This window comes from Streptomyces sp. NBC_00154, assembly GCF_026342835.1.
In the GTDB taxonomy this organism is placed as follows: domain Bacteria; phylum Actinomycetota; class Actinomycetes; order Streptomycetales; family Streptomycetaceae; genus Streptomyces.
The window spans coordinates 228,231-284,819 of sequence record NZ_JAPEMI010000002.1; the positions used below are offsets into that span (position 1 = coordinate 228,231).

Genomic DNA, 56,589 nt, shown 5'->3' on the forward strand with positions numbered 1-56,589 from the left:
CGGTAGTAGTCGGCGACGGCCCGGCCCAGCGGCAGCCGTACGCTCAGCCCTTTCGCCACCAGGCACCAACGCCACGCGCTGCACACGGTGGTGAGCATGCCGAGACCCAGAGCGGCCAAGAGGGTGAGGCCGTCGATCCCACGCATGCCGTCCACGATGACGTCGGTGCCCTGCCACCACAGCAGCCCCGCGACGATGGCCGTTCCGGCGAGCATGCCGAGACGGGCCCGTACGACCCGCCGTGTCACGAGGACCCACCCGTCGGCCCGGGCAGGGCCAGGACATCCTGGTGATGCACCACAACCTGCAACTCGCCTGCCCAGCACTCCGCCAGACGGCGCCGCAGATACGCATCGGCACGCTGTGCGAGGTCCGGCCGCTGGTCACGAGCGGCGCCGACCCAGCCCCGTAGCCACTCCGTCAACAGCGTGGACTCGCCGGGGTCCGGATCCCGAATTCCTGATCCGCACGGATCGGCCCGTTGCGTCCGGCCCGTCCCGTCGCAGGGCAGAGAGCGAGGATCAGAATCGAGCTGCCATGGGCTCGCGTGCTCTCGTACGGTCAGGCCATGGCACGCAAAGGCCTCGGAGGCCGCCGTGACGGCGTCGGGCCCGAGGAGCCGGCGGCCCTGGTCCACGCGGCGCTGGTGGGCGTTGAACGCGTGCGCGATCTCGGCGTCCAGCGGGTCTGCCGGGGTGAGGTCGACCCTTCCCACCACGGAGAGCGCCAGCAGCGCCGGGCAACCGGCCCCGGCGCAGGCCGCGGCCAGCCCGTTCAGCTCGTCGCGGGTGAGCAGGTCCAGCAGAGCGGAGGCTGTCACCAGCGAGGTGCCTGCGAGGACATTCGCGGTCAGTCGCGCGACATCGCCACGTTCTGTTGTGACGGTCACGGGACTGCCGTCGGCGGCCGTACGAGGCGTCCGAGCAGCGGCCAGGTCGAGCAGATCCGGGTCGTGGTCGTGCAAAATCCAGTGCTGGGGGCCGTTCAGCCGGGGAGCGAGCCAGCGGCCCATGGAACCACTGCCGCACCCGAGATCGCGGATCACCAACGTCGAGCGCGCTGACGCCGGTTCTGCACCACCGGGCCGACTGGCTGCGGCCTCCAGGTGCCGCTGCAGCGGGCCGAGGAGTCCGGATGCGCGGGCGGCCGCATCGGCACCCTCCCGCAGCGCCAGCCACTCCGGGGCATAGCGAGTTGCACCGGTCCCGCTCACGCGGCCTCCCGAGATTCCTGGCGGAGTTGTTCCAGCACCGCGGCCAGACTGCGCGAAGTCGTGTCCCAGCCGGCCAGCGCAGTGCGCCGAGCCATGGCGGCCTCCTTCGCACGTCGGCGTTCGACCGGCTCACCGAGCCAGAGGCGCAACGCCGAGGCGAATGCTGCCGGGTCCTGCGGTGGTACCAGGAAGCCCGGCACGCCCCTGTCGGGTGCGTGTCCGACCGCTTCCGGGAGTCCACCGACCGCCGTCGCCAGTACGGGGACGCCGCGGGCAAGAGCCTCTGTCGCCACCATGCCGTACGTCTCGGCGTGCGAGGCGAGCACCAGCAGGTCGGCGGCGGCGTAGCTCGCGTTCAACTCAGTGCCTGTCCGTGGGCCGACGAGGTGTACCCGGTCGCCGAGGCTGTGCCGCCCGATCTGTTCCCGGATCCGGGCGACGTAGCCGGGATCCTGGCCCAGTCCGCCGACGCAGACGCAGTTCCACGGAAGATCTGCGACGGCCGCGAGGGACTCCACCAGCTGGAGCTGCCCCTTGCGCGGAGTCACAGAGGCCACGCACAGCAGGCTCGGTGCGCGGTCGGTACCGGTTGCGGTGCCGACCGCCAGGGGTTCCGTGTCGGCTCCGGGGGCGGCGACGTGGACCCGGCCGGGGTCGAGTCCGTGGTGGGTCACGAGCCGGACGGCCGCCCAGTCACTGGTTGCCACGACTGCCGCCGCGGCCTGCAGCGTCCTGCGCTCTCCAGCGTTCAGGGCTGCTGCCGTGCCAGAGGTGAGGCCAGTCTCGTCGCCCAGCGGCAGGTGGACCAGCACCACCAGGCGCAGCCGTTCGGCCTCGGGAACGATGATCTCGGGGACGGCGCAGGCAACGAGTCCGTCGAGGACGACGACGGCGCCGTCCGCCGACTCCCCGAGTATCCGGGTCAGTTCCGCACGTGCGGTGGCTCGGGGCTGTGGCCAGGTGCCCGCGACGGCGTACTCGTGGACCTGCCAGCCGATCCGGGGCAGGTCCCGGCACACTCTGCGGTCGTAGGTGTTGCCCCCACTCGGCGCGGACGGATCGTCGACGCCACCGGGCATCACCACAATGACCGAGCGCCCGGTCATTGTGGTGGCAGCCGCGGGGTTCACAGGAGCCGCTCGTAGCTCGCCCATGCGATGTGTGATTCGTGCAGGGTCACTGTGATGCCGGTCAGGCCATGTGCGCCCTCGCCCAGTGCTCCGGCGCGCACCTGGTCGGCCAGGCGGTCGGCGATGACCTTGGCCAGGAATTCCGTCGAGGTGTTGATGTCCGCGAACTGGGATTCGTCATCGAGGTTGCGGTAGTTGAACTCGCCCACCACGCGTTTGAGTTCAGTGGTGGCCAGCCCGATGTCGACGACGATGTTGTCGGCGTCCAGCTCGGGACGGCGGAAGGAGGCGTCCACCACGTACGTCGCTCCGTGCAGACGCTGCGCGGGACCGAACACCTTCCCGCGGAAACTGTGGGCGATCATGAAGTGCTCGCGGACGGTGACACTGAACAACGGCTGTGACCTCCTGGTCCGACCCATGTGGCCGCTCGCGGCCCTTGTCGTTCAGTACGGCTGGAACATGCTGTGCGTTCACGGCCCGGCAGGTTCAATGGCGAGTTTCGTTCAACGCTCAGCCGGCACCCGTGGCGCCGGAGTCGTGTCGTACCGCACGCGGTGGCACAACCCGGGAAGGTCACCCTTGCCGATCCTGGTCAGCACCGACGGCAGCTCCTCGAAGGCGCATTCGCCCGTGATCAGTGCGTCGAAGGCGGGGTCGGCGAGCAGATCGAGCGAGAGCGCAAGCCGATCGGCGAAGGTACGGCGGGAGCTCCGGGCCGGAGAGACGGTTCCCACTTGGCTGCCGCGCAGGACCAGACGACCGGAGTGGAAGGCCTCCCCGAGCGGCAGGCTGACTCGCCGGTCGCCGTACCAGCTCAGCTCCAGGACCGTGCCCTCCGGGGCGAGGAGCTCCAGCGAGCGGGTGAGCCCGCCTTCGGTGGCGCTGGCGTGGATGACGAGGTCGCAGTCGCCGAGGGCATGTTCGGGGAGCGCGAAGTCGACGCCCAGCGCCCGGGCAACGGCGGCACGGGTGGGATCGGAATCGACCAGCTGGACGCGGACGGCGGGGTACCGGGCGAGAAGAGCGGCGACGGAGCAGCCGATCATGCCGGCTCCGACGACGGCGATCCGGTCGCCGATCAGCGGTGCGGCGTCCCACAAGGCGTTCACCGCCGTCTCCACCGTTCCGGCCAGCACGGCCCGCCCGGCGGGGACGGTGTCCGGCACCGGGGTCACAGCACTCGCGGGGACGACGTACCGGCTCTGGTGCGGGTAGAGGCAGAAGACCGTACGGCCCACGAGGTGACCCGGCCCTTCCTCGACAAGGCCGACGTTGAGATAGCCGTACTTGACCGGACCGGGGAAATCACCGTCCTGGAACGGCGCCCGCATCACGGTGTACTGACTCCCCGGTACGCCGCCGCGGAAGACGAGGCTCTCGGTGCCACGGCTCACACCGGAGAACAGCGTGCGCACCACGACGTCGTCGCCGGCCGGTTCCGGCAGCGGAACATCCCGTATCTCGCCATGGCCGGGGGAGCGGAGCCAGAAGGCGCGTGCGGTGCGCTCCATCGATGACCTCCTGCTGAACGCTCGGGTGATGGTTTACGTTCTGATGATCGTGAGACCGCGTAAACGTACGCGGCTCTCGGCGAATGTGTCACACGGCAGGAGGACGGCGCGCGGTGACCCGGAGTAGCACATACAGAACTCGTCTGCTGCGGCCGGAGACGGCGTCGGGGGCAGCGGGGCAGACACTCCTGCTGGTTCTTCTCGGCACGACGACCGGACTGGGAACCGCGGGATGGCTGACAGGCCTGGTCTTCACAGCCGGCGTGTGGGCCGTCCTCACACGTGCACTGGACCAGGCGGGCAACAGGCCCTTCGGTCCCGCCAATGGCGTCACCCTGGTCCGAACGACGCTCGTCGGGGGTGTGACCGCGCTGGTCGCAGATTCCTTCGTGAGCCGACCGCCGGTCGGCGTCCTGGTCGCCCTCACCACGGTGGCGCTGATTCTCGATGCAGTCGACGGCCACGTCGCCCGGCGCACTGGGACGGCGTCCTCCCTGGGGGCCCGCTTCGACATGGAAGTCGACGCCTTCCTCATTTTGATGCTCAGCGTCTACGTCGCCATGTCACTGGGCACATGGGTGCTGTCGATCGGCGCCATGCGCTACGTATTCGTCGTGGCGGCCCGGGTCCTGCCGTGGCTGTCGGGACCGCTACGTCCGAGCGTGGCCCGTAAGACGGTGGCCGCCCTGCAGGGGATCATCCTGCTCGCCGTCGGCGCCGGGATCATGCCGCGTCTGCCCGCGTATGCAGCAGTCCTCGTGGCGCTGGCACTGCTCGTCTGGTCCTTCGCGCGTGACATCGGGTGGCTGTGGTGCGTCAGGTCCCGTGAAAACGCAGGGGAGGTCCGGGACAGGATGTTCGAAAACGCATGATCGCTCGCTTGACCGGTCACGTCGTGGAACGGTTGTGAGGGACCTCTTCGCACTGGGGCCACTTCACTGGAGTGCCCCGTGCTCGCTCGCTGCCCGGCGGTAGATCGTGATCGAGTGTCCCACTTCGTCGATGCGCTTGCTGGTGTTGATCAGCGTCGCCAGACGGCGATCGGCTTTGGCGACCGAGGAGTCCGACACGACGAGGAGCCCGTGAACCTCGCTCGGGGGGACCTTGCGCGGGTCGGACGCGTCGATGCCGTAGTAGGAGGGCACGCCGCTGCCTTTGTAGACGAGCCAGATCCTCTCGTCCGGGTACCGCTGCCGCAGACGGGCGGCCAACCGGCCCAGGTCCTGACCCCAATCGACGTTCGAGTCGTGCAGTCGCAGGTGAGTCCTGGTCGGACCGCCGAACGCCTCGTTGGAGTACGGCAGGTAGTACGGGTACGTCCGCAGCGAGCTCGCCGCAACGAAAAGGATCAGCGCCGCGGTCGCGATGTGCGCCGACCGCCGTCGGAAGGCGGTCACGCCGGCCGCGGCAACGGCCAGGAACACCGGCATGAAGAGGGCGTACCGGACGCCGAGATCACGGGACCCGGTCAGGGCCGCGGCCAGCAGCACCACCGGGGGAACCAGTACGTACGGTGCCGCAGGCCGCAACCGGGGCACCCTCACGGTGGCGACGGCACCGGTCGACCACAGCGCGAGCATGCCCAGCGGCGTCTTTATCAGCAGCGCGGCAGGCAGGTAATACCACAGCGAACCGTGGTAATGGCGGCCGAACAGGAAGCCGCTCCACGTCATGTTCTCGAAGCCGAACTGGATGCGCATACCGTCCCGGTACGGCTCCGGGAACGGGAGCCGGTCGACGACGCGTGCGCGCCACCCGTGGGTGACCGGCAGGTTCTCGGGTCCGGCCCATCGCAACTGCGGGTCGACGGCGAGGTAGGTGGCCCACACCACGGCGATCGCGACCAGCGCCACGACCAAGGCGGCTGCCACGCCGAGCACGAGAAGCCGCATCCGCTCGCGGGGGCCGGGGCTGCGCGTCCGGTGGGCGTAGCAGACCGACAGGACGACCAGGAACAACAGCACCGGAACCGCGGGCAACGCGCTCATCTTCGTGGCCACGGCCGCGCCGAGCGCCCCTCCGGCCAGCGGGAGGCAGTGGCGAGGCCTCCGCCGCGCCCGCCACAGCAACCAGACCGACGTCAGCAGGAAGCCGGCCATCGGCACGTCAAGTGTGGCCAGCGACCCGTGCGCGATGATGTCGGGCGAGAACGCGTACAGACCGAGCGCCACCAATCCGCCCACGGGGCCGGCGAGGTCACGGGCGAACGCGAGGACAACCAGCCCGAACAGCAGCGTCAGCACGATCATCGGCAACCGCGCCAACAGCATCAGACGCCACGGATCATTGCCCGATTCGTACAGGAGGTGCCGTCCGAGCTCCGTCTGATCGCCGACGAAGGCGCGGTCGAGGTGCGCGTCGGCGAATGCCGTCCCGGACGCGATGAGCAGCTTGCCCAGCGGCGGATGTTCGGGGTTGTAGCGCAGGCTGCGCTGCTGCAGGTAGATCTCCGCCGTGCCCACGTACACGGGCTCGTCGATCGTCGGGGTCTGCTTCACGGCCGTCGTGACCATCGCGACCGCCATCTCGGCGAGGAGCGCGACCACGACGAGTGCGAACAGCCACCGTCGGTGTCTCCGCAGCCCTTCGCCTGCTCGTCGAGCGGCCTGCCGCATCAGTGCGCGAACCTTCCATTCCTTCTGTCGCGCATCCGACGTGACGTCGACTGTGCTGTGGCGGTTCGACGCGACACCATGGCTCCACCTGGTCACCTGCTGATGCCTCTGGTCACCGGGTCGGCGGGGACGAATCGGGGCCTGACTGCGGACCGAAGGCGGTCAGGAAGCGGTCGCGGAAGGTGTCCATTTTCCACACCGGAGCGGACGGGCCGGGCTTCAGGCCGTCCTGCCAGCCCCAGCCGGAAACACGGTCCATCACGGCCGGATCGCGGGCGACGATCGCGACCGGTACGTCCCGGCCGAACTCGCCGCCGGTGACGGTCGTCACCGGCTGGTGGTCACCGAGGAAGACGAGCACCGTGTTGTCGTCGCCGTACTTCTCCACGTAGGAGATGAGGCTGTGCAACGAGTACTCGATGGCACGCCGGTACTCGGTTCGCACCTGGGCGGGGTCCCGCCACACTTCTTTGGGGTCCTTGCCGGCCTTCTTCATGGCGTAGTACACCGAGCCGTCACCGACCTCGTCCCAGCCGGTCATCCTTGGTATCGGCGCCCAGGGATTGTGACTGGAGGCGAGAATGATCTCTGCCATCAATGGGTCGCGCCCCGGCTTGCCGTGCTCCAGGCGTTCGAACGCGGACAGACTGTACTGGTCGGGTACGGGCGTCCAGCTGAACTTCGGGCCCTTGTACGCGAGCTGCCGGGAGTCGTGGATGTGGTCGAGGCCGAAGAATTTCCCCTCCGGCCAGGCCCGGGTGACGCCCGGCATGATGCCGACCGTCCGCCAGGCGTTGGCGCGCCGGAAGGCGCCGGTGAGCGTCAGGCGGTTGCTCGAGGTGACGCTGCGATAGCGCTGCTGATTGTCGATCCACAGGCCTGACATGAAGGTGGTGTGGGCCAGCCAGCTACCGGCGCCCGTCGTCGGGGAGGTGAGCCAGCCGCTTCGCGAGGAGAACCCCGCCGCGCTCAGCCGACTGGTCCCGTCCGCGAGCACCGCGTCGACCTGTGACGCCATCGCCGGGTCCTCGACTGCGGAGCGGCCGTAGCTTTCGATGAAGGTGAAGATGACATCCTTGCCGCGCAGCCCGGTCAGCAGCTGGTCGGCCGGGGTGTCGCCGAAGGCATCGACGGCAGACTCCTTCCGGAACTCCCGCTCGTCCCTGAGGCCGGCACGCACCGAGTCGGCACGGTCCTCGACGAGGGTGGCCGTGTTCCTGGAAGCGACCGGCACACCGGCGATCTGCGTGCCGAGTGCCGTGAAGGTGATCCAGGCGGTCCCGAGCACCAAGGTGGTACGGGTCGCCACGGCGCTGTGCCGGACCGAGAGGCGGCTCAGCCGGACCACGGCCAGCGTCATGAAGGCGAGCAAGGCGAGAGCGAGGGCCGCGATCCCGATCAGCGCACCGATCGCGTCGGCCCGGCCGACCGAGTCCCTGAGGAACGCCTCTGCATCGTCGAGCAGGATCCAGTCGAGTACCGGATCGAACGGCCGGTCGAGACTCGCGTAGAAACCCATGTCGAGGAACTTCACGATGGTCAGCAGGCCGAGGCCCACCCCGGCGAGCACCGCCATCACCCGCCTCACCTTCGGCGGCAGGACGAGCAGTATGGCGACGCCGAGGATCCCCTCCACCGGAATGCGGGCGAATGCGCCGGGCGTGAGTCGGCTGACCTGGTTCGGCAGAAGAAGGGCGAAGAGCACGAGCGCGGTGGCCAGCGCAGTGGTCACCCACGCCACGCTCCGCACCGCGACCGGATGCCTTTCCCGCCGGCCACGGGCGACGGCCTCGCCGGGGTCGTCACCTGCGGCGCCGTCCGGGCCCGCGGCGTCACAGCCTGGGACGTGCTCCGGGGAACCGTCCCGTGTCGGGCTCTCCTCAGTGCGTGCGCTATCTGTATGGGGCGGGACCGGAGCGTGGTCAGGGTGCGACACCCGAAGATCCTTCCGTGCGAAGCCAAATGGTGGCACGGCGGACCAGGTTGGGGGGCCGGATTCCGCCACCCATCATGTACGGCTTGGAGGCGGCTCCAGTTCAAGCAAGCACTGCGGTTTCGTGGGAAAGCTGAACGCGTCGTCGGTTCGGGGGTGTCTGGGCTTTTCGTGCCGTTCCTAGCCAGTGTGCATGAGTGAGTCTTGGACCCACTGCTGCGTGCTGGGCGCATCCCGAACGGTGTTGGATGCGCTGGGTTCCCGCTTTCGCTTCCCGCTCGGCGACGGCCCTCCGGGGGGCCGGTCCGTGGTGGGTGGGCGGGTTCCCTCACGCTCCCGGTCACCTGGTCCGGCCTGGGCGGTCCGATGCCCCGCACGATCACTCCGGTCGTGTGGGGGCGGTGCCGTCCGACGCCGGACCGGGTGTCCGAGGGCGCGTCGTCCGATCGCGATACCTGCGGCATCGTGACGGGACATGGTGCGGTGGGGGGTGGCCCGGTTGGCTTCCATGCGGTCGGCTCACTCCGCACCCCGGTGCGCGAACTCCCGCTCACCACCGCTCACTTCGGCTCAGTAAATTGACAACAGCTCACAACCCCTGGGCGAGAATGAGCCTGGCCGACCAGTCGGCTCGCCACCGTCGTCAGCGCAACGGTGCGGTTGCGGACCCACGACGCCCAGTCGAACCGGTCGCCTCAGAGGGTCACCCACAGCAGCAGTGCGCTGACCCCGCTCATGATGAGGACGGCACCCAGATAGTCGATCTTCACCTCCCTGCGGACCGTGGGCAGCTTCAGGGACAGCTGGAGCAGCACGATCGCGAGCAGGGCGAACGGCACACCGATGAAGAAGCACCGGCGCCACCCCAGCCAGGAGATGTCCACGAGCACGCCGCCGATGAGCGGTCCCGCGACGGTGCCGACGGCGAAGACGGCGCCGAAGACCCGGACGCCGTCATGAACCACGAAGCCGCTGTGCGATCGAGCCGGTGTCAGTGCTTCGATGGAATGCTGTTCGCATGGACGAGCTCATGCGGCAGCGTCGCGTCTACGGCGCCGACCACGACGACCCCGACCCCGGACCGAAAGCGGGCCACGAGTACCGGGAGCTGGTCGGCGGCCCCCTCGACGGCCTGCTCGTGGACGTCACCGGGTGGACCGATGCAGCGCTGCGCGAAGGCGCGAGGCTGATCACGGAGATCGGGGCCTACGGTCCTGGCGGGCGGGCCGAGTACAAGCCCAGGCTGGTCGAACCTTTGAAGTGGGACTGGCGTGGTGACACCCCCTGACCGGTGATCCAGCTGCACGCCCACGACTGAGGCGACGGGTGCCCGCCGAGATCGGGCTCGACCCGGAGACAGTCGACGCACTCGCTCCCAAGGCCTGACCGCGCGCGTCGGCTGTATCCCGAGCGGATGGCGACGGTGTACGCCGAGCGGGTTGGTCGGTTCTGGTGAGACCGGTGGAGAATCCGGCACCACTTACCCAACAGGGGGTACCCGCCGGGCCTCAGGGAGCGCAGAGCCCGGCCGCCGGGTGGGAAATGGCACCGGCGGCCGGGTGGCAGGGGTGATGCGGGTGCGAGCCAGGGGTGAACAACAGTTCCCACTTTTTTCAGTGGATATCCGTCATCCTCAGTGAATAACCTGATGTCGTGAAGCTTTCCGAGTGGGCGGCGCGCAACGGCGTGCATTACCAGACCGCGTGGACCTGGGCGAAGGAGGGCCGTATGCCGGTCCCGGTTGTCCAGACGCCGTCGGGTACGTGGCTCGTGACCGAGCCCGCCGCGCAGGCTGCGGGACGGGTCGTGGTGTACTGCCGTGTCTCGTCCGGTGACCGGAAAGCGGACCTGGAGCGTCAGGTCGCCCGGACCGTGCAGGGCGCAACGGCTCAGGGCCTCATGGTCGCTGACGTGGTGACGGAGGTCGGCTCCGGCTTGAACGGGCGTCGCCGCAAGCTGTACCGGCTGCTCGCCGACCCGGGTGTCGGCACGATCGTGGTCGAGCACCGCGACCGCCTCGCCCGGTTCGGCGTCGAGCACCTCGAAGGAGCCCTCTCGGCCTCGGGGCGACGCCTGGTCGTCCTTGACCCGGCGGAGACGGCCGACGACCTCGTACGGGACATCACCGAGGTCCTGACCTCGATGTGCGCACGCCTGTACGGCCGCCGCTCCGCGAAGAATCGCGCCGACCGGGCCATCGCCGTCGCCACCGGCCCGGATGTGGCCGGATGAAGAAGTTCAAGCCGCAGCCCGGCTTCAACGTCCTCGCGCACAAGCTCGCGCTGGATCCGAACGCCACGGCCAACCGCCACCTGCACTCGCACGCAGGTGCCGCGCGGTCCGCGTACAACTGGGCGGTCGCGTACGTCACTGCCGTGTGGTGGCAGCGTAAGGCCGAGCAGTCGTACGGCATCTGCGAGGACGAGCTGACTCAGTGGCGGTCGTGGTCGCTGCCCTCGCTGCGGAAGGCGTTCAACGAGGACAAGCGCACCAACCCGCGCTTCGCCGGCTGGTGGGAGGAGAACTCCAAGGAGGCATACAACACCGGTCTGGCAGGCGCGTCGGCTGCGTTCGAAAACTATGCGAAGTCGAAGAGCGGTAAGCGCAAGGGTCCAAGGATGGGCATCCCGCGCTTCAAGTCGAAGCGAACAGCGCGCCTGACCTGCCGGTTCACTACCGGAACGATCCGTATCGAGCCTGACGGCAGGCATATCACCCTGCCCAGGATCGGCACGGTCCGCCTCCACGAGGACGCCTCCCACCTGCGGGCCCTCGCCGACGCCGGGAACATGCGGATCCTGTCCGCGACCGCACGTCTTAACCGGGGGCGCTGGTTCGTGTCGTTGCAGGTCGAGGAGAAGCACGAGCTGGTCAAGGTTGCCCGTCCGGACACGGCGGTCGGTATTGACCTCGGCATCAAGACCCTGGCCGTCCTCGCGGACAGCGACGGTGTCCTTGGCGCAGAACCCAACCCACGCCACCTCGACCGCGCGCAGAAACAGCTGCGTCGCGCCAGCCGTGTCGTCTCGCGTCGGCATGGCCCCGACCGGCGCACCGGGCAGCAGGCCTCCCGCCGCTGGGAGAAGGCCAGTCAGGCGCGGAATAAGATCCATCACCGGGTCGCGAACCTCCGCGAGGACACCCTCCACCAGATGACGACCCGCCTCGCCTGCGAGTACGGCACGATCGTCATCGAAGACCTGTGCGTCGCCGGAATGGGCCGCAACCGGCGCCTGTCCCGCCGCGTCGCGGACGCCGCGTTCGGCGAGATCCGACGCCAGCTCACCTACAAGACCCGCCGGCGTGGCACGCGACTCATCGTCGCCGACCGCTGGTACCCCTCCTCGAAGACCTGCTCCCGCTGCGGTGCGGTGAAAACCAAACTGCCCCTCAGCATGCGCGTCTTCGAGTGCGACAACTGCGGCCTCGTCCTTAACCGGGACGCCAACGCCGGACACAACCTGGTCGCCCTCGCGGCCCGCACCACAGGTACCGGAGTGGCCGGAGACCTGGACAACGCCGTCGAGGCGGAGTCGAAGCCCCGTGGAGCCGACCGGAAGACCCGCGTCACCCGCCCGCGCCGCAAGGCCGGGACGGGGCGGGCAGGTGGCGCGATCCCCAGCCCCCGGGCCGGGAAGGAAACGGGAGACCGTCAACAGGACACCGGCGCGCAACTCGCGCTCTGATGACCCGTTACGGACCATTCCGGTGGAAACCTCGGGATTGCTGAGATCGCTTGATGATCAAAGCAACGGCTAACGGTCCTGGTCCGCGCCCAGGTTCGGCGGGGTCGGGATACGGTTGCCGAAGTAATCGCGGGTGATTCCGTCGGCGACCGGGATTCCCGTGCCGAGTGCCGGGGAGCCCGCGCGCAGGCGGACGTCGCGCGGGGCGGTCGGGGAGGCCGAGGCGAAGAGCGGGTCGGCGGTGAGGGCAGAGGTTTCGAGGGGCTGGGCCGTGCGCCAGTAGAGGTTGTTTTTGTAGACGCTCCGGGTGTCGTTGATCGGGGAACCGCCGGACGCCCCGACGAAGATGTTGTTGCGGAAGGTGACCCCGGTCGGGCCGTTGTCGGAGACGAGGGCCGTGTTCGCCTCGTCGGTGACGACGGTGTTGCCGTAGATCCGGGTGTCGGTGGTGGCGGCGCAGACGACCGAGATCACGCCGTACGGGGACATCGTGTTGCGATCGTTGATGCTGATGTTGTGGCGGACCCGGTTGCCGTCGGTGGTCATCCCCGCGCCGTTGCAGATCAGCAGGAAGCCGCCCTCGTTGTCGTGACTGTAGTTGTACTGGTAGACGTTGCGGTTGTTGCCGCCGTCGATGTCGTACGCCATCGAGTCGAGGGTGCCGTGACCGCCGGTCACCTCGTTGTACTGGTAGAGGACATCGTCCGAATTCCAGGCCCAGATACCGGCGTTGTAGCCGGCCGAGCGCATGTTGAAGCCGTTCACGTAGTTGTGCTCGACCAGTGCGCCCTTCGCGGTCTGTACGACGATGCCGTCGCCGCCCACGTCGTGCACCTTGTTGCGCTGGATCCGCAGGCCGGTGATCGCCTCCCAACTGGTGCCGGGGCCGTTCGGGTGCTCGGCCCTGCGGCCCCAGCTGGAGCTGGTGCCGATGCCGGTGCGGTCGGTGCGGCGGACGGTCGAGTCCTCGATCCGTACGCCGTCGAAACGGGTCGGGACCGCCGAGCCGGTGACGGAGAAGAGGATGCCGCCGCTGGGGTCGGGGTCCTTGAAGTCGGCGCCGTTGACGTCGTGCACGTCCACCCCGTCGACGACGTAGTGGCTGCCCACGCCGTGGTCGGTGAGCCGCACGAGCAGTCCCGCGCGGCGGTCCGTCGTGGTGTGCGCGCCGGTGTTGGAGATGTCGAGGTTGCGCAGCTCCCAGCCCTCGACGTTGAACAGGTACACGGCGGCCCTGGCACCCCCGCCCTCGATGTGCGGCTTCGCCCCCTTCCCGTACGCGTCGATGGAGATCGGCTCCGCGGCCGTTCCGGAACCGGTCGGGGCGAGCACCCCGGTGCAGGTGCGGCCACGCCGCAGCAGCAGCCGGTCGCCCGGCTCGTACGCGCGCGAGGCCTTGGTGAGGGTGCGCCATGCCGTGCCGCTGTTCGTGCCCGATGCCTGGTCAGTGCCGCGCAGACAGTCCACGTAGTACGTGGTGCCTGACGTTCTGCCGGGTCCTTCGTGTGCGGAAGCGGCGGCCGGGAGCAGACCGGTCACGCTCACCGCGGCCGCGAGCGCGGTCACGGCTGCCTTGCTGCGTATCAGGGAGATCGACATGGCCGGAAACTAGCCAGGCGGCCGACATCCGGGCCATGGACGTACATAGCCGGTACTTGGATCTCTGGCTGGTTCGTCCGCAACGGCTGCCGCACCGTCCCAATGCGTCCTCCCGCCCGATCCGCGCCCCGCGCCGCAGCTGCGGGGCAGCTCCGACGACGTCAGGTCGCAGGACAGCACGGGCGCCCCCGCCGAGAAAAATCTTCCGCCACCCGCTGCGGGAGTTTTCCTGCCCGTCGCCGAGTGGAACGACACTCTAGGCTTCCACCCGGCACCGGCCACGACCCCAGGAGCGCACACCGTGTTCGACCCCGCAGCGGAGCCCCCGTACCCCGATGGCCACCGACCGGACGAGGAGCCCGCTCCGCACGCACTGTTGTCGCCCGTGATCGGCTTCCTGGGCACCTGGCGCGGCCGCGGACGCGGCGGGTACCCGACGCTTGCCGGGGACTTCGAATACGCGCAGGAGGTCACCTTCAGTCACGACGGCCGCCCCTTCCTTCGCTATGAGGCCCGGGCCTGGCTGCTCGATGCCGACGACGCACCGCTGCGTCCGGCGGCCCGGGAGAGCGGCTGGTGGCGGCTCCAGCCCGACGGCCGCGTGGAGGCACTGATCACCCAGCCCACCGGCATCGCGGAGATCGCGGTCGGCCGTGCGACCGACAACACGGTCGACCTCTCCACCCACGAGGTGGCCCTCACCCCCACCGCCAAGGAGGTCACTGCCACCCGCCGCCGTTATGCCCTGGCCGACGACGCCACGCTCACGTTCGTCCACGACCTCGCGGCAGTCGGTCAGCCGTTGCAACACCATCTCTCGGCACGGCTGCGACGCGGTAAGTAGACCGCGCCTGCGTCACGTGTACGGGGGTGGAGCCGTTCGTAGAAACCCGTTTCGGTCGTCGCTGAGGTGCCTCTACTGTGGCGCGGTGATGACACAGATGATCGTTCTCAACGGTGGCTCCAGCTCGGGGAAGTCCGGGATCGCCCGGTGTCTGCAGGCGTTGCTGCCGGATCCTTGGCTGTCCTTCGGGGTCGACACACTGATCGAGGCGATGCCCGCGTCCGTGCGGACGTCGGATGCGGGCATCGTGTTCGCTCCGGACGGTGAGGTGATCGTCGGTCCTGAGTTCCGGACGTTGGAAACGGCGTGGATCGAAGGGCTTGCCACCATGACCCGTGCGGGTGCACGCATCATCGTTGATGAGGTCTTCCTCGGCGGAGCGGCGTCCCAGCAGCGGTGGCAGCAGGCTCTTGGCGGACTGCAGGTGCTGTGGGTAGGCGTCAGGTGCGACGCCACGATTGCCGCGGGCCGCGAGATCGCACGTGGTGACCGGGTTGCCGGGATGGCGGTGTCACAGGCGGATGCGGTCCACCGGGGCGTGTTCTACGACCTGGAGGTGGATGCGACGCATACCGAGTCGATGGAGTGTGCGCGGACCATCGTCACCCAGGTCAAGTGATCGACAGCCCGGGTGCCCGCTGTCCTGACCGCGGTGCCGGGACGGTCAGGCAGCTGCGGTGAGGGAGCGTCCGCCCCAGCGGATGCCGCCCCGGTGATCCGGCTCCAGTCCCCGAACCCTTCGCTGACGCGGTCCTCGACCGCGTAGGACTGTCAGTGCCAGGGGCGTGTGTCCTGCGCGGGCAGCGGGCGCAAGGTGGGCCAGCGTTCCAGCAGGCGTACGGCCATTGCCGCGCTGAGTTGACCGAGTGCGTGCAGATCGTCGTGGTCGCGGGTCTGGTCGGCGACTGCGCCGAGCCGGTGGACGAGGCGCTCCCGAGCGGAAATGTAGCCCCACTCGAAGTCCTCTGCCGGTACCCGTGCGAGGTGGTCGACCGACTCGCGGTGGGCGCGTTCGACGAGCGCGTCACCTCGGATCAGCCAGCCGGCGCAGGCGTCGGCGAGGTCCCCGGGGACATCCGTGCCGGTGAGGCTCCGCCAGGTGGCACGGTAGATGTCCTCGACTTCCGCCAGCGGCGTGCCGGTGACCGACATGGCGCACCAGCAGGTCGGGAAACCGATGCGGAAGTAGGCGAGTTCGACCAGACCGTTGCCCAGCGACGCCTGTTCGAAGTCGACGAAACGGACTCCGTTGGCGGTGCGCAGATCGTTGCCGGGGCAGGGGTCTCCGTGGAGCAGCGCATGATGAGGCGTGGGGTCCAGCCGGTCGATGAGGGCGGCGAGTTCGTTCGGCACTGCGGGTGGGACGGGGACGCCGAGCACCTCGGCGAGGGCGATGAAGGACTCGGCGTCGGCGGCCGTCGGCCCGGTCCAAGCGGGGAGCGTGCCTGTATCAGCCGGCCCGGTGAGTGAGTGCAGCCGGGCGAGGGCCTCGGCATAGCCGGGCATCCAGTCGTCAGCCGGTCCAAGATTGTCCAGGTGCTCCAGGACCATCACCCGGGACGCCGGGTCCGTTCCGAGCAGCGCCGGCGCGACGGTCGGTCGGGCGGCCCTTGCGGCGAGCCGCAGCGCGGCGACCTCCCGCGCATAGCGCGCATCCGCGTCGGGCCCGGTGCCCCCTCCGTCAGCGATCTGTTTGACGATCACGCGACCACCACCGCGCAACTCGACCCGCCACACCCGGGAGCGCGGACTGCTGTCCAGCAGTGTGGCGTGCGTGGGGGAGCCCACTACGGAGCGCAGCTCGTCGCTGATCGGCACCTGGGTCGACATGAGGGTCAGCGTAGGGCGTTCTGCCGCACAGGGTACGACCATGTTCAAGTCCAGGATTCAGTGCCTGGACATACGCTCGGGTCACAGCGTTGCTGTGGGGGCCAGGTCAGCAATCAGTCAGCGTCCAACGACCATGGGAGGTTCCGGGGGCCGTCCAGCGGGAACCTCCCACGCCGTGCCGAGGAGTAACCCCGGCTAACGCTGTTCTAGGCGTGCCGGAGTGCTCCGAGGAGTCATGGTGCTCGCAGCCAAGGTGCCCGGGTGAAGACCGAGTTGCTCGGAACCTTCCGATTACGCCCCGGCTCTCGAGCTCGGCTCCTCGGAGTCACTCGTCGGACAGCTGTGTCCGGCTCGTGCCCACAACTGCCCGGCCGCTACGCATGGCCACGTGCCGCCACCAGGCCGGGCCGGTGTGGGCCGTTGGAGTGGCGGCTGCCCGCCCACATGGCTTTCGGCCCGCACGCCCCGGTCGGCCGGGCTGCGATCTTCGACGAGGTCGTCAGGGCCGCCGACGCCGACGTCCTGTCTCTGGAGAGCGGTGTACGGACCCTGAGAACGGGGCCGGTGCTGCTCGTCGCGGCTGCCCTGTGACAGTGGGTCTTGACCGCTGTCATCGACGTGTTGATCAGCGTGAGCGCGGTGTGGGTCGGGAGGGCAGGGGGTCCTCCATTCGGCCCGTTGTGGTTGCTGGAGGGCGGAGTTGGGGGTGGGCTGGCAGTGCGCCCAGTGCTGGTCGCGGGCGCCAGGAGGGGTGTCCCCCGCGGAACGAGCGGGGACCGATCCCCTCGTCGACCTACACGAGACTTGGAGATTCCCCATGCCCTACCGCAAGGGACAGCACGTGGAGTACCGGGACCATCAGGACGAGATCCAGCGGGGCGAGATCCGGCAGGCCGAGGGCAGCGGTGCACAGACTCGCTATGCCGTCCAGAACGAGATGACCATGCGCGAAGAGAAGATCACGGAGAACCAGATCGAGCGGGAGCTGTAGTAACGGCCCTGCCCACGCAGCCGCCGTCGCACCGAACCGAGGTGCGACGGCGGCTGCTCGTCAGGTTGTGCCGTCCTGGCTCTTGGAGCGGCCCGTCGCCCGCCGACAGGCCCGCGCTCATCCCGCCCTGGGGGAGGCCGGTGAGCGCGCGAGCTGCGTGCCGCCACTTCGGGGGCGGGGGGTGGCGGCACGCAGCGGTTCCGAGAGGGTGTCCGCGGTCAGTGGCGGGTGGGGGTCAGGTCAGCGGCGGTGTCCGCGGTCGTTGTTGTGGTGGTCGCGGTCGTGGTTGCGGTGGTCGCGGTCACGGCCCCAGGACTCGGTGTCGACGGTCCGGCCGTAATTGTCGCGCAGGGTGGCCGTGTCGGAGTAGTTGCTCCAGACGTAGTCGGTGCGGCGGTCCTGGTAGACGTCGGTGCGGGTGTCGTAGCCGCGTCCGGTGTGGACGCGGACGGTGGCCCGGCCGGCCAGACGGAGGTCGTCGAAGCGGTAACGGTTGCCGTCCCGGTCCGAGAGTGTCCATCCGTTCAGATTCACCGGCCGGTAACCGGTGTTGGTGACCTCGACCCATTCCCCGTTCAGCGAACGGTTGGAGTAGTCGTCACGGCCCGGGCTGTCGTACTGGATGCTGCCGAGCACCACACGCGAGTACGACTGGTGGTGACGGCCACGGTTGTGGCCGTCGTCGGCGGATGCCGGCATCGCCACGACGGCGACAACGGAACCGGCCGCCAGACCGGTAGCGACGAGACGACGGACAGTACGAGAAGCAGACACGTGATGTCCCCTCAAGTAGAGGCGCCCAGGCCCAGGTCAGAGCCATGCTGCGCGGTGCGGGTCCCGGCTCAACAAGCCGAGGACCCACACTCTGAACCACCCGCCCGCCTGTCGAAGGCGGCTTCGGCCTGCGTTACAAAATGCGGATATTTCCGTAACCGATGACTGTAACGGTCACAGACCCCGTATGAGCGTGGCCCTGACATTCGCTGAGTACGGCAACCACCCCGGCCACCCGCGCCAGCAAGCCCTTTCCGGCCCCTCCGTACACCGCGCCGCACCACCCCACGCCCCACCACCGGTCGCATAAATCGGGTAACAGGCACAATGCTTCACAGTTCGGACATCGATGCGGTGATCACACGTCTGCGCGAGCGCGGGAGGAGTACCTCGCGCTCGCCGAGCGGCGTCCACCGAAAGAGTGTTTCGGTGGACGCCGGGATTGGGGGACCCGAGCTACAGGCCGATGTCCCTGCGGCTCATGTCGTCCAGTGATTCGCGGCGTACGAGTACGCGTGCGGTGCCGTCGGACACCGCGATGACGGGCGGTCGGCCGATCATGTTGTAACCGGAGGCCATGGAGAGGTGATAGGCCCCGGCCGCCGGAACGGCGAGGAGGTCGCCGGGGCGTATGTCGCCCGGGAGTGCCACGTCGTCGGCGAGGACGTCGCCGGCTTCGCAGTGCCGGCCCACGACGGTGACGAGGCGGGGCGGCACCGACGAGCGGCGGCCGATGAGGCGGGGTGCGTACTGCACGCCGTAGAGCGCGGGCCGGGGGTTGTCGCTCATGCCACCGTCGACGGCGACGAACGTGTGCTCGCCGGTGCGCTTGACGGCGAGCACATGGTAAACGACGACTCCGGCCGGTCCGACGATTGCGCGGCCGGGCTCGAGGGTGAGCCGGGGCACGGGGAGCCCGGCGCGGGCGCAGCCGTCCTCCAGCTCGGCGCGGACCCGCCCGGCCAGCACGGCCACGTTCATGCTCTCCTCACCGGGCCGGTACGCGATGGCGTGGCCACCGCCGATGTTCAGCTGAGGAAGGGCGATGCCGTGCTGGTCCCTGATCCGGGCCATCAGGCCGACCATGCGCCGCACGGCGACGACGTACGGCTTGACCGCGGCGATCTGCGAGCCGATGTGGCAGTGCAGGCCGACGAGTTCCAGGTGCCGCTGGTCGAGTATCCGGGTGACCGCGTGCTGCGCGGATCCGTCCGTGATCGACAGGCCGAACTTCTGGTCGTCGGTGCCGGTGCGGACCTTGGCGTGCCCGCCGGCGGCGATGCCGGGGACCACCCGAACCATGACCTTCTGGCGGGTGTCGGCGGGGGTGATCGCGGCGAGGCGGGCGATCTCGGACGTGCTGTCCACGACGATGCGTCCGACACCGAGCCGAATGGCGGTGCGCAGGTCCTCGGGGCTCTTGGCGTTGCCGTGCATCACGATGTTTTCGGGCGGGAAGCCGGTGGTGACGGCGAGCGCAAGTTCCCCTGCGGAGCAGACGTCCAGGCCCAGACCCTCTTCTTGCACCCAGTGCGCGAGCGCACGGCACAGGAACGCCTTGGCGGCGTAGACGATGTCGGCTTCGGGGAACGCCGTGCGGTACGCACGGCAGCGCTCGCGGACCTCCTGTTCGTCCAGTACGTAGACAGGGGTGCCGAAGCGGTCGGCCGCCTCGGCGAGGGAAACCCCGCCGACGGAGACGTCCCCGCCGGCCTCGGGGCGGGTGGAGCGCGGCCAGACGGACAGGCCGTCGGCGGTGCCGAGGATTCGGGACAAGGCCTGGGGATCCGAGGGCAGGGAAGCCGGGCGCGACGCCGGAAGCGTGGACGCAAGGGGCGACGGAACGGAAACTGACATGGCGTCTCCTCAGCCGATCAGCAGGTTCAGACACGCGACGACAGCAGCCGCGCCAGTCACTCGCAGGACACCGACGTGCTGGGGATGCCATTCACTCGAGGAGCGCGCTCGTTCGCTGTCCCTGGAGACCGAATCGGTTGTCGCGGGGGCGGAGAACTGCGGGTCGACAGTGAGGGCGGTCACACCCAGGGGGGCTGCGAGAGCGCGCAGCGCGGGTTCGGAGAGCCTGATGCAGGCCTGGTCCGTGCCGAGAGTGGCGGTGAGCTTCGCCGCCGAGGTGAATCCGACGGCCGTGCGGCCGCCCAGAGGGGTGCGGAAGAATCGGGTCGTACAACCAGAGGGCCCCGACCGGACAGGGACGTAGAGGAGTCCGGCCGGGAACCGTTCAGAAGGCTCGGGGTCCTCGGGAAACTCGAGTGGAGACATGGTGCTGCTCCTCGCAGATGGCGACTGGCGCCGCCCGGTCGGACCGGCCGGGCGCTCCACCGAAGCTATGCCGGCCCACCGGAGATGAGCCCCCACACTGACGGATGCTTGACGCCGAGCCCCCACCCCGTAACGCGACGCTGACGGGCACGGTGTTCCTGGTCACCATGGCGTCAGGGCCTTCGGGGCGAACCCGCAGGGGCGGCTTCGGTCGGCTCGGTGTGCACGAGCAGGGCCGCCGCAAGCCCTGACCTCCCCTTTACCTTCTCCTGGCACACTGGCCCGCACCTGGCGAAGGAGTACTTCATGTCGATGGTCGGCAGTCTGCGCAAAGTCGCCCGTCTGGCGCGGCGGGGGCGGCCTGTGGACCTCAGCCACCCGGCCCGTTCGCCGCTGGGCTCCACCGTGGTCAACTGCGTCATCTACCGCGACGGCGTCCGCCAGGAGGCCGCCCCCAGCGTCGAGGAATCCGTCGCCCGTGTACGCAAGCGTGGCGACGGCTTCGTATGGCTCGGCCTGCACGAGCCCACCGAGGCGGAGTTCGTGCGGGTTGCCGCACTGTTCGGTCTGCACCCGCTCGCCGTCGAGGACGCCGTCCACGCCCACCAGCGGCCCAAGGTCCAGCAGTACGGCGATATCCTGTTCGCCGTCTTCAAGTCGGTTGCCTACATCGAGCACGAGGAACTGACGGCCACCAGCGAGGTGGTGGACACCGGCGAGATCATGGTCTTCGCCGGACCCGACTTCGTGGTGACCGTACGGCACGGACACCACGGCTCCCTGGGCGCCCTGCGCGAAGGCCTCGAAGCGGTCCCGCGTCAACTGGCCAAGGGGCCGGCCGTTGTGCTCCACGCCATCGCCGACCACGTCGTCGACGACTACCTGACCGTCACCGATGCTGTCCAGGACGACATCGACCAGGTCGAGACGGACGTCTTCTCACCGCAGGGCTCCCCGAGCGCCGACGCCGGGCGCATCTACCAGCTCAAGCGCGAGCTTCTGGAACTCAAGCGGGCTGTGGTCCCGCTCGGCCGCCCCCTCCAGGTGCTGGCCACTCAGTCGATGCGCTCCGTCGACCGCGAGATACAGGCGTACTTCCGTGACGTCGCCGACCACCTGGCCCGCGTCATCGAGCAGATCACCGACTTCGACGCGTTGCTCGACTCCATCCTCCAGGCCCACCTCGCCCAGGTCACCGTCGGCCAGAACGAGGACATGCGGAAGATCACCGCCTGGGCCGCGATCATCGCTGTGCCGACGATGGTGTGCGGCGTCTACGGCATGAACTTCGACCACATGCCCGAACTGCACTGGCGTTTCGGCTACCTGTTCGCTCTCGCCGTCATCGCGACCGCTTGCCTCGTCATCCACCGGGGCTTCAAGCGCAACGGCTGGCTGTGACCCTCGATGCTGCACCCGCGCCACGCGTATCCCGTATGTCACCGCCACACCCTCAGGCCGCTGCCCCGGTCATTTCCGGGGTCGCGGTGAAAGCGGGGCGCGGGGCCTGCGATGTGCCGGCTCCGCTGCCGTTGTGCGCCAACAGGGCTTTATTCCAGGGAACTTGAGTCAGCGCCCGAGAGCGGGAGCCGCATGCTCGTTACTTCGGGCGCCACTTGGCCGGAGTCCCGGGCACAGTCGTTCGTGAGATCCGACGCCACTGGACCGTCACGCTTCCTTCGCTGTGCAACGCGTCGACCAAGTCCTTCGACATTGCTGTCAGGGTTGGTCCGCCAGGGCGGCAGCGAAACGTGCCGCGAGCGTCGCGACCGCGGCACGGAGTTCTTGCCCGCCGTCGACGCGGAAGGCGAACGGCACACTCGCCAACCACTCCTGCGCGTACATCGCCGGATTGCTCGTGCTGCCGACGAGCACGCACCCGTCTCCCGATGGTTCGAGCCGTCCCATGGGAGGCCGGATCCATGGCGCCACCTCATCCAGAGGAGCGTCGAACACGACGTGGGTGGGGAACTCCCACCCGGTGCCCAGGTTCTCTTCCACTGCTGCCACAGGGTCGAGGCCGTCGGGCGGATCGAACCCGTGGGCGGTCTGCTGGACCGCGCGGACCCGGTCGACCCGGTAGGTGCGGATCGCGTCAGCGCGATGGGAGTGACACAGGAGGTACCAGCGCCCGTAGCGGACGACGACCGCCCAGGGGTCCACCTCGGCCTCCCACTCGTTGCCGGACTCGCTCCGATACGTGACCAGCACGCGACGTCTGGCCGCGATGGCAGCGACGAGTGCGCTGGTGGTGGGGGGATCCGGACGGGTCGAGTACCGGTCGGGCGCAGCTGACGCGTGCTCTCGCAGCGCCGCTGCTTGTCGGCCGACGCTCTCGGGCAGCGCCCGGATGACCTTGCCCAGGGCGGAACCGACGAGGTCGTCGACATCGGCTGCTGCCGGCTGGCCGTCGAGCACCGCCATGACCAGGCCAAGTGCCTCGTGCTCCGTGAAGACGACCGGAGGCAGCCTCGTCCCGCGCCCGAGCCGGTACCCGCCATGGCGACCCCGGGTCGACTCCACGGGGACGCCCGCCTCTCGGAGGATGCCGACGTACCGACGTGCGGCCCGCTCCGTGACTCCCAAAGACACGGCGAGTTCGTCGGCCGTCACGCCGGGGCGGTTCCGGAGGATCTCGATGGCGCGCAGAGCTCGTGCGGTGGGGCTGGAATCGTTCGGCACGCGAGCAGATTAGATGGTCACGAGATAAGCAGGAAGTGGATCGTCCGGAATTGGTCCTAGGGTGATGCTCATGACCGAGTTCCGCGAGCAGGACCTCACCGGAGCATGCTTCGAGCGCGTGACCCTCCAGGCCGCCACCTTCACCAAGGTGTCCCTGAATGACGTCCGTATGCACGCAGTTGACTTCACCGGGGCGCAGGTCCGCGGCGCGCTGTTCCATGAGAGCCGCATGCGCGGCGTCGAGTTGGTCGACGTCGAGATCAGCGGCGAGCTGAAGAACGTCGTCGTGAACGGCGTCGACATCGCACCGCTCGTCGACGCCGAACTGAACCGACGCATGCCCGAGCGGGCGAGGATGCGCCCTGACGACGCCGACGGGTTCCGTGAGGCGTGGGCAATCCTGGAGCGGCTCTGGGAGGGCACCGTCACGCGTGCGGGGACATTCCCCGAAGCTGTGCTCCACCGCAGCATCGACGACGAGTGGTCCTTCATCCAGACGCTGCGGCACCTCAACTTCGCCGGCGCCGCGTGGGTGGGCCGGATGATTCTCGGCGACCCCTCGCCGTGGCACCAGTTGGACCTCCCGTGGGACGAGGCACCCGGGTGGGACGGTATCCCGTGGGACCGCGAGGCACGACCCACGCTCGACGAGGTGCTCACGGTCCGACGCGAACGCCAGGCGATGGTCCGCCACGTCATGGAGTCACTCACCGACGAGCAACTCGCCTCTGCGGTGACTCGCACCGAGCCCGGCTGGCCCCGGATGGAGAACTTCCCCTTCAAGGAATGTCTCAGCATCGTCCTCAACGAGGAATGGGAACACCGGCTTTATGCCGAACGTGATCTGACCTCACTGGAGAAAGAGAACTGATCGTGGACATCCTGCTCATTGCCGGCCTGTGGCTCGACGGATCCGCATGGGACGATGTCGTGCCCACGCTCGAGGCACTCGGCCACCGCCCCGTGCCGCTCACCCTCCCCGGCCAGGGTGACGGATCTGCGTCAGCCACGCTCGACGACCAGCTGACGGCGGTGCTCGCTGCCGTGGACGCAGCGCCCGAAAAGCCCATGGTGGTGGGGCATTCCGCTGCCTGCACCCTGGCTTGGCTGGCCGCAGACGCGCGGCCGGAGAAGGTGGCCGAAGTCGTCCTCATCGGCGGCTTCCCGGCCGCCGACGGGGAACCCTACGCCGACCTCTTCGAGCCGAAGGACGGTGTCATGCCCTTCCCCGGCTGGGGACCGTTCAAGGGGCCGGACTCTGCTGACCTCGATGAGGAGGCCAGGCGCAGCATCGCGTCTGCCGCGATTCCCGTTCCCGTAGGGGTGACCAAGGGCCTGGTGCGCCTGACGGACGAGCGACGGTTCGATGTCCCGGTCGTACTCGTGTGCCCCGAATTCACCCCCGCCCAGGCTCAGGAGTGGATCGGCGCCGGTGACGTACCCGAGCTCGCCAAGGCCAAGCACCTCGACTTCGTCGACATCGACTCGGGTCACTGGCCGATGTTCAGCAAGCCGACCGAGCTCGCCCGGCTCCTGGTGTCCTGAGCCGGGAGCTCCGTTCAGGTGCATGGGCTGAGGAGCGAGTGCGGCGTCGCTCCACGCCGCAGGCGTCGGCTCTGTGACACCGCATCATCCGGGCGCTACGCGGTGCCGGGCGCGGCGGACACGGACGAGATGATCGTGCTGACGCGCCTCGGAAGATCGGGTACCAGGATTCGGCTCCCCTGAACGGTATGCGGCCGTCAGAATTGGCACGTCCTCCTGGCGCGACGGCCAGGCTCTTCCTGGTGCTGACCGTCGGGCCGACCGGTCTTGTGGCGGTCAGCTACGGCTTCTACCGGGCTGACCTGCCAGTGGCGTGCGGATCTCAGGCACTGCTGGCCGCCGCCTTCATCCTGCTGCTGGCCCTGGGGGGAGGAACGGAGTGCGCCCGCCTGCTTGCCCAGCACTCCTCAAGGAGTTCTCCGGTCCGTGAGCGCGTTCGCCGGAGAGGGCGAACGACGTGGAGGAACGGCAAGTGACAGCCACGCTCGGTCGGCGATGAAGGCTGCAGCGACTCCCGAACGTATCGACATCGCTGTGTGCCGCCCGCTCGGTGCAGGCGAGGCGCACGGCGTCACGGCTCGCCCCGGATGATCGGGGCACCCCCCTGGCCTACGATCCTGCCGGCGCGGCCTGCTGCACGACCTCGAAGGACCACAGCGTCGACCCACTCGCGGCAGGCTTCGGCCGGTCGCCACCCCCCTGATGCGCCTCCTTCATCGGGCCCTCCACCCAGGCCTTGAAGGACTCTTCGTCGCGCCACCGCGTGTAGACCAGGTAGTTGTCAGTCCCTTCAACAGGGCGGAGGAGTTCGAACCATTCGAAGCCGTCCGAGTTCTCGACCGCGTGGGCGCGGGAGGCAAAGCGCTTCTCCAGCGTCTCGCGCTGTTCGGCGGGGACAGTGAGTACGTTGATCTTGACGACGCTCATGGCTACATCCTGCCCCACGCCCGGTCTGTGCCGAAGAACGTCGGTCGGAACGGTCAGGTGTTGCACCGTGCCACCATCGACAGGGCCGGCGGGGGGAAAGGGGGAGCAGGGCAGCCCCCGGCCTTGTCGGCCGGCGAACTCTCACTCCGGCCGCGGCTCCCAGCGGAACCGTCGGACGGCGACGACCGCCCCGGCCGCCTCCCGGATGAGCAGCACGCGCAGGCTCTTCGTACGCGCACTCGGTCTCTGCTCCCGAGCCCGGCATGTCTGCGCAGCGGGTGCCACGTCGGCCTCCGGAGGGGTTCGTCCGGGCGCCGTCCCGAAGAACCTCTCGAACGCATGAGCCACTGCCGCTCACGACCGTGTGGCGGTCCTGCACTTGTTGCCGGACTCCTGCATGAGCGCGTCCACCGACGTGCTCCGGTCGTACGGGTCGATCTCGGGGCCGCGTCCCGAGTCCTTGGCCGCGCGCTCGGCGATGAATTCGGGGGTGAGGTAGCCGGTGAAGGTGTCGCAGCCGCCGTTGGTGGTGTCCACCTTGTACGAGACGAGGGAAAATGTCCCCGGCTCGATGACCACCTTCGCCGGGTTGTCCCAGCTCATCACGACCTCGCGGCGCACGAGGGTACGCGCGACTTCGTCGCTTCCCGCTGCAGCGCGTACGACCGGGTAGACGTACGTGACATCGGTGGTCACCTCGACAGCACCGCGCTTACCTTCCCGATAGGTGATCCGTCCTCGTGTCTTGACCACATTGCCGACAAGCCGCACCTTCGTTGTCGCGAGACGGCTGAACAGCAGCAGAGGATCGTTCTCCCGACTGGGCGCGCTGAACGCGGTTGCCAGGTAGTCCTGGACATCCTGCTGATGCGGGTTGATCAAAGCGATCGCCTTCGTCGGCCGCTCCCCGCGCAGCACACCACGATCCAGACTGGACGCGGCAAGGAAGTCCCGGGTCCGATCGAGCGCCTGCGCGACCTGCTTCTTGCTCATCCAGCCGGTCGCCCGTGCCGCAGGGAGGCTGATGCCTGACGTCCCGTTGTCCCACCGCACCGCGGGAGAGCCCCTGAACGGTTCCTCCAGCGTGGGCAGTTGGATTGCCGCCTGCGTCGCCGGCGGCTGATCCGGACGTTCGGACTCCGCGGCGAGCGGCAGACTCTCGCCACTTCTGCCTCCGAACCATCCAGTCACCCGCCCCGGATCAAGTGCCACGATCAGCAAGCCGACCGTAACCAGCACACCGACCGCGTACCACCCCTTGCCCCGGCGCCGCGGGGCCAGTTGGTGAGTCCGCCACCCCTCCGGCGGACCGGTCTCCTCCTGCAGCCGCCGCGTCACCATCCGGGCCCGCGCCGACGGTTCCTCGGGTGCGCCCTGGGTCCCGGCTTCCGCCTCTCGCAGGAAGCGCTCCCACTCCTCGTCCGGTATGGACGCCCCGCCCTTGCCCACGATGTGTTCCCGTCCCTTCCCACGCGCCCGGTCCCTCCCCAGGGCCGGTCGTTGTCCGTGCATCATCACACAGCTCAACCGCACCCTCACGAACCCCGGCCCCCTGTATGACCAGCCCTGGAACCCCGCCGGCTCAGCCGGAACCGTTCATGATTCCTTGACTGCGGCAGGCTTGGGGAGCGGTGTGATGTGTTGTGTGGCGCGACGCCGTCGCTGACCTCGGGCAGGCGTAGCACGCGCAGGACGAAGCGCAAGCGGTAGGTCAACAGAGCGGCAGGCCACCCGGGTTCGACCGCGAGGCCCATGGACAGCGCAACGGCCTAGAGGCGCGGCGCCCCGGTCACCGACATCACCAGCGAGTACAGGGAGGTGGTGGCCGTGATGAACAGGCGGTTCTTCTTCGGGCCGCCGAAGGCGATGTTGGAGACGGGCTCGGGCACGCGCAGCCGGCCGATGAGGGTGCCGTCGGGGTGGTAGCACTGGACGCTGTCGTCCAGGGCGGCGGCCCATAGGCGGCCCTCGTCGTCGAAGCGGATGTTGTCGAAGCGGACGTTGCCCCGGCCCTCGGCGAAGACCTTCCCGTCGGAGAGCGTGCCGTCCTCGCGGATGTCGAACATCTGGATCCGGGCGGTCCGCGAGTCGGAGACGTACAGTCGCTTCTCGTCAGGGGACAGGATCACGCCGTTGGGTCCCGCGAACCCGTCGGCAGCGAGGTGTACGTCCCCCGTCGCGGGGTCGATCCGGTACACGTTGCACGCGCCGATCTCGGACTCCGCGCGATGGCCCTCGTAGTCGCTGGTGATGCCGAAGTCAGGGTCGGAGAACCAGATCGTTCCGTCGGAGCGTACGACGGAGTCGTTCGGGCTGTTCAGCCGCTTGCCGGCGTACCGGTCGGCGAGGACGGTCACGGTCCCGTCGGGCTCGGTGCGGGTGACGCGGCGGTTGCCCTGCTCGCAGGTGACCAGGCGGCCCTGCCGGTCGAGGGTGTTGCCGTTGCTGTGGCCGGCCGGGGTGCGGAAGACGCCGACCGTGCCGGTGGCCTCGTCCCAGCGCAGGATGCGGTCGTTCGGGATGTCGCTCCAGATCAGCTGGCGCCAGGCGGGGAGGTACAGCGGGCCCTCGGCCCAGCGGCAGTCGTCGTGCAGGACCTCCAGCCGGCTGTCACCGTTCGCACAGCGTTCGGTACGGAAGCGATCGTCCAGGATCTCGTACAGGCCGTCGGCGGGCATGGCGTCCTCTCGGAAGGATTGACCAGAACATGATTCAACGTAACATGCACGTGACAGAACCAAGTATGGTCTTCATATGAAACCAGTGGATGACATTGACCGTCAGCTGATTGCGCTGCTCCAGCGGGACGCCACCCAGTCGTATGCCGCACTGGGCAAGGCGGTCGGCCTGTCGGCGGGTGCCGCGCACGAGCGCGTGCGCAAGCTGCGGGAACAGGGGGTCATCCGGGCCACAACGATCGACGTCGACCCCGCGGCGCTCGACCGCGAAGTCCTCGCCTTCGTGCTGGTCGACTCGACGGCGTGGATGGGCGACCGGGCCGAGGACTTCGCCGCAGTGCCGGAGATCCAGGAGGCGCACGTCATCGCAGGCAGCGCGGCCGTCCTCGTGAAGGTCCGCACCGCGTCCACCGAGCGGCTTCAGGACGTGTTGCGCCGCCTGTACGCGATCGAGGGGGTCAGCGGGACGCAGGCAACGGTGGTTCTGGAGACCTTCTTCGAACGGCCGTTGGACGCCGGTTAGTACAGCGTTTCTCCGTTGTCCTGGTCGGAATGCCTGTACGGAGCCGCCCGCGGCATCCGGACGACTGCGGTCCCTCTCGCCAGGTCTACCGTTGTCCGGTTCGGCGGTGCCCCGTCCTCCTCGTCATCCCGCATCAGCAGTGCCGAATGCCGCTCCTTCAGTTCGTTCTGCTTCCCCGGCGAAAGACTCGCGTGCAGTTGCTCGAACCCGGTTGCCGATATCTGGCCCTGACGTGCCCCGTTCCGCCACGGCAGAACGCCGGCCCGCCCGGCGCGCAACAACAACTGATCGGCGAAAGCCAGCACGGTCAGCAGGATGACCAGTCCGGGCAAGGTCATGAGAACGACGAATTCCATGCCCTCAGTATCCGAGGCCAAGGGTGACTCTTGCACTGCCGTCGAAGCCGGCGGGGCCACCCTGGGGGCGGTTCGGCGCTCCCGGCACCACCCGGCGGCTACGCCTTGCACGTCACCTTCCTGATCAGCCTGGCAAGACGGGAGGATCCACCGTTGAGCTTGGCCTCGTTGAGCGCCTTCTCCAGCTGGGCAAAGTGGTCCTTGCGGGTACGGCTCAGGTATTCGTTCGAGGTCAGCGGCTTGGCTATCTTCCAGGCGCGGCGGTGGTCACCCTCGTAGTGGGCGACATAGGCCTTGGCGAGTTCGATCACGGCCTTGAACGGGATCCCGTGGGTGTAGTCCCGGTCGACGACCTCCTGGACGGCTGACATCAGCTTCAGCTTCTCGTCGGTGGTGAAGGCGTCCTCGGCTATGGCCCGCAGCACGTCCTGCGGGATCGGCTTGATCACCTCGAAGGCGAGTGTGGAGCGGATGGGCGGCCCGGCGATCTCGATGTACGGCAGCAGCAGACCGGTGCTGTAGTGCAGCCAGGGCAGCCGGGGGCTGGCGAAGTCCTGGTGCAGCAGCACGGAGCCTGGCTCCAGGCGGGGCAGGAAGCGCTCGGCCACACAGCGGAAGACCCGCGCCGTCTTGGCGATGTCGACGTGCAGGAACTCGATGGGGCTGTGGTCCTCGGGGTCGGAGGTCTGCCAGATGTCGCCGGGGTGCAGCTCGATGAAGTCGATGAATGGCTTCACCTTGTCCTTGAAGTCGTCGAGGAAGGAGTTGGTGTCCTCGGGCGCGACCCCGGCCGAGAAGAATTTCTCGGAGGCGAAGGTGCCCTTCCCGACCCGGAAGAAGTCGTACGCGTGCAGCTTGTTGGTGGTCCTGTCGAAGTCGGGGTTCTCCTTCAGACCGAGTGCGAACGCGTACGTCGATCCGCCGCCGCCCGACCCGAGCTCGATCACCTTGCCCTCTCCAGTCAGCCGATGACGTCCCAACAGGTAGAGAAAGCGCAATTCCCATGCGCTCACCTGGGAGTAAGGGATCTCGTCCGGAAGTTCGACGTCGTCGAGCTGGAGGTAGAGCTTGCTGAGGGGCGCCACGGGTGCCTCGCGGTTTCAGTCGGATGGGCGGGTCGCGATATTAACTTCGTACGCCGGAGATCTGTCCGCGAAAACCGGCGACGGATTAGAGGATTTTCCCGGCCGCCACACTCCGGATGAACAGTGTTGGGCCGACGTTCCATTTCTGGATCCGAGCGCGGATGATCTCGGCTTCGAGTGACCCCGTGGCGAAGGCCGTACTCGCTCACCACGGCAGGCCGTGCAGAAGCAGCCCACTGCTCCTGACCAGGCACTACCTGTCGTGAACCCGTTCGCCGACCACGAGCAGGGGCGGGCCCTGGTGAACCGGGAGTTGTATCTGCCCAGGTCCTGGGCGGCGCTGTCGCCGTGGAAGCGCCGCCCTTAGAGCTCGTAACAGGATCTTGCTGAAGTGGCCTGGTCGGCCGTGACCGGTGTGACGATTCGACCGTTCGGGAGTGTGTGAGTACTCGCCGGTGGATCGTGGACGACGACTTGTGGTTGCTGATCGAGCCGTTGCTGCCGCCTTGGCCGGAGCGGTCACCGGGGCCGCGGCCGGTGCCGGACCGGCTGTGCCTGCAGGGGATCCTGTACGTGCTCTGCAACGACCTCGCCTGGCAACTGCTCCCGCTGGAGCTGGGGTTCGGCTCCGGACAGACGTGCTGGAGGCGACTGGAGCGGTGGCAGAAGGCCGGCGTCTTCGACCAGCTCCACCGCATCCTGCTCGCCGAGCTCAATGCAGCCGGCCAGCTCGACTGGTCCCGGGCCTGCGTGGATGGCTCCCACATCCGCGCGAAAAAGGGGGCGCCGACACCGGTCCGTCGCCGGTCGACCGGCGGAAGACGGGCAGCAAACACCACCTGATCTGCGACGGACGCGGCACTCCACTCAAGGTCATCACCACTGCAGCGAACGTCAACGACGTCACCCAGACCCTCGCCCTGGTCGACGGCATCCCGCCCGTCGCGGGCAGGCCCGGCCGGCCCCGCCGACGCCCAGAAGCCCTGCTCGGCGACAAGGGCTACGACTCGAACCCGAACCGCGATGAGCTGCGCAAACGCCGGATCCTGCCCGTCATCTCCCGCAAGGGCTGCCCGAACATCAAAGACATGGGCAAGCTCCGCTACGTCGTCGAGCAGACCTTCGCCCTGCTCCACCAGTTCAAACGACTCGCCGTCCGCTGGGAACGCCGCACCGAACTCCACGACGCCTTCGTCTCCCTCGCCTGCAGCCTCATCTGCTGGCGCCGGCTCAAGAAGGCCCACTCATGATCCTGTTACGAGCTCTTAGCCTCGGGCTTTCACGAGGCGGGTTGTCCGAGGCGTGATCGAAGACGAGAGAAGTGCTCCTGACCTGCAATGCCGGTGAGTTAGCGCGTCGGTGCAGGTCAGGTGGGGTGCTTGGTGACTTTGAGTGTGTAGCGGACGTTACTGGGAGTGCGGGTCTGGTCCCGTTTTCTGACCTCGAAGGTGTTCTTGGACGGCTTCTTGATGCGCTGGCACTGCCGGTTGCGCCGGGGCGGCAGGAGGGCGGCCAAGAGCTCTGTGGTGGCTTCGCGGCGGGCGGCGGCCAGTGTGGTGACGTCGGCTGCGGCCTGGGCGGCGACGGCCAGCCGGGCGAGCTGCACCGTGACGGTGAAGGAGATCCGGTCAGGATCGGTCCCGCCGTGTTCTGCCGCGCGCGTCTGCAGTGCGCATAGTGCCTGGTAGACGGTGAGAAGGGCGTAGATCTCCTGGTAGATCAGCTCGGGCGCCTTGGAGCGCAGGATGAATCCGGCGCCGCGCAGGCGGTTCTTCAGTTCCGCGAATCCGTTTTCGATCTCCCACCGCTGGTGATATGCCCTCGCCAGCTGGTGGGCCGGGGCGAGGCGGTGGTCCAGCAGGCTGGTGACCAGCCGGAACGTCTCGGTGCGGGGTGGGCCGGCCTGTGGGTGGATGGTCACGGTGTACTCGATGATCCGTACCAGGTGTCCCCGGGGCGGCTCGGTCAGGGTGCGTCCGGCCGCGCGGGCCTGACCGTGGCGGATGTTCTCCGCGGGCGTGCGCATGATGGACAGGTAGGACCCGTCGGACAGCACCCGCAGCGGCACGAAGACCAGGTTCTTCTTGATCCGCCAGGCCAGGTGGGCGCCGGTGGCGCGGGCCAGGCCCCACAGCTGGTATCCGGCGAAGTTGCGGTCGGCCAGCAGCAGCATGTCCCCTCGCAGGGAGGCCAGCAGCCGGCGGGCGAGCTTGTGCTCGCTGAACCTGGCCACGGCGTCGAAGGCCGCGTCGACCAGGGCGTGGGTGCCGCATTCGGTCAGGGCCATCAGGCGGACCTGTGGGTGTCCGCTCTGGTTGACACCACCCTTGCCGGTGAAACCGAACTCAGCAGCGTTTGCCGGGGTGTCGGGGACATCCAGCGCGGTGCCGTCCCAGGCGACCAGCCGCAGCCCGAAGGCGAACGCGCCCGGAGTGACGGTCGTGGCCAGCGTGCCGCACCGCCGCTCGAACAGCGCCTGCAGCGGCTTGTCGCCCAGCCGCTGCCGGGCCCGTGTCAGGGCCGAGCTGGTGGGCAAGCGCTGCACACACAGGCCTGGCAGATGCCGCAGCTTCTCCGTCAACGTGCGCAGGACCGACCGGTATCCCGGCGGCCCGGCACTGTCGGAGCTGCTGAACAGGCACAACGCCAGGATGAAGTAGACCACCGCCCGGGCGGGCAACAGCCGGCGGCGACGCTCGCCGCAGCCGGTCAACTCCACGACCTCGTCAACCAGTTCAGGGCTGATCTCCTCGGTCAACACGCCGAGACGGACGTGCTCGCCAAAGCGCCGGTCCGTGGGGGTCACCAGCCTGTTCAACGGGGCCTGGCTGCCCTCGGTGATGGCAGACGACATGCGGACGATGGCACACTGAGTACCCAACGGAGTTCCCTCGCGGACAGTCGGATCTTGGTCGATCTTCTGTCCTACCGGGAACTCCGTTGCCGTGTCCCGGCCTCCGCCGACACGTCACCAGAAGTGACGGATCACGCAACGTCACCAGGGGATATTCCCAACCAAACCCCGCACTATCAAGTGCCTGACCTGCACCGACGCGCTAACTCACCGGCATTGTCCTGACCTGCAACGATAGGACTTGTCGAGGGTCCAGATCGTGCGATGGAAAGAAGCACTTCTCAGGTGAAGAAGAGTAGCGGGGCATACCCGCGTGTCCGCGTCGGGGTCGGTGGCCGCGGGGCGGTCTCGCAGGCCGGGGCGGTGCTGCTGGTCGAGACGGTCCGCAAGTCCGGCCTGGACACCGCGATATCGGCAGCTTTGGCACCGTGGCGCAAGCCGCGGGCGGTGCACGACCCGGGGAAGATCCTGCTGGATGTCGCGCTCGCGACGGCCCTGGGCGGGGACTGCCTCGCCGATGTCGCCATGCTGCGGGCCGAGCCCGAGGTGTTCGGTCCGGTGGCGTCCGACCCGACGGTCTCCCGTCTGATCGGCGCCCTTGCCGCCGCCGGGCCCAAGGCACTGGCCGCGGTCCGGACGGCACGGGCCGAAGTACGCACGCAAGTCTGGGAGTTGGCCGGTGCCGACAGTCCGGCCGCCGACGGATCGGTGATCGTGGACATCGACGGCGTGCTGGTTCTAGGGCGCGTATCGAGTCGTGATCAATGGGTGGTCCGGGTGAGGTCTTTGATCCAGATCATCGAGGCGCGCAGGTGGAGGCCGGCGAGGTAGCTGTCCGGTGTCTTGTCGTAGCGGGTGGCGATGCCTCGCCAGGCCTTGAGCTTGTTGATCAGGCGTTCGACGGTGTTCCGCTCTTTGTAGAGGTCCGCGTCGTGACTGACGGGCCGGCCGCCCCTGCTGCCCTTCTTCGTCCGATTGGCGGCCTGGTCCTTCTTCTCCGGGATGACTGCCTTGATGTGGCGTTTCCGCAGGTGGGCCCGGTTACCGCGGGACGAGTAGGCCTTGTCCCCGGCGACCGCGTCCGGCCGGGTGCGGGGGCGGCCGACGGGCCCGCGGACCCGTATCTTCCCCAGCACGGGGATGAACTGCGGGCTGTCGGCGGCCTGTCCCGCGGTCAGGACGAACGCCAGCGGGCGGCACTTGCGGTCGGCGGCAAGGTGGACCTTGCTGGTCTGCCCACCTCTGGAGCGTCCGAGGAGGGCGGCCTTCAGTCGGAGTTTTCGGCGACGCCGGATGCGTCGTCGCTCTTCCCGCTCGGGATCGGATTCTGTGTCCGGCCCGGTTTGTTCTTCGAGGCCGCCCCCTTTGATCTGGCCTTCTCCTCCTCGGCGGCGGCCTTCTCCAGCGCGGCGACGACGTCCTGTTCCAGATGCATCCCGGCGGCGTCGTGGTGAGCCCGCGCGGTGGTGGAGTCGACGCTGACCAGGGACAGGTCTACCTCGCCCCGCTTCGCGGCTTCCGCGATCAGGCCCTCCAGCAGGGCCTCGAAGACCCCCGCGTCACGCCACTGCCGGAAGCGGTTGTGGACGGTCGACCAGGCACCGAACTCCTTCGGCATCTCCCGCCACTGCCCGCCCGTCTTGAACCGCCAGATCACGCCCTCGAACTGCTGCCGAAGCCGCTCGGGATACGGGCCGTACTCGCCGATGGGCAGGTACGGCTCGATGAACTCCCAATCCGTGTCCGCCAGTTGCACTCGCGTCATGCAAGAACATCTACCGGTCCAGGCGCCGCCGCGAGGGCGAATCCCGCAGATTGATCACGACTCGATACGCACCCTAGCGCACTCCGAGAAGCAGGACGCCACCGCGACCTGGAAGAAGACCTTCGGCCATCATCCGCTCGTGGCGTTCGTCGATCACGGCCAGGCCGGCGCCGGGGAGCCGGTGGCCGCTGTGCTGCGGCCCGGCAACGCGGGCTCCAACACCGCGAGTGATCACATCACCGCCACCCGGCTCGCCCTGGCCCAACTGCCCAAACACCTGCGGCGGGGACGTCGGACACTGATCCGCACCGACTCCGCCGGCGGCACCCACGCCTTCCTCGACTGGCTCACCAGACCGGGCCGGTGGCTGTCGTATTCCGTCGGCATGACCATCACCGACGCCATCCACCAGGCCGTCCTGAAGATCCCGAAGAAAGCGTGGACACCGGCCTACGACTCCGGCGGCACCGAGCGGCCCGGCGCCTGGGTCGCGGAGATCACCGATATGCCCGACCTCTCCTCCTGGCCGAAGGGCATGCGGCTGATCGTCCGCAAGGAACGTCCCCACCCCGGGGCCCAGTTGCGCTTCACCGACCTCGACGGACTGCGGCTGACCTGCTTCGCGACCAACACCAAGGGCGGCCAGCTCGCCGACCTGGAACTGCGTCATCGACGTCGGGCCCGCTGCGAGGACCGGATCCGCGCCGCCCGTGACACCGGCCTGCGCAATCTGCCCCTGCACGACACCGCGCAGAACCGGATCTGGCTGGAGATCGTCCAGATCGCACTCGACCTCCTCGCCTGGATGCCGATGCTCGCCCTGACCGCAGAAACACGCCGCTGGGAACCCAAACGGCTTCGCCTGCGGCTGTTCTCCGCCGCTGCACAGATCATCACCACCGGCCGCCGCCGCTGGCTCCGCTTCACCACCCGATGGCCCTGGACGGATGTGATCACCCGCGCGATCCAGCGACTCGCAGCCCTGCCGAACCCCGGCTGACCAGCAACTCCGACCGTCCCGACGAGCCACAGCAGCATATCCCGGAGCCGTGGAACCCCGGCGCCCACCCGACGCGACTGTGAGGATGAGCGGGTGCTGCCTCGGGCGGTGGTCTGACCCGCGACGCGACTGGCCGCAGTGCCTTGCGTCTGATCTGTCGACCACCGTCCGAGGCGGTGCTTGCTGCCGCCGGACCGGTGAGCGTGTCCCGATAGGGGCCTTCGCGACAGGCACCGTCACAGTCCTGACCGCCCTCCGGCCCGGCGACGGCCGCCCACGTTCCCGAGCTCCAGGAGACAGGCAACCGTGCCCAGCATCACCCAACCGCTTCACCCGCGCCACGTCACCACCGACGGCTCCGAGGACGTGCTCCTCGGGGTGGACACTCACAAGGACTTCCACGCGGCTGCCGTGATCACCACGGTTGGGGCCACTCTGGACGGCCGGTCCTTCCCCGCTACCGCGGACGGCTACCGTCAACTGCTGGCCTGGGCTCGTTCCTTCGGAACACTGCGGCGGGCAGGAGTCGAATGCACCGGTTCCTACGGGGCCGCGCTGACCCGCTATCTGCGAGGCGCCGGTATAGAGGTGACTGAGGTCAACCAGCCGGACAAGGCCGCCCGGCGCCGACACGGCAAAACCGACGCGGTCGACGCCGAGGCCGCCGCCCGAGCAGTCCTGTCCGGACGCGCCACCGCGACAGCCAAGGCGGCAGACGGACCGGTGGAGGCACTACGGCTGTTCAGGATGGCCAAAGGGTCGGCCACCAAGTCCCGCACTCAAGCGATCAACCAACTCAAGTCCGTCCTGATCTCGACGGCCCCAGCACTCCGGGAATCGCTGGCCGGCCTGAGCAATGTGAAGCTGATCCGCAGCTGCGCGGAGCTGGACGTCGCAGCAGGCAACGACTCAGCAGCGGCAGCCCGCCACACCCTGCGCCTACTGGCCCGCCGCATCCAGAGCCTGACGGAGGAGATCAACGACCTCAACCAGCGGATGACCGACGCGGTCTTGATCGCTGCCCCAGGTCTCCTGGACCACCGTGGTGTCGGTCCGGACACCGCCGCAGCCCTGCTCATAGCCGCCGGCGACAACCCGGACCGGCTGGGCAGCGAGGCATCCTTCGCCGCACTGTGCGGCACCAGTCCCGTTGAGGCTTCCTCGGGCAAGACCCAGCGCCGCAGGCTGAACCGCGGAGGCGACCGCCAGGCCAACTCCGCGCTCTACACGATCGTTCTCAGCCGATTGCGCTGGGATCCGCGCACACGCGACTACATGAACCGCCGCATCGCCCAGGGCAAGAGTCGCCGCGAAGCCATCCGATGCCTCAAACGCTACGTCGCCCGTGACCTCTACAAGCACATCATCGGCTCCATGCCACAACCGACCAGCGACGTTCTTCCCACAGCCGCTTGACATCCATAGGGGCATCAGCCGGGCCGCCAACCTGCCCCAGCCCCCGAAATTCCGCACCTCGCAAGCACAGAGTCCCCGACAGCGAATCGACGAGGACTCATGAACGATCGAGGTTAGTGGCGTACGTATCTCGGTGTAAACGTGATTTTGCAGCATGCTCGCGCGGGAGCGCCCCGCGGCGCGTGGCTGCGGGGCGCCCAGTGGGCGTTAGTCGACCATCTGCCCGTCGCCCGTACCGCCGACGCATTTCATCCCGACCACCTTTCCGCCGCCGTCCACGCACTCACCCGGGGTGAGGCTTTCGGTGTGGGCGGTGGCGGTGGCGTTGTGGGTGGCGGCCGTGGCGGTGGCGGCACCTGTGAGGCCGAGTCCGGCGAGGGCTGCCGTGGCGATGACGGCGGCGAGAGTTCGTCGAATGCGCATGTGGTTTCCCTTTCACGGATTGCCTCGGTTGGGGCACTACTCAGCTTGATCTTCACCCATGTGGGTGGCGCGTTGGGTTACTCCATTCGAGTGACACCTGCCGGGAGTGGGCCACCGGCGACGCAGGGACGGATGGCCGGTGCCGCAACCCGCCGGAGAGGCCTTGAGGGCCGTGCTCGCATTCACGTACGCAGGTATCACCAGTACGACAATCCTTAGAGCCGGCGCCAGCAGATGAGGCTGCAGGCGAGGGAGACGAAGGCGTCGTGGAGTTCGGTGCGGCGTTCCCAGCGGACGGCGAGTCGTTTGAACTGGTGGAGCAGGGCGAAGGTCTGCTCGACGACGTAGCGGAGCTTGCCCATGTCTTTGATGTTCGGGCAGCCCTTGCGGGAGATGACGGGCAGGATCCGGCGTTTGCGCAGCTCATCGCGGTTCGGGTTCGAGTCGTAGCCCTTGTCGCCGAGCAGGGCTTCTGGGCGTCGGCGGGGCCGGCCGGGCCTGCCCGCGACGGGCGGGATGCCGTCGACCAGGGCGAGGGTCTGGGTGACGTCGTTGACGTTCGCTGCAGTGGTGATGACCTTGAGTGGAGTGCCGCGTCCGTCGCAGATCAGGTGGTGTTTGCTGCCCGTCTTCCGCCGGTCGACCGGCGACGGACCGGTGTCGGCGCCCCCTTTTTCGCGCGGATGTGGGAGCCATCCACGCAGGCCCGGGACCAGTCGAGCTGGCCGGCTGCATTGAGCTCGGCGAGCAGGATGCGGTGGAGCTGGTCGAAGACGCCGGCCTTCTGCCACCGCTCCAGTCGCCTCCAGCACGTCTGTCCGGAGCCGAACCCCAGCTCCAGCGGGAGCAGTTGCCAGGCGAGGTCGTTGCAGAGCACGTACAGGATCCCCTGCAGGCACAGCCGGTCCGGCACCGGCCGCGGCCCCGGTGACCGCTCCGGCCAAGGCGGCAGCAACGGCTCGATCAGCAACCACAAGTCGTCGTCCACGATCCACCGGCGAGTACTCACACACTCCCGAACGGTCGAATCGTCACACCGGTCACGGCCGACCAGGCCACTTCAGCAAGATCCTGTTACGAGCTCTTAGCCTTGATCCACCGAGGTGGTTTGAGAGTGGTCTTTTGATCGGCTTCGGGTCGGGTGGCCGGGTGAGGGCAGCTTGTGTCCGCTGGTCTGCCCAGCATTTCCACGGTTCGGTTCCGGTCGGGCCCTTGCGGGCGGGGCGGGCAGGGGCTGTTCGTATCAGCCGGCCGGTCCGTGGGCGGTGGAGAACAGGTGTGTCCAGGCGTGCTGCCAGGGCCAGTTGTGCGGTAGGTGCAGGGTGATGCGGCGGCCGGAGCGGGCGATCCGGGCCGGAACGTGGACCAGGTGGGTGCGGATCGTGGCGGTGGTGGCCCTGGCGTGGAAGGCGGAGGCCTGTGCGCCGGTGGCCCGCAGCAGGTTGTAGGTCATCGCCCACAGGGTGAGCCATGCGGCGTTGGCGTGGAAGTGTGCGGAGGGCAGGTGGGCCAGGGCAGAGGCTTTGCTGTCGGCGATGACCTGCTCGATGACCGCGTGGTGACGGTGTTCGCGTTCGGCCTGGAGGGTCTGTGCGGGCTGGTCGGTGAAGAACGGGTGGTAGCGCCAGACGGGAAACAACTCGCCCTGCTCACCCACAACGGCGGGTTTGGCCAGGTCGCGGACCCGGCGCACGATCAGCCGCGCGGTGACCCGCTCTGCTTTTGTGCGGCTGGCGAACGCGGTGTAGGCGGGGATCTCGGCGACTTCGGCGTCCGAGATGAGTTCACCGGTTGCGGGATCGGGCACCGCGGTCGGGTACGTGATCTGCTGCCAGGCCTGGTCGGGGAGGGTGTGGATGGCCCGTTTGATGGAGGGGTTCATCCCGCAGGTGATCGAGAAGTGGGCTCCGGCCCGGCGGCAGGCGGCGATCACCCCGGCGTTGTAGAACTGCGAGTCCGCTCGCAGGATCCGGGTGCCGGTGCAGCCCGCCTCGACGGCGGTGGCCAGCGCCTCACTGACGAATTTCGGGGCCCCACGGGAATCGGCTGCCTTGCCGCGGCGCATCCGTACTGTTGCGATCACCGGCCGGGAGGTGGGGGTGCAGATCGTGGCAAGCAGGGGGTGCAGGGTGCGGATGCCCTTGAACCGGCCGTACTCGGCGCCCTGCTTGGCCCGGCCGTAGACCCGCTTGTGGGTGGAGTCGACATCAATGAACACCATCTGATCGGCGCCGGGAAGCAGCGGGGTGTGCGCGGCCAGTTGACCGAGGAACCTGCGGTGGACAGCGTGGAGTTGGAGTGCGTGACCGTGGGTGAACGCGCGAAGGAACGTGCCCAGCGTGGACGGCGCACGAACCCCTCGGAACAGGGCGGGCATCGCGCCGTGCCGCAGCACGTGGAGGTCGTCGATGCTGTCCGCGCCCGCCGCCATGCCGGCCACGATGCTGCTGACCTTGGCGCCCGCCGACGCACCCGCGCCGTTCGTCGTCCCGCTCAGCTCCACCTTCTGCGTCACCAGGCCCGACAGCCCACACCGTTCGGCCAGCCGCATCACCGGAACCAGCCCGGCAAGCGCGACCAGATTCGGGTCATCGAACGCAGCGGAGACCGCCGCTGGAGTATGGGAAACTTGCATCTCGGAAGTGCCTTGCCGATCGTGCGTGCTGGAAGCCTCAAGAACTCCCATCATCGCAGGTCACAAGGCACTTCCTTGTTTCCCGAAGAGTCATCCACAGCCATCAGATCGGTGGATCAAGGCTTAGGGTGCGGGCATGATCTCGCAAAGCTATCTCTCCGAGCTGTTCTCGCTGGACGGCCGGGTCGCCGTGGTGACGGGCGGCAGTTCCGGCATCGGTCGAGCCATCGCCGGGGCTCTCGCGCGAGCGGGGGCGAGCGTGGTGATCGTGGCGCGCAAGGAGTCCGAACTGGCCGCCACGGTCGACGAGCTGGCGGCGGACGGCTGCCGGGCGGCCTGGGTGAGGGCCGACCTGAGCACTCGCGACGGGGTGCGCGCGGCGGCGGAGCAGGCAGCCGAGGTGTTCGGCGAGCCCGACATTCTCGTCAACAGCGCCGGGATCAACCTGCGGCCGCCCATGAGCGAGCTGAGTGAGGAGGTGTGGGACGCCACGATGGCGTTGAACCTGGAGGCGCCTTATTTGCTGGGCCGGCGGTTCGGACCCGGCATGGCGGAGCGGGGCTTCGGACGCATCATCCACATCACCTCCCAGCAGGCGCACCGGGCGTTCGTCCAGAGCGGCGCCTACGGGGTCTCCAAGGGGGCGCTGGAGTCACTGGCCCGCTCCCAGGCCGAGGCGTGGTCGCCACACGGTGTCACCTGCAACACGCTGGTGCCCGGCTTCGTCATGACCCCGCTCAATGCGCGGTTGTCGTCCGACCCGGAGAAGGTGGCTGCGCTGGCCGCGCGCACGATGGTCGGGCGCAACGGCCTGGCCGAGGACTTCGCCGGAGCGGCGGTGTTCCTGGCCGGCCGCGCCTCCAGTTACGTCACCGGGCAGACGATCTTCGTCGACGGCGGGTTCTCCGTTCACTGAGCCCCGCCAGGTCCCGCAAGTACGCGGTGGCCGTCTCGATCTCGTCGTCGTACCCCTCGAACCGGCCCCGACACGTAACAAAGCCCTACTCGGTAAAGTGTGCGCGACAGCGCACCGTGAACGGAACAAGGAGCAGACGTGAGCGAGCCGGCGTCCATCGCCCTGCAGCAGGAGATCGCCCGGGAACTCCAGGTCGCCGAGACTTTCGAGGCCGAGCGAGAGATCGAACGCCGGGTGGCCTTCCTCGCCGAGCGACTGACCTCCACCGGTCTGCGCTCCCTCGTGCTCGGCATCAGCGGCGGCGTCGACTCCACCACCACCGGCCGGCTGTGCCAGCTCGCCGTCGAGCGTGCCCGGGCCGCCGGGCACGAGGCGCGGTTCTACGCGATGCGGCTGCCCTACGGGGTCCAGGCCGACGAGCACGACGCCCAGCTCGCGCTCTCCTTCATCCTGGCCGACCACGTGCTGACCGTGGACATCAAGCCCGCGAGCGACGCCGCGCTCGAGGCCTCGCTGGCCGCCGGTGTGAGCTACCGCGATGCCCACCACCAGGACTTCGTCCACGGGAACATCAAGGCCCGGCAGCGCATGATCGCCCAGTACGCGGTGGCCGGCGCGCACGACGGCCTGGTCGTCGGCACCGACCACGCCGCCGAGGCGGTCTCCGGCTTCTTCACCAAGTTCGGCGACGGCGCCGCCGACCTGGTCCCGCTGACCGGCCTCACCAAGCGCCGGGTGCGCGCCGTCGCGGACGCGCTGGGCGCGCCCGCCGAGCTGGTGTGGAAGACCCCGACGGCCGACCTGGAAACTCTCGACCCGGGCAAGGCCGACGAGGACGCGCTCGGGGTCACCTATGACGACATCGACGACTTCCTGGAAGGCAAGCCGGTGGACGAGCGGGCCTTCGAAACGATCGTCCGCCGCTATCGCCTCACCGACCACAAGCGCCGACTGCCCGTCGCCCCCTAGCAGCCGCGAAGACAGTATGGATAAAACGCCTCCGATTAGGACTTGTCAGATAAAAGACAACTGCGGTTGTCGGCTCCGACGGAACGCTTCGCACGTTTCTGCGACGCTGACCCCATCGGCCTGCACGCCGTCCGAAAGTGCGTGCTGATGCCCGGACGGCAACGCATCGGCCCGGGTCCTGAATAGCAATGTGTGCAGGGAAAAAGCACGCCACGGGCGATCGTTCGGCGTGTACGGCGGGGCGGGAGGACCCGGCCAGGCACAGTGGAGCAAGGGCCGACCCGGCCTCGATCACCGAGGGAACGGAGACGGTCGATGCTCATGGCCACCCGCGGCATCACGGGCAAGGAGCTCGCCGACGACCTGCTGCAGGGCGTGAGCAGTGAACAGATGAGGGCGGCGACACGCCTCCTCGGTGCCCACCACGACGGCTACTGGCTCCGGCGATTCTTCGAGGACCAGGAACTCGCGGACGCGGCCGGCCAACCGATCCTCGAACATGCCGGACCGCACCCTTCCATCGACTGGAACGCGGTGGGACTGCTCCTGCTCGCCGACAGCCCCCCGGCACGCAAGGCATCGAGCAGCGAAGTGGCCGTGCTGGAGTTCGCCGCGTCCCTCGTGGGGCGCGCCCCCATCCAACTGCAGCGCGTCATCCACGCTGTCGACGACACCGAGTTCCGGCTCCTCCTGCGAGCCCTGATGGCGGCCGCATACGGGGAAACCCACTGATCCGCGGGAACCAACTGCGTCTCACCCGGTAGCGGCGCATCATCCGGGCGATGCGGGACTTGGGCCGGTGGGCGAGTTCGACCCGGCAGCCGGGACAGTGCCGCCCGTCGGCCGGTCACTCCGACCCCCGTGTGTACGGCAGAGCCCGGCCTGTGACCAGGGGGGAGTCCCAGCTGGACTGCATGCCGAGCGCGGCATTAGGTTGCGTCCCTGTGAGTCACGACGACGCCATTGCCATATCCCCGCCCGCGCCATCGGCCGAGCGCGAGCCGCTCTTCGTACCGAGGGCGATGACGACCGTGGTCATCGCCGCGCTCGGGGTCTGCGTGCTGGTGAATGCCGCATTGCTCATCGCTCAACTGCGGCTTTATCGCGCGACTGACGGCTCGTACGCCGCCTTCCAGAGGGAGATATGGGTCGGCAACCTCACTGGCATGAGGCTGCTCGCCTTCCTGGTGACCGGATTCGTCTTCCTGCGCTGGCTGTGGCAGATGCGGGTGAACGCCGAGGCGCTGGCGCCCCGCGGACACCGGATGAAACGCGGCTGGACCACAGGCGGGTGGCTGGTGCCGGTCGCCTGCTTCTTCCTGCCCAAGCGGATCATCAATGACATCTGGGCCGCCAGCTCTCCGCCCGACAGGCCGCGGCGCACCGATGTGCTGCTGACGTCGTGGTGGCTGCTCTTCGTGGCGGCGCAGCTTCTCGCCTATCCCTCCCCCTCCCGGGGCCCACTGGCAACAGAGATCGCCGGGGCTGCGCTGTACACCGTCGCAGGAGTGCTGTGTATCGGTGTGGTGCGGCGGCTTGCCGCGATGCAGAGAGCGCGTCTCGACGGCTGAGTCCGGCGTTGTGCCCGATTCGTCACGGGCACAACGCCTCGTTCGGCGACCGGAAGGCCACCGGTGTGACCTGACCCCAGGGTTGTACGGGACTGGTGAGTTTTGATTCCCGGTGAATCCCCAGCCCTCCTTTCCGCTACTCGTCGATCGCCACTCCGAACTGTGCATCGGCCACCTGCGCCCCGAGGCGTGCCCCGTCGTAGGTCCACGTGCCCTTGGCGACCAGCCCCGACGACGACGCGGGGATGACCCATACGAAGCCGTCGCCGGTGTTCTCGCCCGGTGCCGCCGCCAGCAGGCCGAAGCGGCCGTCCTTGTCGGCGTCGATCAGCCGGACCTGGCCACCCCAGCGGTCCGAGGTCTCGGCCACGCCGGGGATGTCGGCGAGGTTCTGGTCGAAGCTCTTCACACCGACGTCGGTGAGGCCGAACGGCGCGCCGCGCATCACCCACACCGCGCCCGCGTCGGCCACGGTGCCGATGTCCTCGCCGGGAGCGCCGATCGCGAGGTCCGGGTGGCCGTCGCCGTCGGTGTCGCCGGCCGACAGCTCGGCGCCCCACTGGTCGCCCGCCTCAGCGACGCCGGGAACGCCGGGAGAGTCCTGGGTCCACGTCTGCACCTCCTTCGGTTCGAGGCCGGACAGGTCGCCCCTACCCAGATAGACGGAGATGCCGCCGCCCAGCGGCGAGCCCACGCCCGTGTCGCCGATGATGAGGTCGTCCTGGCCGGTGCCGTCCCAGTCGCCGGAGACGATGGCCGGCCCGCCCCCGAACGTGCCGCCGTCACCGAGGTCGGCGATGTCCGGCGCGCCGTGCAGCACCTGCACCGAGCCGATGCCCGGCTGGTCACCTTTGGTGACCCCGGAGATCGCCAGGTCGGCCCAGGAGTCCTCGTTGTAGTTGCCGTGGCTGAGGTTGCGGAACTCGAAGTCGGTGTCCAGCGGTGCGAAGTCCCGCGCCCGCATGCCGCGGTCCGACACCTTCAGCTGCTGCGTCGTCGCGCCGGGCGGGGCGGTGAAGAACAGCAGCGCGTCGTTCTCCAGGACGGCAACGCTGTCCCGCAGGTTGGCGTCCGGATGCGCCGGGTCCGGGGCGAAGTACCGGGCCGCTTCGATCGCCCGCCCGAAGTTCGCGCCGGCCCGCAGCTGGTCGGGGTTCTCCAGCCAGGTGCTGTCGGCCCCGTGCAGCCCGGTCGGCGAGCCCCAGAAGACGATGGCGCCGCCGGAGTCGGACAGCCCGGCCAGGTCCTCGCCGGGGATACCGACGATCGCGTCGTCGTAGCCGTCGTTGTCCAGGTCGCCGGAGGCCACGGCCTTCCCGAAGCCGTCGCCGGTCTCGGCACCGCCCGGGACGCCCGAGGTGTTCTGGTGGAGGACGCTCTTCTTGGTGGTGCTGAGACCGCTCGACGAGCTGTACTGCACAGTGACGTAGCCGGCGCCCTTGGCGCCGCTCACCGTGGCGCCCGGGGCGCCGACCAGCACGTCGTCGAAACCGTTGCCGTCGTAGTCGCAATTGCGCTGCTGCCAGCCGATGGACGGAAAGGGCACTGCGGCCTCTGCGGCGGGGGCCGCGAACACGGCGCCGCCACCGAGGGTGAGGAGTGCCGCGGCCGTAAGGGCCGCGCTTTTGATGTGACGCACAAGAACCTCCTTGGTCTCCTGGGTTGCCTACGGCGTCCTGCTCAGCCGCGGTGGATTGTGCGTGGGCGTCGTCGGCGGAGGCGCATGGCCGGTTCCCCGGCGAGACGCCGAAGGGCAGACCGGTGCAGGTGCCCGGGAGTGCCAGGCAACGCCGCCGCGCCCGCCGCAGAACGGCGTGGGATCATGTGCGGCCTCCCCGTGGGGTAGTGCGGTGAGGGCAATGCCCGTATTGCACTCACCTAGAAGACATCCGAGGTTCATCCAGGGTTGTACGCCGCGCCGGACGGTCGTTCGATGCAGGGCGGTCCCAGTTCGTCACGGAGGTGAAAGGCCACCTCATACGGTCGGGCCGTCGAGCGAGGTGGTTTCTCGAGCGCCGGCTCGCAGTCCCTTTCAGTCGCCGGAGAAGCCCCAGAAGTAGATTTCCTCCGGCCTGCCATGGGCGTCGTGCAGGACCGCACATCTGCCGAACCAACGTCGATGGGCAAGCTGTGCCATGGCCTGCACGTGTGCCCGCGTAAGGCGGTCGGTCCCGGCCGTCCGGTAGGCCTCGACGGGGTGAACGGGCTGCACGGTGCCGTAGTCAGGATCCTCACCTGGCCGCAAGATCCTGTGCATGTCCAGGATCGAGTGCGTCCCCTCTTCCTGAACCTGTTCGTCTTCCCACAGCTGGTGAATCGTTGACGGTCGGGCCCTGGCCTCGTCAGCGTCGTCTTCGTCCCAGGGATCCCAGTAGTAGTCCTGCGCCTCGAAGACTTCCTGCCTCAGGGCATCCAACGCCGCTCCGAGATCCTCCTGATAGGGAACGTAGTACTCCCACCCCGACGCACCCACGACAGCCCCGCCTCTGCATCCACTTCCGACAGTGCAGCGGAAGCTAGCAACAGCCACTGACAAGCCGCCTCGCCAGGTGCACCCAGGCGCTTTGTGGCGTGGCCATTCGCGCTCTGTAGGTAAGGGCATCCAAGTTGGAGGACACTGTTCCTATGCCCCTACCCAAAACGCATCTTTGCTCGGCCTGCTCGGACGATGCCGCGACCGACCCAGTTCTTCATGAAGACCTCGTCGTCGGAGCACCGCTGTCCATGGAGGATCTCACCGACGCGCAGCGCCTTGACCGGTTCGCCCGCAAGTATGCCCATGACGGTTGCCAGGTCAGGGAAGTCCGGCGGGTCCCGTACGACAGCTTGAGTGGCTACGCCTGGTCGGTCCGCTTCACCGAGAATTCGTGACGAGCAGAGGGCGCTGGGTGCGAGTGCCCGGGGCGGCGGCGGGACGTGGGTGCCCGGGGCGGCGTACGCCCGGAGCATCTGGCCGGCCAGGCGGCGCCAGGCGTCCCCCGTGGCGGCAATGACACCAGCGTCGCGATGAGAAGGATGACGAGATCCTCCGAGGTGAAGTCGCCCCGCGGGTGATTCTCGGGTTGGTCAGTGCATCGGTGACGGCGCTGACGTAGACGTCTGCAGCCCGGTTCGGGCTGTTGGCCTCAGGTTTCGGCGGGGCTTCGGAGGTCTGAGCATGGGCGCAGCGACTGGGCTGCGACCTGCGGAAGCATCGCTCAGCCTCGCCCCCGGCCCCGACAGCCGCATTCACTTCCTGTTAATCGGGCAACCATCCACGCGCCACGCGTGTCTCACAGTCGAGCCCTCACGCCTAGCGCCACCTTGGCTCTCCGTACCCGATTCATGGAGGAATTGTGGGTATTCGCACCATGGTTGCAGCCGCCGTCTGCGCGGCCACGGCGCTTTCGGGTGGTACGGCCGCCGCGGCGCCCGCGACTACCACGGCGGGCCCGGCCGCTGCCACCGCACGCGAGGACTTCAACGGCGACGGCTACCAGGACCTGGCGGTCTCCGCCCCCGCCGCCACCATCAACGGCCACTCCTGGGCGGGCTACATCGCCATCAGTTACGGCTCCGCGCAGGGCCTCGGCACCGCGCACACCACGATCATCACCCAGGACACCCCGGGCGTGCCAGGCACTTCTGGTGACGACCACGGCTTCGGCTACCGGATGTTCGCCCGCGACCTCGACGGTGACGGCCTCACTGACCTCGCCCTGGTGACCAACGAGGCGCTCGCGGCCACGAACAACTCCGGCTCCGTCATCGTCCTCTGGGGTCGCAGTGGCGGCGTCACGGGCCAGGGCTCGGTGCGTATCCCGGCGCCCGCCGACGCCACTGTCGGCGCGAACCTCACCGCCGGCGATTTCGACGGCGACGGCAAGACGGATCTGATGATGTCGCACAGCGACAACTACGACCTGCGCAGCGTGATGTACGGGCCGTTCACCCGCGCCGGGGCGCCTGCCCGCGAGCAGCAGGTGACCATGTTCAGCACGGACAACTCCATCATCAGCACCGCGGCGGGCGACTTCAACGGCGATGGCATCGACGACCTGTGCACCTTCTACGCTTACGAGGAGCACGCCGAAGGCGGCAAGCTGTGGCTGGGCACCGCGCACGGTCTGTCGGCGAACTCCACCCCGCTGCCCTCCGCCGCCGCCACCGCGGTCGGCGATTTCGACAAGGACGGCAAGGCAGACCTCGCCACCAGGGTGATCCCGAACGGCATCACGGAGGATCTCCCCTACGACGCCGGCAGCGTCAAGATCTACTACGGCTCGGCGTCCGGCCCGAGCACCACCCGGACGAAGACCATCACGCAGAGCACCACCGGCGTGCCCGGAGTCAGTGAGAAGGGCGACCAGTTCGGCGCGCGACTCAACACCGGCGACGTCAACGGCGACGGTTACGCCGACCTCGCCGTGGGTGTTCCCTTCGAGGCCATCGGCACGACCAGGGCCGCAGGCTCGGTGGTGCTGCTGAAGGGCGGCTCGGGCGGCCTGGGCGGCACCGGCGCGCAGGCGTTCCACCAGAACACGTCGGGCGTCCCCGGCGTCGCGGAGGCCGGCGACCACTTCGGCGGCGCGGTCCGGCTGCTGGACATCAACGGCAACGGGAAGGCGGACCTCGCGGCCGGCGCCCCCGGCGAGGACCTCGGCACAGTCGCGGACGGCGGCGCGGTGTGGTCCCTGCGAGGCGCCTCCTCGGGCCTGACCGCCACGGGAGCGTTCGCCTTCAACCCGGTCGACCTGAGCGCCCCGGTGCCCGGCGCCCGCTTCGGCATGGACCTCTCGAACGACAACGGGCCGAATATCTGATGGGCACCTGAACGGAAGATCCCCCAGGCTCAACGATCTGATGAGTGACCGTCTCGAACCCAGACCGACATCGCTGGGAAATGACGGCACCTCCGGTGTGTGACCGACCACGGCCGCCTGCCGCAGCAAGGTCGACCCCGCAGAGCCCGGTCAGCTTCTACGGCGCAACGGCAGCATCTGCCCCACTCCCATGAGGATCAGTCCGCAGAGAGTCAGCGCGGTCGTGCTGAAGAAGCGGATCTCCCAGGGCGGGCTCGGTGCTATTCGGAAGTAGAACAAGCCCTGCACCACGCAGTTCGTGCCCACCAACAGTGCCCCGAGGCCGTAGATCCGCGGTTGGGTGACTCGGCGGCGCGCCCACGGCAACGTCCACCCTGTGCGTATCGACGCAGTTCCCAGGACGATCGCCAGAACGCCCAGGATCATCCCGGATCCAACAACCCATTCCACGGTGCCTCCTCCTGCTGACGAGTAAGCGAACGGTGAACTGTCTCAGATCTGTGCGACGCACCGCTGTCCCCGGCCGGCGCCGGTGACCTTGGCGCTCGGCGGCAGTGTGATCACCTTCCGCCGTTCCTGAGGACTGATGTCTACGAGCGGCCGGAACTCCTGATGCCCGTCGTCCGCGGCCTCATCGATCAGCTCCGGCAGGTGCAGCCGGCGACTTCAGCAGCACACAGGTGCCCCAGCCGGAGAAACCTAGCCGCAGTCCCGCCAGGAGACCCCAACTGTCCTTGAAATGTGGCGATATCAGGGACTTTGGGTCGATGTGCCGTCGTCCCACACCGTGTCCTGCAACCTCCCGGACGCTTCGTGTTCTCGGAGCGTTCCGGCGATCGCTACCGGCGGTCACGACGGACTGACGGAGCACGTGGACAAAAACCCTCTTCGTACACCACCAACTGCTGGGGGCGCAAAGAGGAGCTGCCGCCCGCCATTATGATCAGGGTGAAAACGCTCGCTTCCCCGGTCCGGATGCGCGGAGCCGCCCCGCGTCCGGAGGGGGACCGCGGACGGAGGCTGGGAACAGCAACGACTGCCCCGGTGCACCGCTGTGATGGAGGAGATTCGGATGCCCCGGACGGCCACGGGTCCGGCCTGACCGTGTCTTGGGCGGCAATGGCTACAGCTCCCGGTCCATCCGGACCTGGCTCAGGCGGTGGGGCAGCGGCTGCACCATCCCCGAACGGACCCACCAGGTCCGCAACCGATGGTTCCTGATCAATCCCGGCCGCGTGGGACACCCCGCGCGGCCGACAGAAAACACGAGGCAGTTCTGTGAACATACGCAAGCGGTGGACAAGCGCTCCTGTCGGGGCCGGTCTCGCGGCGGCCCTGCTGAGCAGCTGCAGCCTTCAGACCGAAGGAGGCGCAGCCGAGCCCGGCAACTCGATCGTGGTGGGCATGTCGGACGACGTCCTGGCCGCGGACCCGGCCTCGGGCTACGACCCGGGGTCCTGGCTGCTGTTCAACAACGTCTTCCAGTCCCTGCTCAGCTTTCCCCGAGGGACTACGACCCCCCAGCCGGAAGCGGCTAAGTCCTGCTCGTTCGAGGACGGCAACAGGACTTACCGGTGTACGCTCCGTGGCGGTCTGACCTTCAGCAACGGCCACAGCCTCACCTCCGAGGACGTCAAGTACTCCTTCGAGCGGGCGATCAGGATCGATGACCCCGCCGGCCCCGCGCCGCTGCTCTCCACGATCGCGAAGATCACCACTCCGGACGCGCGAACGGTCGTCTTCCAGCTCAAGGTTCCTGACGCCACCTTCCCCAGCAAGATCGCCTCGGGCGCCGGTTCCATCGTGGACCACAGCGAGTACCCGGCGAACAGCCTGCGCAAGGACGGCAAGGCCGTCGGGTCGGGGCCCTACAAGCTCAAGTCCCTCGACAAGTCGAAGGCCGTCTTCACGGTCAACTCCGACTACCAGGGCACAGCACGGGTGAAGAATTCGGGCGTCACCCTCGACTTCTTCCGGGGCGACCAGAAGAAGCTGGCGTCCGCGTTGCAGAAGGGAGACATCGATGTCGCCTACCGCGGTCTGACCGCGCGGGACATCTCCCAACTGGAGGATTCCGCCGCCGCGGCCGACAAGGGCATCGACGTCGTCGAAGGCACCAGCGCCGAGGTGCAGCACCTGGTCTTCAACATGAAGGATCCGGTGGTCGGACAGCTCCCCGTACGCAAGGCCATCGCGTACCTGGTGAATCGTGACGCTCTCGTCAGCGAGGTCTATCACTCCACGGCCACCCCGCTGTACTCGATCGTCCCCGCCGGCATCACGGCCCACAACACCGCGTACTTCGACATGTACGGCGGCAGCCCGCAGCCGGCCAAGGCCGAAGAGGCACTGCGTACCGCGGGCATCACCGACAAGGTGAAGCTCACGCTGTGGTCCACACCGAGCCGCTACGGCCCCGCCACCGATGACGCGTTCCGGGCGATCGCCAAGCAGCTCAATGCGAGCGGACTGTTCGACGCGGAGGTCAAGTCCCTGCCCATCGACCAGTACGAGAAGCGGATCGCGGCCGGCGAGCTCGGCGTCTACGTAAAGGGCTGGGTCCCGGACTACCCCGACCCGGACAACTTCACCCAGCCGTTCTTCGGCAAGGACAACGTCCTGCAGAACCGCTACGTGAACGATGACATCACTCGCCGGATCATCCCCGACACCGCCGCCCAGGCCGAGCGGGGTTCCACCGAGAAGGACTTCGGCGAGCTCCAGGACGACGTGGCCCGGGACCTGCCGATCCTGCCGCTGTGGCAGGGCAAGCAGTACGCGGTGGCGCACGACAACATCTCCGGCCTGGAGTGGACCCTGGACGCCTCGACCGTCTTCCGCTTCTGGGAGATCAGCAAGTACTAGTAGTGCTTGGTCAGGTCGATATAGGGGTGGGTATGTCGCGGTGGCAGGTGGGGCAGGCGCCGGTCCAGACTGCGAGCAGGGTCTGGAGTTCGCGGACGACTTGGTAGAGGCTCAGGCCGGCGCCGCGTCTTTTGGGGCTTGGGCCAGTCGTTGCAGGGTGCAGAAGGCGTGCGCGACAGAGACAAGGGTGACGTGGTGGTGCCAGCCGCCCCAGGTTCGGCCCTCGAAATGGGCCAGGCCCAGGGCCTGTTTCATCTCCCGGTAGTCGTGCTCGATGCGCCAGCGGAGCTTGGCGAGCCGGACCAGCGTGGTCACAGGCATGCCGGAGGGCAGGTCGGACAGCCAGAACTGCACCGGCTCGGGCTCGCCGGCGGGCCATTCGGCCAGCAGCCAGCACTCCGGCAGCTCCGGGCCGTCGGTGGCCTGCCGGACCTCACGTCCGGCGGGCCGGATGCGCAAGGCCACGAAGCGGGAGTAGATGCGCTTGAAGCCGGAGCGGCCGGTGCCGGGCCGGGAGCCTTCCCGCCACTGCACCCCTCGTGCGGCCTTCCGCCCCGCCGCGATGACCAACTCCTTGACCGACCGCGGCTTGTCGGGATACTTGGCCACCGGCGGGCGTCCGGTCCCGGAGTACGGCTCGGCCACCGGCACCGCGTCGCCGGGCTGGGCCGACAGCGTGCTGGAGATTCCCACCACGTAGTTCAGGTCGCGGGCCTGCACCCCGTGCCGGAACGCGGCGGCGTCGCCGTATCCGGCATCAGCGATGACCAGCGGCACCTCGATGCCCCACGAGCGGGTCTCATCGAGCATGTCCAGAGCCAGCTGCCACTTCTCCACGTGCCCGACATCCTCGGGGATCTGGCAGACGGCACGCCGGGCGGCCTTGTCCGGATCGGCCTTTGGCGAGTGGGGGTCCCATGTCTCGGGCAGGAACAGCCGCCAGTTGACCGCCGCCGAAGCATGATCCGAGGCAAGGTGCAGCGAGACGCCGACCTGGCAATTGGTGACTTTGCCCGCCGTGCCGGTGTACTGCCGCGACACACACGCCGAAGCGGTCCCGTCCTTCAGGAACCCCGTGTCGTCGAAAATAAGCGCGGACGGCCGGATCGCCGCTTCCATTCTCCAGGCCACCCTGGCCCGCACATGCGCCGGATCCCAGGGACTGGTGGTCACGAAATTGGCCAGCGCCTGCCGATTCCCGTCCTCACCCAGCCGGGCCGCCATCGGCTCGACCGACTTGCGCCGCCCGTCGGTCAGCAGCCCCCGCAGGTAGACCTGCCCCCACCGACGCTGATCCTTCCGCGCGAACGGCTCGAACACCTCCGCCGCGAACGCCTCCAACTCACCACGCACCACAGCAATCTCGTCCGGAGTCACACACTCCCAACGCCGCACCGGGCCAGAAGGACACGCACCACCGCAGCCGACCTGACCAAGCACTACTAGGGTCTGCCCGGCGATCGCCGGGCACACTGGCCGACATGCCTGTCTCGCTGCATCACATTGTCATCGACGCCCACGACCTGCCCTCTCTGGCCCGGTTCTGGGCTGAGGTGCTGGGTTGGCGGATCCTGTCCGAGCGGGAGCGGGAGGTCGTGATCGGGCCGGACGAGACCGCGCCGGTGGGCATCTGCTTCATGCCTGTTACGGACCGTAAGCTGGTCAAGAACCGTCTGCACCTCGATCTGACGTCCGCCGCGGAGGACCGGGAGGCCGAGATCGAGCGCATCCTCGCACTCGGCGCCCGCAGAGCGGACGTCGGGCAGAGCGGCAGCGAGTCGTGGACCGTGCTGGCCGATCCGGAGGGGAACGAGTTCTGCGTAGTCCGCCCGAAGGAGACCCTCATCGGCTAGGACGTGACGATCGTCGTCGAAGGCGGGGGGCCGTCCGCCGCGTGAACCATTGCGCAGGCGGACGGCCCGGCTGTCGGTCTTCTCCGGGGTCGTGTGCCGGATGCCCCGATGCCGCAGGCACCGGCGGCACGGCCGGCGGCGGCTCGGAGCTCGTTGCGTTCTCGGCGGGCCCGACCGCACCGGACGCAACGTGGGTGCGATGCCGCTGAACTACTGGGATGCCGGTCCGTAGTGCACGGTGACCCGGTCGAACCCCAGCGAGCCGAGCAGGCCCTTGAGCATGTTCGTGGTGTTCTTCTCGGCGCGGCCGGTCAGGCCGCTGTCCTTGGCGGCCTCGCCGATGTGCCGGGCGGCGAGCTTGTTGACCGCCTGCTCACTGCTGGGGTTGTCCGAGAAGAAGTCACCGATTCGATCGAGGAACCCGCGTTGCTTGGAGACGGCGTAGGAGCGGTCCGGGTCGAGTGCCGGCTTGCCCAGTACTGCATGCGGCAGCCGGATCTCGGCCGTGGTGCGCTCCTTGTTGATCACCACACCGTCACTCGCCACCTTCCCGAGGTCGACGGACGCACCGACGGTGCCGGCACCGACATACAGGGTGCGGGTGCCGCGGATGGCATCCGGCAGGAACTTCGCGTCCTTCTCCAGATCCACCACGACCTGGAAGTTGCCGGAGGCCGCCTCGTACGAGCTCATGTCCTGAATCGACTTCAGCACGGCTGGTCCCGAGCGGTCCTGTGTCTTTTCGCCGAAGAGGTCATCGATGCCGGGAAGCACGCTGAGGCGGGTGCCCACGAGCAGCAGAGCGAGCGCGGCCGCGCCGAGCACGACCACTTTCACCCACCACCGGGGGCGGCTGGGGCGGGGTTCACGCTCTCCCGACTTCCCGGACACATCGAGGCGTTCGGAACTCCCGCGTTGCTTGCCGGCCTTCCTTGCGTCAGTGGACGTCATGGCATCCGTGTGACCCGATCGCCACCTTCCAATCAGGATGACCGGACACAATCAGTCAGATCCTGTATCCCGAGGCAGACGCCGGTGCCGACGGCTCAACTGTCCTGGTTCGGGCCGCTGATCACTCGGGCAGTGCCCACAGGCCTTGAAGGAGAGACAGCATGAGTACGACCAGCCCACAGAGAAGAGCTGCCATGTTCGTCGGACCCGACGACGACCCCCGGCTCGGTGCTCCCTCGACCGGCGAAGAACGCGGCATGCTCGTCGGATTCCTCATGGCTCAGCGTGCGACGCTGGAACTGAAGTGCGCCGGTCTGGACGCGGAACTGTCGCGGCGCTCCGTCGAGCCCTCCACCCTCTCGCTGCTCGGCCTCGTCCGCCATCTGGCCGACGTGGAACGTCGATGGTTCCGTCAGGTCCTCGCCGGCCAGGACGCACCACCGCGTTTCTCCTCGTCGGCCGAGCCCGACGGCGACTTCGACGGCGCGGTGTCCGATCCCGCCATTGCGGCCAAGGCCTGGGAGGCATGGCGCGCCGAGGTGGCGTTCGCCGACGCCTTCGTCACCGACGCGCCCCACCTGGACATTGTGGGCGAGGACGAGTGGCGCGGGGTGGTGTCGCTGCGCTGGGTGCTCATCCACATGGTCGAGGAATACGCCCGGCACAACGGACACGCCGATCTGCTCCGTGAGCGCATCGATGGCGCGATGGGCGTGTGACGGCGAGGCATTCCCGCCGGCCGTCCGGAGTCCGTCGATACCCCGGACTCATGTTGACCGGCTCTGCCGCTGATGTCCGAGTGATCCGGTGTATCAGTAGCGGTGGCCGTGCCAATGCGGGTCCTCCCAGCGATCAAGACCGGTGACCCCCAGCAGCCGCACCCGGTGCAGCAGTTCCTCGGATACGCCCAGGCCAGGGAGCCGGGCCGGTGCATGGTGGACAAGCCAGCCAGTCAGCTCGACGCGTATCTCTTCCTCGTCCTCCGACGCGTGCCAGGGAAGTCGGTCATCGAGCAGGTCGTCCCCCCAATGTCCCACCGCTTCGGCCAGGTGTTGGTCGGCCACGGCGTCAGCCAGTACTTCCCAGGTGCGGAGCCACGGGCTCAGGGTGCTCGATGCTTCAGCGCACAGTACGAGGACCTCGTACGCGGGTACGCCGGGATCCGGATCGGTGAGCGTGTGCACCCACCATGCCTGCAGGAATTCATTGACTGCCGCAGCTTGCTCCGGAGGCCACTGCTGCCAATGGCCGCGAGCGAAGGATCGCCCGGCCTCCTCCATGCGGAAGTGGGACTCGATGAGACCGCTGGCGAGGGCCGTGGCGAACTGGGGCAGGATCCGGCGCAGTACGGATGAGTGATCGCTCCAGTCGATGGCCTGCCATGTGCGCTGCAGGAGGTCGGGGTCCAGCTCCGTGTCCGCCACCTTGAGCTGCGCGAGGTCTTCAGCGCTGCCCCAGTGGCACTCACAGTTGTGCTCGTCGGGGCGGGCGATCATCCCGCGGAAAGTGGAGGCCAGGCCGTCCAGCGCTGCGTCGAGACGAAGTCGTGCGCGGGGCCGGTCGAGGTTCATCATGGCGTTTCGCCTTCGAGGACTCCGGGAGATTGTGCTGCCCGAAGATCCCCAACCTACCGGGGCGGCCCCGGTGACAGCATCCCCATGACAGGCCGGGCAGGGGCCGTCTGCCGCGCGCTGTCGGTCAGCCTGCCTGGTACACGTGTGCGCGGGCGCCCTGCCATTCGATCACGCTGGGATCGTCGAGAACCCGCTCCGGGTCAGCCAGTCCGGCGGCGGACAGAAGCACGACAAGGTCGTGATCGCTGTGTGCGGTCCCCAACCGCCGTTCGCAACCGTTGACGTGCATCGTCACAAGTCTGCCTCCGGAAGGTGTGGGGGGCTGAATGGTCCAGCGGGGTGTCACCATGGCTTCAGGGTGTCTCCAAATACCCGTCGCTGCACCGCACTTACGGGCCGTACACCCGTCTGGCCGATCGGCGTTTTGTTCGGAACCGGGTGATCTGGTTAGCTGCTTCTGCCGCCCGGTCTGAGCAACTGTCAGTGACTGACCGCGATCGGGCGCAATTCCGCCCCCCTTCCGGGGAAGGGGGGCGGAATTGAGCGTCCGGGCTCAGTTCTTCGTCTCCCTGCCGCTCGTCGGGGCGGTCACGGTGAGCCGGGCGCCACGGGTCCGATCCGAGGACGGGCCCGTCTCGATCGCGAACTCTCCCGGCTCCATCGCACGCTCCCACGCGCGGGTGACCGATGCCAGGGTCCGCGCCCCCACCGGGAAGGAGACCTCGGCCTGCTCGCCGGGCAGCAGCTCGATGCGGGCGAAACCGCGCAGTTCCCGCACACGCGGCCA

52 protein-coding genes and 8 pseudogenes (2 of these 60 running past the window's edge) are annotated in these 56,589 nt (G+C 68.4%); 26 read left to right on the forward strand and 34 right to left on the reverse strand.

What is annotated here, in order from left to right:
- The 5 genes and pseudogenes from OHA03_RS37405 to OHA03_RS37425 form a co-directional block, all read right to left on the reverse strand.
- A pseudogene (locus OHA03_RS37405) lies at positions 1 to 215 on the reverse strand (YbhN family protein) (its annotated part extends 700 nt beyond the left edge of the window); the annotation flags it as partial.
- Between the two features lie 29 nt (positions 216 to 244).
- Positions 245 to 1,213, reverse strand: coding sequence for an SAM-dependent methyltransferase (locus tag OHA03_RS37410; RefSeq protein ID WP_267008472.1), 969 nt, complete (start codon positions 1,211 to 1,213; stop codon positions 245 to 247).
- On the reverse strand, positions 1,210 to 2,367 hold the full coding sequence (locus tag OHA03_RS37415) for a glycosyltransferase family 4 protein (RefSeq protein ID WP_267008473.1): 1,158 nt from the start codon (positions 2,365 to 2,367) through the stop codon (positions 1,210 to 1,212). The genes OHA03_RS37410 and OHA03_RS37415 overlap by 4 nt, the downstream gene beginning before the upstream one ends.
- Positions 2,340 to 2,738 carry a 6-carboxytetrahydropterin synthase gene (locus OHA03_RS37420; RefSeq protein ID WP_267008474.1) on the reverse strand — a complete coding sequence of 133 codons (399 nt, stop codon included), beginning with the start codon at positions 2,736 to 2,738 and terminating at the stop codon, positions 2,340 to 2,342. Before OHA03_RS37420 ends, OHA03_RS37415 begins: the two co-directional genes overlap by 28 nt.
- 111 nt (positions 2,739 to 2,849) lie before the next feature.
- A complete protein-coding gene (locus OHA03_RS37425) occupies positions 2,850 to 3,857 on the reverse strand; it encodes a zinc-binding alcohol dehydrogenase (protein WP_267008475.1) in 1,008 nt (335 codons plus the stop codon).
- 113 nt (positions 3,858 to 3,970) lie between these two features.
- Here OHA03_RS37425 and OHA03_RS37430 point away from each other — a divergent pair, with 113 nt between their 5' ends.
- Complete coding sequence (locus OHA03_RS37430) at positions 3,971 to 4,729, forward strand: CDP-alcohol phosphatidyltransferase family protein (protein ID WP_267008476.1); 759 nt, start codon at positions 3,971 to 3,973, stop codon at positions 4,727 to 4,729.
- A 63-nt stretch (positions 4,730 to 4,792) separates the two neighbouring features.
- On the opposite strand, the gene OHA03_RS37435 is transcribed toward OHA03_RS37430, so the two are convergent.
- The 4 genes and pseudogenes from OHA03_RS37435 to OHA03_RS37450 form a co-directional block, all read right to left on the reverse strand.
- On the reverse strand, positions 4,793 to 6,472 hold the full coding sequence (locus OHA03_RS37435; protein WP_267008477.1) for a glycosyltransferase family 39 protein: 1,680 nt from the start codon (positions 6,470 to 6,472) through the stop codon (positions 4,793 to 4,795).
- A gap of 112 nt (positions 6,473 to 6,584) precedes the next feature.
- On the reverse strand, positions 6,585 to 8,477 hold the full coding sequence (locus OHA03_RS37440) for a sulfatase (protein ID WP_267008478.1): 1,893 nt from the start codon (positions 8,475 to 8,477) through the stop codon (positions 6,585 to 6,587).
- Between the two features lie 108 nt (positions 8,478 to 8,585).
- Positions 8,586 to 8,879: pseudogene (locus OHA03_RS37445) on the reverse strand (IS200/IS605 family accessory protein TnpB-related protein); the annotation flags it as partial.
- Between the two features lie 137 nt (positions 8,880 to 9,016).
- Positions 9,017 to 9,349, reverse strand: a pseudogene (locus tag OHA03_RS37450) (MFS transporter); the annotation flags it as partial.
- 74 nt (positions 9,350 to 9,423) lie between these two features.
- Here OHA03_RS37450 and OHA03_RS37455 point away from each other — a divergent pair.
- The 3 genes from OHA03_RS37455 (at position 9,424) to tnpB (ending at position 12,091) form a co-directional block, all read left to right on the forward strand.
- Entirely contained in the window at positions 9,424 to 9,693 is a 270-nt protein-coding gene (locus tag OHA03_RS37455) for a hypothetical protein (protein ID WP_267008479.1), read from the forward strand.
- Between the two features lie 365 nt (positions 9,694 to 10,058).
- Positions 10,059 to 10,637 carry an IS607 family transposase gene (locus OHA03_RS37460; RefSeq protein WP_266999821.1) on the forward strand — a complete coding sequence of 193 codons (579 nt, stop codon included), beginning with the start codon at positions 10,059 to 10,061 and terminating at the stop codon, positions 10,635 to 10,637.
- Positions 10,634 to 12,091 (forward strand): IS607 family element RNA-guided endonuclease TnpB, encoded by a 1,458-nt coding sequence (gene tnpB / locus OHA03_RS37465; protein ID WP_267008480.1) that lies wholly within the window; start codon positions 10,634 to 10,636, stop codon positions 12,089 to 12,091. Before OHA03_RS37460 ends, tnpB begins: the two co-directional genes overlap by 4 nt.
- Positions 12,092 to 12,160: 69 nt before the next feature.
- Here tnpB and OHA03_RS37470 read toward each other — a convergent pair whose 3' ends face one another.
- Positions 12,161 to 13,690: a right-handed parallel beta-helix repeat-containing protein gene (locus OHA03_RS37470; protein WP_267008481.1), complete on the reverse strand. Its 1,530-nt coding sequence runs from the start codon at positions 13,688 to 13,690 to the stop codon at positions 12,161 to 12,163.
- Positions 13,691 to 13,991: 301 nt separating this feature from the next.
- Here OHA03_RS37470 and OHA03_RS37475 point away from each other — a divergent pair, with 301 nt between their 5' ends.
- Together OHA03_RS37475 and cpt are read left to right on the forward strand one after the other, a co-directional pair.
- Positions 13,992 to 14,534, forward strand: coding sequence for an FABP family protein (locus OHA03_RS37475; protein WP_267008482.1), 543 nt, complete (start codon positions 13,992 to 13,994; stop codon positions 14,532 to 14,534).
- Between the two features lie 97 nt (positions 14,535 to 14,631).
- Positions 14,632 to 15,153, forward strand: coding sequence for a chloramphenicol phosphotransferase CPT (gene cpt, locus OHA03_RS37480; RefSeq protein ID WP_267009606.1), 522 nt, complete (start codon positions 14,632 to 14,634; stop codon positions 15,151 to 15,153).
- A 152-nt stretch (positions 15,154 to 15,305) separates the two neighbouring features.
- Here the strand turns inward: cpt and OHA03_RS37485 are convergent, their stop codons facing one another.
- Positions 15,306 to 16,364, reverse strand: coding sequence for a phosphotransferase (locus tag OHA03_RS37485; RefSeq protein ID WP_267008483.1), 1,059 nt, complete (start codon positions 16,362 to 16,364; stop codon positions 15,306 to 15,308).
- Between the two features lie 420 nt (positions 16,365 to 16,784).
- On the opposite strand from OHA03_RS37485, the gene OHA03_RS37490 reads away from it, so the two are divergent.
- A complete protein-coding gene (locus tag OHA03_RS37490; RefSeq protein WP_267008484.1) occupies positions 16,785 to 16,955 on the forward strand; it encodes a hypothetical protein in 171 nt (56 codons plus the stop codon).
- Between the two features lie 226 nt (positions 16,956 to 17,181).
- Entirely contained in the window at positions 17,182 to 17,355 is a 174-nt protein-coding gene (locus tag OHA03_RS37495; protein ID WP_267008485.1) for a hypothetical protein, read from the forward strand.
- A gap of 240 nt (positions 17,356 to 17,595) precedes the next feature.
- On the opposite strand, the gene OHA03_RS37500 is transcribed toward OHA03_RS37495, so the two are convergent.
- The 3 genes from OHA03_RS37500 to OHA03_RS37510 all read right to left on the reverse strand — a co-directional run bounded on the left by OHA03_RS37500 (position 17,596) and on the right by OHA03_RS37510 (position 20,412).
- Positions 17,596 to 18,129, reverse strand: coding sequence for a lamin tail domain-containing protein (locus OHA03_RS37500; protein WP_267008486.1), 534 nt, complete (start codon positions 18,127 to 18,129; stop codon positions 17,596 to 17,598).
- Between the two features lie 456 nt (positions 18,130 to 18,585).
- Entirely contained in the window at positions 18,586 to 19,986 is a 1,401-nt protein-coding gene (gene lysA / locus OHA03_RS37505) for a diaminopimelate decarboxylase (RefSeq protein ID WP_267008487.1), read from the reverse strand.
- 9 nt (positions 19,987 to 19,995) lie between these two features.
- Positions 19,996 to 20,412, reverse strand: a complete 417-nt coding sequence (locus tag OHA03_RS37510; RefSeq protein WP_267008488.1) for an SAV_915 family protein — start codon at positions 20,410 to 20,412, stop codon at positions 19,996 to 19,998.
- 306 nt (positions 20,413 to 20,718) lie between these two features.
- On the opposite strand from OHA03_RS37510, the gene OHA03_RS37515 reads away from it, so the two are divergent.
- Entirely contained in the window at positions 20,719 to 21,813 is a 1,095-nt protein-coding gene (locus OHA03_RS37515) for a magnesium and cobalt transport protein CorA (RefSeq protein WP_267008489.1), read from the forward strand.
- A 318-nt stretch (positions 21,814 to 22,131) separates the two neighbouring features.
- On the opposite strand, the gene OHA03_RS37520 is transcribed toward OHA03_RS37515, so the two are convergent.
- Positions 22,132 to 23,094 carry a YafY family protein gene (locus OHA03_RS37520; protein WP_267008490.1) on the reverse strand — a complete coding sequence of 321 codons (963 nt, stop codon included), beginning with the start codon at positions 23,092 to 23,094 and terminating at the stop codon, positions 22,132 to 22,134.
- 70 nt (positions 23,095 to 23,164) lie between these two features.
- On the opposite strand from OHA03_RS37520, the gene OHA03_RS37525 reads away from it, so the two are divergent.
- Both OHA03_RS37525 and OHA03_RS37530 read left to right on the forward strand, forming a co-directional pair.
- Positions 23,165 to 23,965: a DinB family protein gene (locus OHA03_RS37525; RefSeq protein WP_267008491.1), complete on the forward strand. Its 801-nt coding sequence runs from the start codon at positions 23,165 to 23,167 to the stop codon at positions 23,963 to 23,965.
- Between the two features lie 2 nt (positions 23,966 to 23,967).
- Positions 23,968 to 24,639 (forward strand): alpha/beta fold hydrolase, encoded by a 672-nt coding sequence (locus OHA03_RS37530; protein WP_267008492.1) that lies wholly within the window; start codon positions 23,968 to 23,970, stop codon positions 24,637 to 24,639.
- 609 nt (positions 24,640 to 25,248) lie between these two features.
- On the opposite strand, the gene OHA03_RS37535 is transcribed toward OHA03_RS37530, so the two are convergent.
- The 3 genes from OHA03_RS37535 to OHA03_RS37545 form a co-directional block, all read right to left on the reverse strand.
- A complete protein-coding gene (locus tag OHA03_RS37535) occupies positions 25,249 to 25,566 on the reverse strand; it encodes an antibiotic biosynthesis monooxygenase (RefSeq protein ID WP_267008493.1) in 318 nt (105 codons plus the stop codon).
- Positions 25,567 to 25,920: 354 nt separating this feature from the next.
- Positions 25,921 to 27,015: a hypothetical protein gene (locus OHA03_RS37540; RefSeq protein WP_267008494.1), complete on the reverse strand. Its 1,095-nt coding sequence runs from the start codon at positions 27,013 to 27,015 to the stop codon at positions 25,921 to 25,923.
- A gap of 320 nt (positions 27,016 to 27,335) precedes the next feature.
- Complete coding sequence (locus OHA03_RS37545) at positions 27,336 to 28,244, reverse strand: SMP-30/gluconolactonase/LRE family protein (protein ID WP_267008495.1); 909 nt, start codon at positions 28,242 to 28,244, stop codon at positions 27,336 to 27,338.
- A gap of 85 nt (positions 28,245 to 28,329) precedes the next feature.
- On the opposite strand from OHA03_RS37545, the gene OHA03_RS37550 reads away from it, so the two are divergent.
- Positions 28,330 to 28,767: an Lrp/AsnC family transcriptional regulator gene (locus OHA03_RS37550; RefSeq protein ID WP_267009607.1), complete on the forward strand. Its 438-nt coding sequence runs from the start codon at positions 28,330 to 28,332 to the stop codon at positions 28,765 to 28,767.
- Here the strand turns inward: OHA03_RS37550 and OHA03_RS37555 are convergent.
- Complete coding sequence (locus OHA03_RS37555; RefSeq protein WP_267008496.1) at positions 28,764 to 29,123, reverse strand: DUF6191 domain-containing protein; 360 nt, start codon at positions 29,121 to 29,123, stop codon at positions 28,764 to 28,766. The two genes, OHA03_RS37550 and OHA03_RS37555, sit on opposite strands and share 4 nt — an antisense overlap.
- 98 nt (positions 29,124 to 29,221) lie before the next feature.
- Positions 29,222 to 30,208, reverse strand: coding sequence for a class I SAM-dependent methyltransferase (locus OHA03_RS37560; RefSeq protein WP_267008497.1), 987 nt, complete (start codon positions 30,206 to 30,208; stop codon positions 29,222 to 29,224).
- Between the two features lie 220 nt (positions 30,209 to 30,428).
- Between OHA03_RS37560 and OHA03_RS37565 the strand changes: the two genes are divergently transcribed.
- Complete coding sequence (locus OHA03_RS37565; RefSeq protein WP_267008498.1) at positions 30,429 to 30,575, forward strand: hypothetical protein; 147 nt, start codon at positions 30,429 to 30,431, stop codon at positions 30,573 to 30,575.
- 74 nt (positions 30,576 to 30,649) lie between these two features.
- Positions 30,650 to 31,458 (forward strand): IS5 family transposase gene (locus OHA03_RS37570; protein ID WP_267008499.1). Its coding sequence is split into 2 segments (ribosomal slippage): positions 30,650 to 30,967 and positions 30,970 to 31,458, totalling 807 coding nucleotides; the frame shifts between segments, so codons are not numbered across the junction.
- A gap of 116 nt (positions 31,459 to 31,574) precedes the next feature.
- Here the strand turns inward: OHA03_RS37570 and OHA03_RS37575 are convergent.
- Positions 31,575 to 33,062 (reverse strand): IS4 family transposase, encoded by a 1,488-nt coding sequence (locus tag OHA03_RS37575; RefSeq protein WP_267000869.1) that lies wholly within the window; start codon positions 33,060 to 33,062, stop codon positions 31,575 to 31,577.
- A 285-nt stretch (positions 33,063 to 33,347) separates the two neighbouring features.
- Here OHA03_RS37575 and OHA03_RS37580 point away from each other — a divergent pair.
- Positions 33,348 to 33,803 (forward strand): annotated as a pseudogene (locus tag OHA03_RS37580) (transposase); the annotation flags it as partial.
- 20 nt (positions 33,804 to 33,823) lie between these two features.
- Here the strand turns inward: OHA03_RS37580 and OHA03_RS37585 are convergent.
- Positions 33,824 to 34,827: pseudogene (locus OHA03_RS37585) on the reverse strand (IS5 family transposase).
- 49 nt (positions 34,828 to 34,876) lie between these two features.
- On the opposite strand from OHA03_RS37585, the pseudogene OHA03_RS37590 reads away from it, so the two are divergent.
- Positions 34,877 to 35,827 (forward strand): annotated as a pseudogene (locus OHA03_RS37590) (IS1380 family transposase); the annotation flags it as partial.
- A 366-nt stretch (positions 35,828 to 36,193) separates the two neighbouring features.
- Positions 36,194 to 37,243, forward strand: a complete 1,050-nt coding sequence (locus OHA03_RS37595) for an IS110 family transposase (protein ID WP_267009608.1) — start codon at positions 36,194 to 36,196, stop codon at positions 37,241 to 37,243.
- Positions 37,244 to 37,450: 207 nt separating this feature from the next.
- Here the strand turns inward: OHA03_RS37595 and OHA03_RS37600 are convergent, their stop codons facing one another.
- The 3 genes from OHA03_RS37600 to OHA03_RS37610 form a co-directional block, all read right to left on the reverse strand.
- A complete protein-coding gene (locus OHA03_RS37600; protein ID WP_267008500.1) occupies positions 37,451 to 37,666 on the reverse strand; it encodes a hypothetical protein in 216 nt (71 codons plus the stop codon).
- A 215-nt stretch (positions 37,667 to 37,881) separates the two neighbouring features.
- A protein-coding gene (locus tag OHA03_RS37605) for an IS5 family transposase (RefSeq protein ID WP_267008501.1) occupies positions 37,882 to 38,675 on the reverse strand; the annotation gives its coding sequence in 2 pieces (ribosomal slippage) (positions 37,882 to 38,355 and positions 38,358 to 38,675; 792 coding nt in all).
- 234 nt (positions 38,676 to 38,909) lie between these two features.
- Entirely contained in the window at positions 38,910 to 40,301 is a 1,392-nt protein-coding gene (locus OHA03_RS37610; RefSeq protein WP_266999817.1) for an IS1380 family transposase, read from the reverse strand.
- Positions 40,302 to 40,437: 136 nt separating this feature from the next.
- Between OHA03_RS37610 and OHA03_RS37615 the strand changes: the two genes are divergently transcribed.
- The 4 genes from OHA03_RS37615 (at position 40,438) to OHA03_RS37630 (ending at position 43,757) form a co-directional block, all read left to right on the forward strand.
- On the forward strand, positions 40,438 to 41,217 hold the full coding sequence (locus tag OHA03_RS37615) for an SDR family NAD(P)-dependent oxidoreductase (protein WP_267008502.1): 780 nt from the start codon (positions 40,438 to 40,440) through the stop codon (positions 41,215 to 41,217).
- A 138-nt stretch (positions 41,218 to 41,355) separates the two neighbouring features.
- On the forward strand, positions 41,356 to 42,186 hold the full coding sequence (nadE, locus tag OHA03_RS37620) for an ammonia-dependent NAD(+) synthetase (protein ID WP_323181356.1): 831 nt from the start codon (positions 41,356 to 41,358) through the stop codon (positions 42,184 to 42,186).
- A gap of 315 nt (positions 42,187 to 42,501) precedes the next feature.
- Entirely contained in the window at positions 42,502 to 42,918 is a 417-nt protein-coding gene (locus OHA03_RS37625) for a hypothetical protein (protein WP_267008503.1), read from the forward strand.
- Between the two features lie 212 nt (positions 42,919 to 43,130).
- On the forward strand, positions 43,131 to 43,757 hold the full coding sequence (locus tag OHA03_RS37630) for a DUF4328 domain-containing protein (protein WP_267008504.1): 627 nt from the start codon (positions 43,131 to 43,133) through the stop codon (positions 43,755 to 43,757).
- 136 nt (positions 43,758 to 43,893) lie between these two features.
- On the opposite strand, the gene OHA03_RS37635 is transcribed toward OHA03_RS37630, so the two are convergent.
- Both OHA03_RS37635 and OHA03_RS37640 read right to left on the reverse strand, forming a co-directional pair.
- A complete protein-coding gene (locus OHA03_RS37635) occupies positions 43,894 to 45,396 on the reverse strand; it encodes an FG-GAP repeat protein (protein ID WP_267008505.1) in 1,503 nt (500 codons plus the stop codon).
- 393 nt (positions 45,397 to 45,789) lie between these two features.
- Positions 45,790 to 46,230, reverse strand: coding sequence for a hypothetical protein (locus OHA03_RS37640; RefSeq protein ID WP_267008506.1), 441 nt, complete (start codon positions 46,228 to 46,230; stop codon positions 45,790 to 45,792).
- A gap of 251 nt (positions 46,231 to 46,481) precedes the next feature.
- Here OHA03_RS37640 and OHA03_RS37645 point away from each other — a divergent pair, with 251 nt between their 5' ends.
- Positions 46,482 to 46,628, forward strand: coding sequence for a hypothetical protein (locus OHA03_RS37645; RefSeq protein WP_267008507.1), 147 nt, complete (start codon positions 46,482 to 46,484; stop codon positions 46,626 to 46,628).
- Positions 46,629 to 47,092: 464 nt separating this feature from the next.
- Positions 47,093 to 48,559 (forward strand): FG-GAP-like repeat-containing protein, encoded by a 1,467-nt coding sequence (locus tag OHA03_RS37650; protein WP_267008508.1) that lies wholly within the window; start codon positions 47,093 to 47,095, stop codon positions 48,557 to 48,559.
- 150 nt (positions 48,560 to 48,709) lie between these two features.
- On the opposite strand, the gene OHA03_RS37655 is transcribed toward OHA03_RS37650, so the two are convergent.
- Complete coding sequence (locus tag OHA03_RS37655) at positions 48,710 to 49,009, reverse strand: hypothetical protein (RefSeq protein ID WP_267008509.1); 300 nt, start codon at positions 49,007 to 49,009, stop codon at positions 48,710 to 48,712.
- Positions 49,010 to 49,837: 828 nt separating this feature from the next.
- Here OHA03_RS37655 and OHA03_RS37660 point away from each other — a divergent pair.
- Positions 49,838 to 51,424, forward strand: a complete 1,587-nt coding sequence (locus tag OHA03_RS37660; protein WP_267008510.1) for an ABC transporter substrate-binding protein — start codon at positions 49,838 to 49,840, stop codon at positions 51,422 to 51,424.
- 111 nt (positions 51,425 to 51,535) lie between these two features.
- On the opposite strand, the gene OHA03_RS37665 is transcribed toward OHA03_RS37660, so the two are convergent.
- Entirely contained in the window at positions 51,536 to 52,801 is a 1,266-nt protein-coding gene (locus tag OHA03_RS37665) for an IS701 family transposase (protein ID WP_267008511.1), read from the reverse strand.
- A gap of 104 nt (positions 52,802 to 52,905) precedes the next feature.
- Between OHA03_RS37665 and OHA03_RS37670 the strand changes: the two genes are divergently transcribed.
- Complete coding sequence (locus tag OHA03_RS37670) at positions 52,906 to 53,277, forward strand: VOC family protein (RefSeq protein WP_267008512.1); 372 nt, start codon at positions 52,906 to 52,908, stop codon at positions 53,275 to 53,277.
- Positions 53,278 to 53,292: 15 nt separating this feature from the next.
- Here the strand turns inward: OHA03_RS37670 and OHA03_RS37675 are convergent.
- Positions 53,293 to 53,403, reverse strand: a pseudogene (locus OHA03_RS37675) (IS5/IS1182 family transposase); the annotation flags it as partial.
- A gap of 84 nt (positions 53,404 to 53,487) precedes the next feature.
- Positions 53,488 to 54,228, reverse strand: a complete 741-nt coding sequence (locus OHA03_RS37680; protein ID WP_267008513.1) for a DUF4230 domain-containing protein — start codon at positions 54,226 to 54,228, stop codon at positions 53,488 to 53,490.
- Positions 54,229 to 54,422: 194 nt separating this feature from the next.
- On the opposite strand from OHA03_RS37680, the gene OHA03_RS37685 reads away from it, so the two are divergent.
- A complete protein-coding gene (locus tag OHA03_RS37685; RefSeq protein WP_267009610.1) occupies positions 54,423 to 54,947 on the forward strand; it encodes a DinB family protein in 525 nt (174 codons plus the stop codon).
- 93 nt (positions 54,948 to 55,040) lie between these two features.
- Here the strand turns inward: OHA03_RS37685 and OHA03_RS37690 are convergent, their stop codons facing one another.
- From OHA03_RS37690 to OHA03_RS37700, 3 genes and pseudogenes are all read right to left on the reverse strand, one after another.
- Complete coding sequence (locus tag OHA03_RS37690) at positions 55,041 to 55,802, reverse strand: hypothetical protein (RefSeq protein ID WP_267008514.1); 762 nt, start codon at positions 55,800 to 55,802, stop codon at positions 55,041 to 55,043.
- A gap of 124 nt (positions 55,803 to 55,926) precedes the next feature.
- Positions 55,927 to 56,151, reverse strand: coding sequence for a hypothetical protein (locus OHA03_RS37695; RefSeq protein ID WP_267008515.1), 225 nt, complete (start codon positions 56,149 to 56,151; stop codon positions 55,927 to 55,929).
- A gap of 204 nt (positions 56,152 to 56,355) precedes the next feature.
- Positions 56,356 to 56,589: pseudogene (locus OHA03_RS37700) on the reverse strand (glycoside hydrolase family 3 N-terminal domain-containing protein); it runs 2,100 nt beyond the window's last position.

Coding starts and splice junctions, on each gene's coding strand:
- OHA03_RS37555 (WP_267008496.1), bottom strand. CDS start 29,123: ATGGAATTCGTCGTTCTCATGACCTTGCCCGGACTGGTCATCCTGCTG.
- tnpB (WP_267008480.1), top strand. CDS start 10,634: ATGAAGAAGTTCAAGCCGCAGCCCGGCTTCAACGTCCTCGCGCACAAG.
- OHA03_RS37695 (WP_267008515.1), bottom strand. CDS start 56,151: ATGGTGACACCCCGCTGGACCATTCAGCCCCCCACACCTTCCGGAGGC.
- OHA03_RS37600 (WP_267008500.1), bottom strand. CDS start 37,666: ATGCGCATTCGACGAACTCTCGCCGCCGTCATCGCCACGGCAGCCCTC.
- OHA03_RS37645 (WP_267008507.1), top strand. CDS start 46,482: ATGGAGGATCTCACCGACGCGCAGCGCCTTGACCGGTTCGCCCGCAAG.
- OHA03_RS37670 (WP_267008512.1), top strand. CDS start 52,906: ATGCCTGTCTCGCTGCATCACATTGTCATCGACGCCCACGACCTGCCC.
- lysA (WP_267008487.1), bottom strand. CDS start 19,986: ATGTCAGTTTCCGTTCCGTCGCCCCTTGCGTCCACGCTTCCGGCGTCG.
- OHA03_RS37515 (WP_267008489.1), top strand. CDS start 20,719: ATGTCGATGGTCGGCAGTCTGCGCAAAGTCGCCCGTCTGGCGCGGCGG.
- cpt (WP_267009606.1), top strand. CDS start 14,632: ATGATCGTTCTCAACGGTGGCTCCAGCTCGGGGAAGTCCGGGATCGCC.
- OHA03_RS37615 (WP_267008502.1), top strand. CDS start 40,438: ATGATCTCGCAAAGCTATCTCTCCGAGCTGTTCTCGCTGGACGGCCGG.
- OHA03_RS37625 (WP_267008503.1), top strand. CDS start 42,502: ATGCTCATGGCCACCCGCGGCATCACGGGCAAGGAGCTCGCCGACGAC.
- OHA03_RS37680 (WP_267008513.1), bottom strand. CDS start 54,228: ATGACGTCCACTGACGCAAGGAAGGCCGGCAAGCAACGCGGGAGTTCC.
- OHA03_RS37485 (WP_267008483.1), bottom strand. CDS start 16,364: ATGTCGACCCAGGTGCCGATCAGCGACGAGCTGCGCTCCGTAGTGGGC.
- OHA03_RS37545 (WP_267008495.1), bottom strand. CDS start 28,244: ATGCCCGCCGACGGCCTGTACGAGATCCTGGACGATCGCTTCCGTACC.
- OHA03_RS37495 (WP_267008485.1), top strand. CDS start 17,182: ATGCCCTACCGCAAGGGACAGCACGTGGAGTACCGGGACCATCAGGAC.
- OHA03_RS37510 (WP_267008488.1), bottom strand. CDS start 20,412: ATGTCTCCACTCGAGTTTCCCGAGGACCCCGAGCCTTCTGAACGGTTC.
- OHA03_RS37435 (WP_267008477.1), bottom strand. CDS start 6,472: ATGCGGCAGGCCGCTCGACGAGCAGGCGAAGGGCTGCGGAGACACCGA.
- OHA03_RS37425 (WP_267008475.1), bottom strand. CDS start 3,857: ATGGAGCGCACCGCACGCGCCTTCTGGCTCCGCTCCCCCGGCCATGGC.
- OHA03_RS37415 (WP_267008473.1), bottom strand. CDS start 2,367: ATGGGCGAGCTACGAGCGGCTCCTGTGAACCCCGCGGCTGCCACCACA.
- OHA03_RS37610 (WP_266999817.1), bottom strand. CDS start 40,301: ATGCAAGTTTCCCATACTCCAGCGGCGGTCTCCGCTGCGTTCGATGAC.
- OHA03_RS37690 (WP_267008514.1), bottom strand. CDS start 55,802: ATGATGAACCTCGACCGGCCCCGCGCACGACTTCGTCTCGACGCAGCG.
- OHA03_RS37685 (WP_267009610.1), top strand. CDS start 54,423: ATGTTCGTCGGACCCGACGACGACCCCCGGCTCGGTGCTCCCTCGACC.
- OHA03_RS37455 (WP_267008479.1), top strand. CDS start 9,424: ATGGACGAGCTCATGCGGCAGCGTCGCGTCTACGGCGCCGACCACGAC.
- OHA03_RS37525 (WP_267008491.1), top strand. CDS start 23,165: ATGACCGAGTTCCGCGAGCAGGACCTCACCGGAGCATGCTTCGAGCGC.
- OHA03_RS37535 (WP_267008493.1), bottom strand. CDS start 25,566: ATGAGCGTCGTCAAGATCAACGTACTCACTGTCCCCGCCGAACAGCGC.
- OHA03_RS37575 (WP_267000869.1), bottom strand. CDS start 33,062: ATGTCGTCTGCCATCACCGAGGGCAGCCAGGCCCCGTTGAACAGGCTG.
- OHA03_RS37470 (WP_267008481.1), bottom strand. CDS start 13,690: ATGTCGATCTCCCTGATACGCAGCAAGGCAGCCGTGACCGCGCTCGCG.